Origin of the sequence: Verticiella alkaliphila (assembly GCF_018904615.1) — a bacterium.
GTDB lineage: Bacteria > Pseudomonadota > Gammaproteobacteria > Burkholderiales > Burkholderiaceae_B > Verticiella > Verticiella alkaliphila.
In genome coordinates this window covers 57,672-113,029 of the sequence record NZ_JADCNH010000012.1, presented here as the reverse complement: position 1 = coordinate 113,029, position 55,358 = coordinate 57,672, and the positions used below count along the sequence as shown (strand labels likewise).

Sequence of the window (55,358 nt, the reverse complement as noted above, 5' to 3'; positions counted from 1 at the left end):
CCAAGAAGCGCGCGGCCGCGCCGGCCACCCAGGCCCGCAAGAGCGCCCCGCGCAAAGCCACGGCCCGCAAGGCCGCGCCCCGCTCGCGTAGCGGTGGCTGAGCCGTCACCTGGATCCATCATGCTCAACATCGTCATCCTGGCCGCCGGCATGGGCAAGCGCATGCGCTCTGACCTGCCGAAAGTCCTGCACACCCTGGCCGGGCGCTCCATGCTCGCTCACGTCGTGGGCACCGCCCGCGCGCTCTCGCCGCAGCGCATCGTCATCGTCACCGGCCATGGCGCCGAGCAGGTCCAGGCAGCCTGCGCGGGCCAGCCGGACGTGCGCTGCGTCCTGCAGTCTCCGCAACTCGGCACAGGTCACGCCGTCCAGCAGGCCGAACCGGAACTCCTGCCGGGCGGCACCACGCTGGTCCTGTATGGCGACGTGCCGCTCGTGAGCGAAGCCACGCTGCGCGGCCTGGTCGACGCCGCGGCCCAGGGCCTGGGCGTGCTCACGGTACAGCTGCCGGACCCGACGGGCTACGGGCGCATCGTGCGCGACGACGCGGGCGAGATCCGGCGCATCGTCGAGCATAAGGATGCCTCGCCTGCCGAACAGGCCATCGACGAAGTCAACACCGGCATCCTGGCCGCGCCCACGGACGCCCTGCGCGGCTGGCTCGCCGGCCTCACCAACGACAACGCGCAGGGTGAGTACTACCTCACGGACGTGATCGCCGCGGCCGTGGCAGCCGGCGTGCCGGTGCGCAGCGCGGCGCCCGGGCACGCGTGGGAGACGCTCGGCGTCAACAGCCGCGCCCAGCAGGCCGAACTCGAACGCCTCTATCAGCGCCACCAGGCCGAGCGGCTGCTGGAGGCGGGCGTCACGCTGGCCGACCCGGCCCGCATCGACGTGCGCGGCGGTCTTCTGTGCGGTCGCGACGTTTTCATCGACGTGAATTGTGTCTTCGAAGGCGAAGTCGAGCTTGCGGACGGCGTGATCGTCGGTCCGAATTGCGTGCTGCGCAACGTCCGGGTGGGCCCGGGCGCGCGCATCGAAGCGTTCAGCCACCTGGAAGAGGCCGACGTCGGCGCCGGCGCCAACGTCGGGCCCTACGCGCGCCTGCGTCCCGGCACCGTGCTGGGCGAGCGCAGCCGCGTGGGCAACTTCGTCGAGGTCAAGAACGCCCGCTTCGGTGCCGACAGCAAGGCGAATCACCTGTCCTACGTGGGTGACGCCACCGTGGGCCAGCGCGTGAACATCGGCGCGGGCACCATCACCTGCAACTACGATGGCGTGAACAAGCACCGCACCGTCATCGAGGACGACGCGTTCATCGGCTCGGACACCCAACTCGTGGCCCCCGTCACCGTCAAGCGCGGCGCGACCGTGGGCGCGGGCACCACCCTCACGCGGGATGCGCCGGCCGATACCTTGACCGTGTCACGCTCGCCGCAGAAAGCCATCGAGGGCTGGCGCCGACCGGTGAAGGCCGACAAGGCCGGGCGCTGAGCGCCCGCCCAGGCCGCGGGCAGCGTGCCCCCGGCCTGGGTCGATGACCTGCTGCGGATCACCTGCTGCGCGTCAACCTATGCGGATCACCGAGTCGTCCTCCGAGTACAGCCGCGCCACGTCGTCTGCGCGCTGGGCGAGCGCTGCGGCCTGATTCACGTAGCCCTTGTCCGTGATCTCCCCGGCATCCAGGCTCGGCAGACTCGACAGGATGACCACGCGACGCGCGCGTTGCGATGACCCCGCCCCCGCATAGATCGGCTCCAGCGCCGCCTTCACGCGCGCCTGCACCGCAGGATGCCGGCCGAGTTCCGTACCGCTGGCCGTGCCCGCGGTATCGCCGGCCAGCGCGCGCAGCGCTGGCGTCGGAAACACCAACAGGCCGACTTCGTCACGATCGTGACCGGACACGACCACGTCCATCGCGAGCGGCGTCAGGGCCGACACGGCCTGCACGCGCAGGTTGCCTACGAAGACCCAGGTGCCCGTGACGAGCTTGAAGTCTTCGGCCACCCGGCCATCGAACAGCACGCCTGCCGACGGGTTCTCGGGATCGATCAGCTGGCCGGCGTCACCCAGGCAATAGAAGCCCTCCTCATCGAAGGCCGCAGCCGTCTTGTCCGGATCGCCGCGGTACTGCGAGAACACGGACACGCCCCGCACCCGCAATTCCATCTTGCCTTGCGCCGGCACGAACTTGAGCTCCATGCCTGGCGCGGGCACACCGATGTTGCCCGGCCGATCCAGCGGGAAGTGGGCGCTGGTGATCAGCGGCGCGGTCTCGGTAGCGCCCCAGGCGGTGGTGAAGAAGAGCGGCTGCGCGCGATGGGGCCTGGCGCAGTCCTCCAGGCGCTTCCAGGTGGCGGGCGGCAGCGCGGCCGCCGCATAGAAGACCGCATCCAGATTCTGGAAGAAGCGCGCGGCCAGCGCCGGGCGTGACTCCAAATGCGGCAACAAGGCATCGAAGCCCTTGGGCACATTGAAGTACACCGTGGGCTGCACGGATTCCAGGTTGGCCACGGTACGCTCGATGAGACCCGGCATCGGCCGTCCATCGTCCACGTACAGCGTGCCGCCATTGCGCAGCACCAGGTTGAAGTTGTGGTTGGCGCCGAACGTATGGCTCCAGGGCAGCCAATCCAGCACTACGGGTGGTCGCGATTCGATGAAAGGCCAGCACTGCGCGATCATCTGCTGGTTCGCGCACAACATGCGGTGCGTGTTGACGACGATCTTGGGCGTGCCCGTGGATCCAGAGGTGAGCAGAAGCTTGGCCGTGTCGTCCGGCAGGACTTCGGCGAAGGCCGAGTCCACGGCAAGCGTTGGCTCGGTGGCCAGCAAGGTGGCCAGGTCGATCCCGCCCTCGGGCACCGACTGCGCATACACCTGCGGACAGTCCAGCCCGGCCGAGGCCAGCGCCGGGCCGTAGAGCACGCCGTCTTCGGCATACACCAGCGCCGGCGCCAGGCGGCGCAGGATGGCATGCGCCTTGGACATGTCCTTGGCGACGCGCACGTAGGAGGACGACACGATCGCGATCGGGCGCCCCACGTGCATGGCCGCGAGGCTGAGCAGGCCGAGATTCACGCTGTTGTCCGAGACAGCGACGATCGGCTGCTCGCGGGGCGTGCGCAGATCCAGGATGGCCTGGGCCAGCCGCTGCACCTGATCCAGCGCCTCGCCGTAGGTCACGCGTCGCCACCCGGTGCCACGGGCATCGCGCTCGGCCAGGAACACCGCGTGGGGCGTGCGCTGCGCCCAGCGCACCAGCCAGTCACCGATACGCGCGTCGTACTCGCGCAGCGGCTCGGCCGATCGCAGGATGAAAGAGCCGTCGGGCCGCGACTCGCGCAATACGCGCGGTGTGGCGAGCGCCGGCCAAGCGGCCAGACAGGCTTGGCTCATGGCAGCAGCTTCCACTTGCCGTCTTCCACGGTGACGAGCACGCGGCCATCCACGCCATAGGCGGAGTGATCTTCCTTGGAGACGTTGATCACGCCATGCGCACCGGCCAGGCCTTTCGTGCCGAAGACGGCATCGCGCAGCGCCTGGCGGAACTCGGCCGTGCCCGGCTTGGCGTTCTTGGCCGCCACCGGCACGGCTTCGTCCAGCAACAGGTAGGCATCCCAGGCGTAGCCCGCGAAAAGGTCACGGGATTGCGCACCGTACTTGGCCTCGTAGCGACGCACGAAGCTGCGGGCGGCATCGCGGCTGGGGTGGTCGGCGGCGAGCTGCTCGGCCACCAGCAGCGCACCCGCGGGCACGACCACGCCATTGGCGCTTGTCCCGCTCACGCGCATGAAGTCGTTGTTGGCCACGCCATGCGTCTGGTAGATGCGGCCTTTGAAACCGCGATCGGCCAAAGCCACCATGGGCAGCGCGCCAGGCGTGCCGCTGGCCACCACCAGCACGGCATCGGGTTGCGCGCCCGACACCTTCAGCGCCTGCGCCGTCACCGACCGATCGGTGCGGGCGAAGCGCTCCACGGCCACCAGCTCGATGCCTTCTTTCTCGGCGCGCGGGCGCACGTCGTTCAGCCAGACCTCGCCATAGGAGTCCGCAAAGCCGATGAAGCCCAGCTTCTTCACGCCATGCTTTTTCATGTCCTCGAAGAGAGCCGAGGACATGACGGGCACGGACTGCGGCAGCGAGAGGACCCAGTCGAACACCTCGCCGGCGCGACGGAACGGGCTCAAGGCAATCTGCAGGGTCTTGGACTCAGCCGCCACCGAGGTCACGGCCAGCGTGGCCGGCGTGGTGGACGAGCCGATGATGGCGTCCACATTGTGTTCCTGCACCAGGCGACGCGCGTTGCGTGAGGCATTGCCAGGGTCGGTGGCGTCGTCCAGCACCACGTACTTCACCGGCAAGCCGCCCAGGGTATCGGGCAACAGCTCGATGGCGTTGCGCTCTGGAATGCCCAGCGAGGCGCCGGGCCCGGACGTGGACAGCGTGAGGCCGATCGTGAGGCCTTGCGCGTGAACCAGGCCGGTGGCTAGCGCCAGGGCCGTGGCAGCCAGCCACTGCGTGCAGGATTTTTTCATCATTGTCTCCTCGTTTCACAATACACATACGTATGTGTATGGACTGATGGAAACAGTAGCACTGCCGCGTCAGTGTGGCATTCAGGGTTTGTCCCTACCTTACATACGTAGATAAGGAGACGTATAGGGAAAACACCATGCACTGCGGTGCGCCGCAGGGCTGGCGCGCTGCGCTGCCTTCCATACAATGTCGTATGGAATGTCTTGCCCTGGAATCCCGCCATGCCCCGTCAGGCCACCGCCGACTCGTCCCCCACCGCCCGCAATTCGCTCACGCGTGAGGACTGGATCGAGGCCGCCATGCGCGTGCTCGAGGCCAAGAGCGTGGATGCCGTGCGCATCGAGACGCTGGCGCAGGAATTGAACGTCACGCGCGGCAGCTTCTACTGGCACTTTCGCAGTCGCAACGCGCTGCTCGAGGCCATGCTCACGGCCTGGCGCAACGCCGCCACCGAACAGGTGATCGATCGCTTCGAACGTCGCAAGACCTCACCGACCGAGCAGATCCATGATCTCCTGAGCCTGCCCTTTCGCGGTCAGGCGGCCAAGCGCGCCGCCGCCACGGAACTGGCCATGCGTGCCTGGGCACGCCGCGACGCGATGGCCCGCAAGGTCGTCGACGAGGTCGACGCCACGCGATTGTCCTACATTGCGCAATGCTTCAGCGCGCTGGGCCTGGACCTGGCCGAAGCCCGACTGCGCGCCTTTGCGCTGTACGCCTATGAAGTGTCCGAGTCCCTTTTGTCGGCCCAGGGCAGCGACCTGCAAAAGCGCGAGCGGCGGGCCTTCATGGCGCGGGTGTTGCTCGATCTGCCGCCGAGCGCCTGACAAGCCCCGTCTCGCCAGCTGGCAGAAACCGCGTGGGCGGCGAGCCATCCGCGTTGTGATGCAGCACGAGCGTGGGGCGACCCGCCTCGTCCAGGAACACCTGGCCCACACCGGCGCCGTTCCATACGCGCTCGCCGGCGCGGCGCCGATCCGGCACGCGCGGCACGATCTCCATGTCGCGTCGCTTGGTGAGGCGGTTCAAGGGCGATTCCGGCGCATAGAGCCAGCGGTTCAAGCGATCGAGCCAGTCGAGCAGCCGGCGGGGGAATTCGTTCTTCAGGCCACTGCTTGTGATCTGCCAGATGCGTGGGCCGCGCTCACGCGCGCGAATCTCGATGTCGTACACGAAGGAATAGTGCACGTCGCCCGAGAGCACGACGTAATTGCCCGGCGTGCGCGTGTGCCGGAAGATGTTGAGCATGGTGCCCGCCGACCCGCGGTGGGCCATCCAGTTCTCGGCATCCACCATGAGCGCGTGGCCGGTCCAGGTCATCACGCGCTGGATGATCTCGATGAGCTTCACGCCGAACATCGGCGCCGGTGACACGATCACGGCGGCGCTTTGATCGAGCAGGCGCTGTTGCAGCTCGCAGAGGGACTCCCAATCCATGAGACCGGATGGCTGGCTCGGATGATCGTCGTTGCGCCATCGCTGCGTGCGCGTGTCCAGCACGATGAGTGGCGGTGTGGTGGGCAGGGCATAGCCCCATCCCCGCGTCTGCAGCAAGGCATCGATGAGTGCGTCCTGCCGCGCGGCATCCAGGTGGCCGGTAGCGTCCGGATTCTCTGCCACCCGCTCGGCCGCAGGGATCACATTGGCAAACGCATCCGGGTCGTTGCCCCAGCCCTGGCAGAAGGCATAGGCCATGAGCGCGTTGCCCACGATGCGCCGCGAGAATGGATGGCCATAGGCCGTGCTCTCCCATTTGGCCGAGAGATTCCAGTCGTCGGTGACGTCGTGATCATCGAAGATCATGAGCGTGGGCTGGTTCGCCAGCACGCGCGCAGCCTGGGGTAGCTCCGCGCGAAAGCCGCTGATGGCCGCAGCTTCAGCGCGATAGCGGCGCGCCAGAGGCGCCTCCAGCGGCGGCATGGCGGGCGCCACGAACTGCCAGGGCACTGGCGACCACACGAGCAGATACATGGCGAGCACTTCGGCCAGCGTGACCAGATGATTGTGTGCACTGGCGCTGGTGAAGATCGGCTTTTCGACGCCCCCAAAGAAGCGCTCACGCAGGTCGTCGTTGGACTTGATGGCCGGCAACAGCTTCTCGCGACGGTAGTAGCCGTCGGGATGCGCATACAGGGCGTCGCTGTCCGGCACCACGGCGCCTTCCAGATACTCCCCGTACAGGCCCAGGCGCCCGATGAGTGCATGGATGGCCGAGAGCATCGGACCGGCAACGTCGTCGGCATACACCTGATCGCCGCACAGCAGCAGGAAGGCCGGCCGCGCCTGCGGGCGATCGAGCGCTTCCATGACGACGGCGTCGGCACGCGCGAGGCCATCGCGCACGGGATGGCTGGGCTTGCGACATGAGCCGAAGAGCACGTTGTCCAGCCGGGAACGCACGACGAACTCGAGTGCGGTGCGACCGGGATAGAGCAGGTGCGGCGCCCAGCCTGCGACGCCGCGCTCGACGCCGGCTTCGCTCAGCAGAATGTCGTAACGGATGGGGGTGTCCAGTGGCAGTGGCTGCGGCAGTTGCACGTCCACGAGCAGCAGACGGGCCTCACGGCCCACCACCACCTCGCGGCAGCAGGTGCCATCGAGCGCCACCCGATGCGACACGGTCAAGCCGTCCCGGCTGCAGTCGATCACGAGCGTGGCATCGAGGGCACGCGACGCGGCCAGCCAGAGGACGATGCGATGCGCCTCCACGCGGCGCAGCACGGGGCCCGCCAATACGGCGGGCAGATGCGCGGCGGAGGAATCAGGATCGGTGAGGGGCACGGACAGGATCATGAAGAAAAGACGCCGTGCGCGCAGACGGTGCGCGCGAGCCAGCGACATGAGAGCGTAGCGCCAGCCCCGCCGCGCCGCCACTCACAGCCCGTGCAAAGCGCGACCGGGCGTAACAGCCGCCAGTCGCCGGAACCGAGGGCGCGACACACGGGCAGGGGCATGGCGCTCCGCGCGCGCGGGCTGACAGCGGCGCGCGCCTTAGGCCCGTGTGCCGCCGCTCCCTGGGAGGCGCTCCGGCGGAACGACCCGGGTCTCGAACTTGGCCCGATGCACGGAGAAGAAGCTGCGCACATTGCGCACGTTGGCAGCGGCATTGAAAAGACGGGCGACGAGTGCGTGATACGCCGACATATCCGCCGCGATCACGATCACCACGAAATCCGGGCCGCCGCTCACCCGGTAGCACTGGACCACGGCAGGCTCGGCCACCGCGCGCCGCTCGAACGCATCGAGCTGCTCCATCGTCTGGACGTCCAGCGTCACCTCCACGATGGTGGTGAGTGGCTGGCCGACCTGGGCCGGGTCGAGCAATGCCACGACCGACTGGATGACGCCCAGTGCGGTCAGGCGGCGCACCCGCCGAAGGCACGTGGGGGGCGAACAGAAAACACGGGCAGCCAGGGCATGGTTGGTCAGCGCGGCATCGTCCTGCAACTCGGCCAGGATGCGCCAGTCAAGATCGTCCAGCACGATACCGTCTGTCTTGTCCATATTGACCATAGGTGCGTCTTCTATGAAATAAAATTTCCTAGCAATTATTGCACGGCAGATTCTTTCACTTGATAGACAATTCTGCAATTCAATTTCTCGCCGATATCCTCAGAATACGCCCAGTTCTGCACGCCATCCCCTGCGTGCCCCCACTTTCCGGGAGATTCACCATGTGCGGCATCGTCGGCGCCGTTGCCCTCGGCAGCGATATCACCCCCATTCTCGTCGAAGGCCTGCAACGGCTCGAGTACCGAGGCTATGACTCGTGCGGCATTGCCCTGCACATGGACGGCGCGCTGCGCCGCACGCGCAGCACCTCGCGCGTGGCGGACCTGAAGGCGCTCGTCTCGCGCGACGCCCTGGCCGGCTCCACGGGCATCGCGCACACGCGCTGGGCCACGCACGGCGCGCCGGCCACGCACAACGCCCACCCGCACTTCTCCGGGCGCCCCGGCGGCCAGCCACGCATCGCGCTCGTGCACAACGGCATCATCGAGAACCACGAAGCCCTGCGCGAAGAGCTGCGCGGCGCGGGTTACGTGTTCGAGAGCCAGACCGACACGGAAGTGATCGCCCACCTCCTGGATCACCTCTACAACGACGATCTCTTCGACGCGCTGCAACGTGCCGTGCGCCGCCTGCAGGGCGCCTACGCCATCGCGGCCTTCTGCCGCGACGAGCCGCACCGCGTCGTCGGCGCGCGCAATGGTTCGCCGCTCGTCGTGGGCACCAGCGAGTCGGCCAACTACCTGGCCTCCGATGCGCTGGCGCTCGCCGGCACCACCGACCAGATCCTCTACCTCGAGGATGGCGACGTCGTGGATCTCCAGGTGGGCCGCGTGTGGGTGGTCGACAGCGAAGGACGCGCCGCAGATCGCCCCGTGCACACAGTGCCGGCCTTCACCGCCGCCGCCGAACTCGGCCCCTACCGCCACTACATGCAGAAGGAGATCTTCGAGCAGCCGCGCGCCGTGGCCGACACGCTGCAGGATCTGGACACCATCTCGCCCGAGCTCTTTGGCGATGCCGCGTACAAGGTATTCCAGGAGACGCAGCGCGTGCTGATCCTCGCGTGCGGCACCAGCTACTACGCCGGCATGACGGCCAAGTACTGGATCGAGGCGCTCGCCGGCCTGCCCACGGCGGTTGAGATCGCGAGCGAATACCGCTATCGCACCAGCGTGCCGGACCCGAGCACGCTGGTCGTCACGATCTCGCAATCCGGCGAGACCGCCGACACGCTCGCGGCCCTGAAGCACGCCCGCCGCCAGGGCATGGAGAATACGCTCACCATCTGCAACGTGGCCTCCAGCGCCATGGTGCGCGAATGCAAGCTCGGCTTCATCACCCGCGCCGGGGTGGAGATCGGGGTCGCCTCGACGAAAGCCTTCACCACGCAGCTCACCGCCCTCTTCCTGCTCGCGCTCACCCTGGCGCAAAGCCGAGGCAAGCTCGACGATGCAGCCGAGGCCGAGCACCTGAAGGCCTTGCGCCACCTGCCCTCGGCCATTCAGGCCACGCTTGCGCTCGAACCGCACATCATCGGCTGGGCCGACACCTTTGCGCGCCGCGAGAACGCCCTCTTCCTGGGCCGCGGCATGCACTACCCGATCGCCCTGGAAGGCGCGTTGAAGCTCAAGGAAATCAGCTACATCCACGCCGAAGGCTACCCGGCCGGCGAGCTCAAGCACGGCCCGCTGGCTTTGGTCACCGAGCAGATGCCCGTGGTGACGGTGGCCCCCAACGACACGCTCTTGGAAAAGCTCAAGTCCAACCTGCAGGAAGTGCGCGCGCGTGGCGGCCAGCTGTATGTGTTCAGCGACACGGCCACGCGCATCGCCAACGAACCCGGCGTGCATGTGATCCAGATGCCGGGCGACTACGGCATGCTCTCGCCCATCGTGCACGTGGTGCCGCTGCAGTTGCTGGCCTATCACACCGCCTGCGCCCGCGGCACGGACGTGGACAAGCCGCGCAATCTGGCCAAGAGCGTGACGGTGGAGTAAGAGGGGGCGCCGGCGCAGCGGCCGGCGCTCATGGGACCAATCTGTCCATCATGTCTGGCAACACGATGTGGCGAAGCACCCTCAGGATGCGCCACTGCTGCGCACTGTCCTGAGGCGGCCGCGCCTCGGCTCCGGTACCGGGACCGCCCCATCGCGTCTCGCTCGCCATCGTTGCCGTTTCGGAGCCGTCGGCACCCGAGTCTCGAGCCTTGTATCGCGCCAGCAAGCCCTTGTCCTCGGGGTCGTGTTCCGCATACACCGCATCGAAGGCGCCAAGAACGCGGGTGACGACGTCTCGGACGGTTCGCATGGCCACGCGCTCTGGCACGCCGAGCGCGTGGCCGGCGGTCAGTACTGCCTGAGGCGTCACCTGATCGAACCGAACGACGTCCTGCGACAGATGAATGGCCAGCGACACGTGGGGCCACTTACCCTCGTCTTCGGCGAAAGCGCGGGTGTGATAGACGCCCGTGGCCAGCAGGTCATAGTGGGGTGCGAGATCGACGCGCCCCGGGGTGACCAGAAACGACAGGTTCTTCAAGTGACAGTCGTCGTTAGCCACCAGCAGGTTGAAAACCAGCCATCGAAAGAGCCGCACGGGCGTCATGAGCGTGTCCGAGCACGCCTGTGAGATCTCTCGCAGGGTGCGTACGTCCTTGCCATACTTGAATACGCGCGATTTGTTGAGCAGTTGGCACGCGTCGATGGCGTGGACGCGCCCGACGTCAGGGGGTTGTTCGCCGGTCGTTGGTGCCAGCGCCGCCGGCTCAACGCGGCGGTCGAACCGTTCAATGACATATGCCGGTTCGGGCACGTGCAATAGCGCCACTGTCGGCACCTCGAGCCCGGCCGCTTGCGCCAGCGTCATGGTGAGCCATTCCAGGTAGGCCGATGCGGGGTACGTGTCGCGGGATGGGTGATCTGGCTTGAGAATGTGCGTCGAGGGCGTGGAACCCACAGGCTCGTAGACATCCTGGCCTTTGATGACGGCCAACATCTTGTGTTGTGCGCCGGCCAGCGACATGCGCTTGGGCGCCTCCCGTGTCAGCGTGGCATGAGGCAATGCCTGGATTCGCTGGCTGAGTGCTTCGTAAGACAGGGGTTTCAGCGTCCGAGGGGCCTCGGGCTCTTGCCCCTCGGGAAGCAGCGTCAACGAACCCGCAGACTCTGCGCCCAGGTATTCCAGCAGTGCAAAGGCATCGTCGTGATTGCGCAGGTTCGCATCCGTGGCGATGAGCTCTCGGAGCCTCTCTTCGGGCAACAGGTTGTCGAAGTACCACTGGACGGGGCGCGACGTGGCGCCATCGCGATGCTGCGGCTGAGCGCGAGGCAGCGCAGGGCTGAGGTCGAATCCGTCCTCGCTAGCGGCCCATTGCGGCGAATACGCAAGCGTCCAGAGGTCGTTGTCCTCGTGGAGCGTGGCCACGTGCACGTGATTGCTATAGATGCAGAGCCGTCTGCCGTATGGCGGCGGCGCCTCTGTCGCGCGCTCAGGCATCGCGGTCTCCTGGCACCGATTCACGCGCGGCTGTCCCGTCGCCAGTGGCGGCGAGGGGCTGCGCCGGTTTCATGCGTCTGCGCTTGGGTGGGCGAAACGTCTGACGTGACAGGGCTTTGCTGAGTTCTTTGCGGTAGGACGCCACCTCCGCGTCCGGGAGCGCCAAGCCAACCCCGAGGCCTAGGCGATCCAGCAGTTGCAGGACCTTGCCCATTTGAATGGTTGCCTTTCCGTTCTCGAGGTCGGTCATGAACTGCTTGCTCACCCCAGCGGTCAGTGCGAAGTCGTCGATCCGAATGCCAGCGCGCTTGCGAAGCGTACGTATCGCGACCCCTGCTTCCAGTACGGACGTCAAACGGATGTTCATAAAAATTCCTTTGCTCGTAGGAAATCAAACCAAGCGCGTCACACCACGACAAAAATTCCTTTGAACGCAGGAATTATAGTTTACTCGCGGCCGTTTCTCGCTCAAATTCCTTCGAAAGCAGGAATTTTCACCCAACTAGGATAACGGACTGCCGCCATTCCTACGGGCATAGGAATCAGAAAAGATTGCATGCCTACCGATGGGCACGACCCAGCGATCGATGTGATCAATGCCCGACGGGCGACGCAAGATGGCGTCGCCCGGCGCTGGGAGCCAATGACCGCCTGGGCGCGCTCAGGGCCGTGCCTTCAGGCGCTCGCCGAACCAGGTGAGCGCCTGCTTCCAGCCATCCTCGGCGGCTTCTTTGCGGTAGCTCGGGCGGTAGTCGGCATGGAAGGCATGCGGCGCATCGTCGTAAATCACGAACTTGGACGCCTTCGCGGCATCCGAGCCCTTGGCGAGCGCGGCCTTCATGGCCTCGACGGATTCCAGCGGAATGCCGGTGTCCTTCCCGCCATAGAGGCCGAGCACCGGCGCGCTCAGGCGATCCACCACCGCGATGGGGTGGCGCGGTTGCAGCTCGGTTGCATCGCCCTGCAGACGGCCGTACCAGGCCACGCCGGCCTTCACGCGCGCGTTGTGGGCCGCGTAAAGCCAGGTGATGCGTCCGCCCCAGCAGAAGCCCGTGATGCCCAGGCGCTCGACGTCGCCGCCCTGCGTACCCGCCCAGGCCACCGTCGCGTCCAGATCCTGCATCACCTGGGCATCCGGCACCTTGCTCACCAGTTCGCGCATGAGCGTCGAGGTGTCCTGGTAGGAGGCCGGATCGCCCTGGCGCGCGAAGAGCTCCGGCGCGATGGCCAGATAGCCGGCCTTGGCCAGGCGACGGCACACGTCCTTGATGTACTCGTGCACCCCGAAGATCTCCTGGATCACGAGGATGACCGGCAGGTCCTTCTGCCCGGCGGGCGCGGCACGGTAGGCGGGGATCTCGCCGTCCTTGGCCGGGATCTTCACCTCGCCCGCGGTCAGGCCGTCGTCCGAGGTCTTGATGGCGGTCTGCGCCTGCACGGCGCCAGCGGCGACGGCAAAGCCGCTCGCCAGGGCGGTGACGATGAAACCGCGGCGCGTGAGCTCCAGGGGAGGCATCAGGCTGTCGAGCTGGGAATCGTTGAAGGACATGGGATCACGCTTCCAGGCAAAGGGGACGGGGACGGCCGGCTGGCCATGAGGTGCAACGGCATTCTGCCGCAACGGGGGGACAACGGGAAAGGCTGAAGGTTCGTATCTCAGGCAGACGGGCGAGGCTCGTCCTGCGGATCGAAGGTGCGGATGACGCGCGCCGGATTGCCGACGACGACGGTGTTGGCCGGCACGTCGCGCGTCACGACGGCGCCTGCGCCCACGACCGCATTGCGGCCCACCGTGACGCCCGCCAGCACGATGGCGCCGCCGCCCAGCCAGACATTGTCTTCGAGCACGATGGGAGCCGCGGCTTCCCACTTGGCGCGGCGCAGGCCCGGCTCCACCGGGTGCGTGGGCGTCAGCAACTGCACGTTGGGGCCGATCTGCACGTCGCGCCCGATGGTGATGCGCGCCACGTCCAGCGCCACGAGACCGCTGTTGATGAAGGTGCCCGCCCCGACCGTGATGTAGCGGCCGTAATCCACGGCCAGCGGCGGCTTGATCATGGCGTCGTCGGCGATCGATCCGAGCAGCTGCTGCAGAATGCGGCGGGCCTCGTCCAGGTCGTCGGCAAAGCGCGCCGCATAGCGCAGCGACAGGCCATAGGCAGCACGATTGGCCACGGCGAGTTCGGCGTCAGCGATGTACAGGTCGCCCGCCTCCATGCGTTCGCGCATGGGACGGGTGTCGGCGGGATCGGGAGTGTCGGTCATGGGATGGCGATCAGGCGCGAGGGACCCCGCTCGGCAGCAATCCGCGCGCCTGCCCTGCCTACCACTTGAGCGCCTGGGCGCTTGGCGCGAGCTCGGTGAACCGCGCAGCCCGGAAGTCATGCAGAAGCTGCAACGCCGCGTCGCCCTGCGCCGCGTAGGTGGCGATGCGATTCTTGCGCAGCCGGTACAAGCGACCCGCGCGGGCGAAGACGACGTCACCCCCCTCCCAATCGGCCCAATCGCTGCGGCCCAGATCCGCCAGCACGGCGCCCTCGGCATCGACCACGCGATGCGAGAAGGCATAGAAGGCGTCGTTCTCCGGGCCGACGGCGTGCAACCGCTGTTGCAGGCTGGGCCCGGATGGCCCGGGCCGGGCCATCACCTGCGGGCGGCTGAAGGTGAACAAGGTTTTCGCGCGCACCGATCCGCGCCCACCCTTGCCTGCGTCCACGAGTTGCCAGCCATCCCGTTCGCGCAACAGGCCCTGGAGGGGTTCATCCTCGCCCCGCCCGGCAGAAGGCCCGAGCGAGCGCACCTGCAGACGAGGCGGCGGGGTGAATCCTGGGGCCAGCGGCCATGTACCGTCCGGCGCTGGTGCGTGATTCAGCAGCAAGGTGTGCTCGTCCTGGAACAGGCCGCCACCGCCCCAGGCGTCACCCTTGGGCCAAAGGACCAGTGCACTGAAATACGGAGGCCGGGACACGGCCGTCCACGTGCCGTGGGGCGCCCGATGCGTCGCCGCGAAATACACCAAGTGCTTGCCGGAAGGCGAGAGGTCGCAGCGGCGCTCGTAGATCCGCCCTTTGAACCACTGCCCGTGCTCGAAGGTGTCGTCGCGCAGGTTCCAACGGATCAACTGCACCTGCCGGGAGGGGCCGCGCCGGAACACGACCGCCGTGCGTGCCTGTCGCGCCAGGATGGCGTACAGACGCGTGGCGTTGGCCGGCGTGTCGGCGGCGTCGGGCGCGGTATCAGCTGAGATCAGCGGCATCGGGGCGGCGTAGGCGGGCGCAAAGCGGCAAGATAGCCAGCCTGTGCCGGCCCCGTCAACGCTGGACGATGGGCCGCTGTTGGGCACAGCCCCTGCTAACGAGCCGCACTCAAGACGCGCCGCGCAGACGGCCAAGGACAGAACATGCTGGGAAAATGGGGCTGGCGCCTGCGCCGCATCGGTCGGCAGCTGTGGTTTCGCGCCACGATATTCTCGGTGCTGGGCGTGGCCACGGCGCTGCTTGCCTGGGCGGTCAAGCCCTACATACCTGCCGGGCTCGCCACACGGATCGGCGCGGATGCCGTGGACAACGTGCTGGGCATCATCGCCTCGAGCATGCTCGCGGTGACGACATTCTCCCTGAGCATCATGGTGTCGGCCTATGGCTCCGCGACGACCAACGTCACCCCGCGCGCCACCTCGCTGCTCGACGAGGACACCACCACCCAGAACGCGCTGGCCACCTTCATCGGGTCCTTCCTCTTCAGCCTGGTCGGCATCATCGCGCTCAGCACAGGCGCGTACGGCGACCAAGGACGCGTGGTGATGTTCGGCGTGACGCTCTTCGTCATCGCGCTCATTGTCTGGACCTTGCTGCGCTGGATCAGCCACCTGTCGACGCTGGGCCGGCTTGGCCAGACCACGGACCGCGTCGAGAACGCCGCCGTGCGGGCACTGCGGGATCGCCAGGCCCATCCGAATCTGGGGGCGAGCCCCCTGCCGCCCGCCGACCAGTGGCCGGCCCACGCCGTGGCCTGCCATGCGGCCGAGGTGGGCTACGTCCAGCACATCGACATGCCGGCGCTGGCCGCGCGCGTGCAAGCCGAGCAGGCCCGCATCTATGTCCTCGCGCCGCCGGGCACGTTCGTCGACCCGACCCGGCCGCTGGCGCTCGCCGTCGGTCTGAGCGAGGAAGATCTGGCTGCCATCCCGGGCGCCTTCACCCTTGGCCGGCGACGCAGCTTCGAGCAGGATCCGCGCTTCGGCATCTGCGTGCTGAGCGAGATCGCCCAGCGCGCGCTCTCGGCAGCCACCAACGATCCGGGCACGGCCATCGACCTCATCGGGCGCAGCGTGCGGGTGCTCGGCACGCTGGCCGAGCCGGCTGAGCCCAGCGCCGCCGATCCTGCGTGCGCTCGTCTCTACGTGGCGGACCCGACCATCGAGGAGCTGCTCGAGGATTTCTACGCCCCGATCGCACGTGACGGCGCGGCCTTGCTGGAAGTCGGCATCCGGCTGCAGAAGGCGCTCGCCAGCCTGGCCCGCCTGGACGACGCCCGCTTCGGCACCGCGGCCCGGCACTTGGCTGCGCGCGCCCTTCGGCACGCCGATGCGGCCATGCGCCTGCCCGAAGACCGGGCCCTCCTGCGGGCCGCAGCCGAGACCGCCTGGCAGGCGGATGCCTGGCGCCTGTCATAAAAAAGCCGGCGAGCGCCGGCTTGGGGGACTGCGCTGTCAACGCGGTTCAGTCGATGCTGACGTTGTTGTCCTTGGCCACCTTGCCCCAGCGATCGATCTCGGCCAGCCAGAAGGCCTGGAAATCGGCCTGCTCAGCGCTCGGCAGCGACGTGCCCGAGGCTTCCCAGACCTTCTTCATCTCCGGCGTGTCCAGGGCCTTGGCCACAGCGTCGCGCATGGCGCTGACGATCTCGGGCGAGGTGCCGCCCGGGGCCATGATGCCGTACCAGGTCTGCACGTCGAAGCCCTTGGCAATGGACTCATCCAGCGTCGGCACGTCAGGGAAGACAGCCGAGCGCTCCTTGGTCGTCACGGCGATGGCACGGGTGCTGCCGGCCTTGATCTGGTTGATCGCGGCAGGCATGGTCTCGAGCATGAAGTGCACCTGGCCGCTGATGAGATCCGTCATCGCCGGCGCGCTGCCACGGTAGTGCACGGCCTGGGCCTGGACGCCCACCTGCCGGCTCAGCTGCTCGGCGCTCAGGTGGTGCAGGCCGCCCGGGCCGCCCGTGGCGTAGTTCGGCGCGGATTCCTTCTTGATCCAGGCGACGAACTCATCCGGCGTCTTGGCCGGCGCCTGGGCCGTCACCATCAATACGTTGGGCGTGGAGCCGATGCTCGCCACCGCCACCAGATCCTTCTTCGGATCGAACGACACGTTCTTCATGACCGTGGCGGCGATCGCATGGTGGATCGCGCCCATGAGGAAGGTGTGACCATCCGGGGGGGACTTGGCGACGTGATCGGCGCCGATCATGCCCGCCGCACCGCCGCGATTCTCCACGATGACGTTGGCATCCAGGATCTTGGAGAGCTGCTGTGCCAGCGGACGCGTGAGCACGTCGAGCGAGCCACCGGCCGAGGCAGGCACGATGAGGCGGATGGGCGCGCTGCCGGGCCACTGTTGCGCACTGGCCAGACCGGGCGCCATGACCGCACAGGCGAGGCTGACTGCGCCGATGATTTTGTTGGCATATTTCATGGTTGTCTCCTGTTATCGGCCCCCGCCGGGGCCGTGAATGTTCGATGTCTTGTCAGGCCTTGCCGGTGCCCCGCGAGAGCGGCCGCTTCGCCAGATCCGCGATGGCATCCCAATCCGGATCGAGGCCCAGACCCGGGGCGTCCGGCAGCGTGAGCCAGCCGCGCTCCGGCGTCGGCAGGTTGCGGAACAGCGGTTCGCACACCTTGACCGCCACGCTGTGATACTCCACGAAGCCGCCGTGGGCCAGGCCCGCGTGCAACGACATGTTGTGAAAGGGCCAGGCCCCACCGTTGGCAATGGACACGTTCCAGGCCTGCGCCATGCCGGCGATGCGCAGGCACTGCGTGTAGCCGCCCGTGATCACCACGTTGGGCTGGGCGATGTCCAGCGAACCGTTCGCGAAGAATTCCGCAAAGCGCGAGGCCAGGCCTTCGTTCTGGCCGGCAGCAATGGGCATGGGTGCGCGACGGCGCAGGTCGGCGAGCGCCCGTGCGTCGTTCTGCGTCATGGGCTCCTCGAAGAAGGCCAGATCGCAGTCCGAGAGCCGCTCGGCCAGCACGCGGGCGTGGTACGGATCCAGGCTGCAGTTGGCATCGATGCACAGCTGCGCGCTGTTGCCGATGCGGTCACGCACGGCCCGCACGCGGCGCTCGTCCTCGCGGATCACGGCCGACAACGGACGCGGCTCGTCACGACGTTGCAGGGCGTGGTTGCCCACCGTCATCTTCAGGCGCGTGAAGCCGCGCTCCACCCACTCGGCCGCGGCCGCCGCCAGCTGCTCGTCATCGAGAAACCCGAAACCAAAGGTGGCGTAGACCGGCACCTGATCGCGCGCGCCGCCCAGGAGCTTGTGCAGCGGCAGGCCGAGCGCCTGGGCCTTCAGATCCCACAAAGCGACGTCCACGGCGGCGATCGCGTGCGAGCCGTAGCCGCTCTGTCCACGCGGCGTGAGCAGCCAATAGAGACGGTCCCAGAGCTTCTCGGTATCGAAGGCGGACTGGCCGATGAGCGCCGGCTGGGCGATCTCGTTGATCGCCGCGGCAACGACTTCTTCCTCGGTGATGGCGGTGAAGCCGCAGCCCGTCAGGCCATCCTCGGTGTCGATGCGCACGATGACGCAGGACAGCGACGTGGGCTTGGTGACGCCCCCGGCCTGCAGGTTCACGTTGACGTTCAGCGGGATGGCCTGGACGTGACGGATGCGCAGAGGCGTGGGGCGTTCCCCGGGGTGAGCGAGAGTCATGCAGGTCTCCTAGACGATCAGGGCGCGGCATTCGCCGCACGATGACCGTCGTTATAGAAAGACTGCGCCCCCTCCCACAATCGAGTTTTTGAGAAGGCTGGTTTCGAGAAAGTCGAAATCACGCGCCATCGGCCTGACCTGCAGCGGCCAGATGTGCGATCAGCGATTGCGCGCCGGACGAGGGCGGGCGCGGGCGCGGCCAGCCCAGGATGAGACGACGAGCGGCCCACGCGTCGGACAGCGGCACGCTGCGCACCCGACCCAGGGTGACGTGATCCTGCGCGATGCGCTCGGGCACGACGCCGATGCCGATGCCACTGCCGACCATGCGGCACACGGCGTCGAAATTCGTGACCTGGATGCGCAGGCGCAAAGGCCTGCCCGCCTCGTCCGCCGCCCGCTCCATGCGCGCGAGCACGGCCGTGCCGCGGTACAGGCCGACGTGGTCGTAGTGCAAGGTCTCGGCAAACGCCGTCGGCCCCCGCGTCTGGGCCAGCGGGTGGCTCGCATGCGTGACGCACACCAGGGTGTCGGATCGATAGGGCGCCCACTCGATGCCGGGCGGCACCTGGTTCGCCTCGAAGAGCCCCAGGTCAGCCCGGTCGGTCTGCAAGGTCTCGGCGATCGCCCGGCTGGGCTGCTCTTCGAGATCGATGCGAACGCCGGGGTGCACGGCCAGATAGTGGGCCAGGTCTTCCGGCAGAAACTGCACGATGGCCGACGAATTGGCCACCATGCGGACGCGATCCTCGATGCCGTTGGCGTAATCGCGCAGGTCCTCCTCCATCACCCCGGCTACCTGGGCCATGCGTCGTGCATGGGCCACGAACGCCTCACCCGCCGGCGTGGGCCGCACGCCGCGGCTGCGCCGCACGAGCAGCTGAATGCCCAGGCGCGCCTCGAGATCGCTGATCCGCTTGCTCGCGGCGGCGACCGAGACGTGGCAGCGGGCGGCGCCCGCGCTGATGCTGCCGGCCTCGACGACGGCCAGCACGAGCCGCACGGCGGCAATGTCCAGTTGGGAAAGCGTGCTCATGGCGGCATTGTCCGGCAAATCGCGGGCGGGCCCTACGGTCACGCCCTATCGATGCCATCTATGTTGCGAATATTTTCTATCGATTTGCCAGGAGAGCGCAGCCGTTCGTACGCTGGCCGGGCTGAACCTCGAATACGGCGCGCCGGCCACGTCGCACGGCACGCCAGGAGACAAGACATGCCGTACCCCCTGCCGCGCTGCCCGCAGTGCGCCGCCCTCTGCGCCTGCCGCACGCCCGCTGGCCGATCGCAGCCCGATGCGGCGCACCTGGCAATGACCTCACGTCGCCATGTTCACCCCTGTCTGACCGACCTGCCATGCTGAGTGACGTCACGCCCGCCGTTTCGCCGTCGCGCGGTGCCTATGCCCGTCTCATGACGGCCTGTGGCGGCCTCGCCGCCCTGCTCTTCGGGGCGCTCGGCACGCTCGTTTGCCTCGACGTGTTCCTGCGCAACCTGGGCGTCCTCAACCTCACCTGGGGCCTGGAGGTCTCGGAATATCTGCTGATGACGGCGGCGTTCGTCGCCGCACCCTGGCTGCTCTACCACGGTGACCACATCCGCGTGGACATCTTGGTGCGCGCCCTGCCATCAGGCGCCCAGCGTGGCCTGGATGCTTTGAGCAACCTCTTCGGCCTGGGGGTGTGTGCGCTGCTGGCCTGGGAAGCCGCCGGCTCGGCGCGCGATGCAGCCGCGCAGGGTGCGCTCACCTATAAGGTGCTGGTCTTCCCGGAATGGTGGCTCACCACGCCGATGATCGCGAGCTTCGCGCTCATGACGGTGGAGTTCGCGCGCCGCCTCGTCAGACCCGCGCCCGTGGGGGGCCGCTGACATGGAATGGTATCTGGCACTCGGCCTGATGCTCGGCCTGATGTTCGGCCTGCTCGCGCTCGGCATCCCCGTCGCCTTCACGTTCCTGGGCGTCAACCTGGTGGGCGCGTGGGTCTTCCTGGGTGGGGACATCGGCTTTGCGCAGCTCGTGCGCAATTCCGTGAGCGCGGTCACCTCGTTCTCGCTCACACCCATCCCGCTGTTCGTGCTGATGGGCGAGGTCCTGTTCCACACGGGGCTGGCATACCGGGCGATCCATGCCATCGAGGGCCTGATCGCCAGACTGCCCGGACGGCTGTCCATCGTGTCGGTGCTGGGCGGCACCACCTTCGCCACGCTGTCGGGTTCGACAATCGCCAACACCGCCATGATGGGCAGCATGATGCTGCCCGACATGCTCAAGCGGGGCTATCACCCGACGCTGGCCATGGGCCCGATCATGGCTGTGGGTGGCATCGCCATGCTGATCCCGCCCTCCACCCTCGCGGTGATGCTGGGCAGCCTGGGCAACATCTCGATCGCGCAGCTGCTGATCGGCGGCATCGTGCCCGGCCTCCTCATGGCTGCGGGCTTTCTGGTGTATGTGATCGTGCGCTGCCGCATGGACCCCAGCCTTGCGCCGGCCGACGACGATGCGCCCATCGTGCGTGGCTGGGCGCGCTGGAAGCCGCTCGTGCGCGACGTTCTGCCGCTGCTGCTGCTCTTCGTGGCCGTGGTGGGCAGCATGCTGGCCGGCTGGGCCACGCCCACGGAATCCGCGGCCATCGGCGCGGCCGCCGCGCTCGTCGCCACAGCCTGCTATCGCACGCTCAGCTGGGCCGCCCTTGTCAAGGCGATGATCGAGACGGCACGCATCTCGGGTGTCATCCTGTTCATCCTGGTGGCCTCCACCACCTTTGCCCAGCTGCTGAGCTTCTCCGGTGCCATCGGCGGGCTGCTCGCCGTCATCCAGGCCTATGAGCTCAGTCCGCTGATGCTGGTGCTTGGCATGCTGTTGATCCTGCTCGTGATCGGCTGCGTGATCGACCAGATCAGCATGATGATGATCACCCTGCCTTTCTTCATGCCGCTGGCCAACGCGGCCGGGATCGATCCGTGTGGCTGGGCGTGATGATGCTGATCGCGATGGAGCTCGGGCTGCTCACGCCGCCCTTCGGACTGCTGCTGCTCGTCATGCAGTCCGTGGCGCCGCCGGCGATCCGGCTCAATCAGATCTATGCCGCCGCCGTGCCTTTCATCATGATCGAGGTTGCCGTGCTCGGTCTTATCGTGGCCGCCCCCTGGCTGGCCACCGCCTTGCCGCGCCTCATGCAGTAGGCCGGTCATCCCAAGGCCGCTGCCAGGACGGCGGCCCGCCCTTTCAACGGAGACAGACCCATGAAATTTCGACATCGCCTTCTTGCCTGTGCCGCCCTGGCACTGGCCACCGCCTCGGCCCAGGCCGCCGAGGCCACCCTGCGTGCCGTGAGCGCGTTCGGCATGGACACGTTCTTCAGCCAGCGCTTCAAGGCCTTCGTCGACAAGGTCAACACCGAAGGCAAGGGGATCCTGCGCATCCAGGTAGTGGGCGGACCTGAATCCATCCCCACGCTGGAGATCGGCGGGGCGCTACGCGCCGGCGTGGTGGACCTGGCCAACACCAACGGCGTCTTCCATGCCAACCTGGTGCCCGAAGCCCTGGCCATGTCCTTCACGGACAAATCCATGCCCGAGTTGCGCGCCAACGGCGGCTACGAGATGCTCGACCAGATCCATCGGCAGAAGGCCAACATCGTGTGGCTGGGCCGGGTCTCGGATGGCCTGAAGTACCACATCTACACCAACAAGCCCGTGAGCGGCGCAGACTTCAAGAACCTGAAGCTGCGCAGCGTGCCGGTGTATCGCAGCTTCTTCCAGTCGCTGGGCGCGGTGCCCATGCAGATGCCGCCCGGCGAGGTCTATACCGCGCTGGAGCGCGGCATGGTCGACGGCTACGGCTGGCCCTCGATCGGGGTTTTTGACCTGGGCTGGCAGGAGAAGACACGCTATCGCGTGGAGCCGGGTTTCTACAACGTCGAGGTCGGCCTCTTCATGAACCAGAACAGCTGGAAGAAGCTCACCGACGAGCAGCGCACCTTCCTGGAAAAACAGGTGGCCTGGGCCGAGGCGCAGAACGCCGGTGACCAGGCCCTTGCCGAGGCCGAAAAGGAGCGCCTGGCGAAGGCCGGCATCCAGTTCATCGAGTTGCCCCAGGCCGACGTGCAAGGCTTCCTGGACAAGGCCCAGCAGGCGGGCTGGGCGGGCATCGAGCAGGTCAGCCCGCAGAATGCCGCCAAGCTGCGCCCGCTTTTCGGCGGTTGATCCGGCGCGCTAGAGCGTACCCAGGCTGCGCTGCACGGCGCCGCGCAGCCAGCCGCCCGCAGCACTGTGCTCGTGTCGCGGATGCCAATGCACCCGCACGTCGAAGGGCGCCACGAGCACCGGCAGCTCTACGGCCGTGAGCGGCTCGTAGCGTGCGAACCAGGCCGCCACGCGCGAGGGCAACGCGACCAGCAGATCGCTGTGCGCGATGACCGAGGGCAGGATGGTGAAGTGCGGGATGCGCAGCGTGACCTTGCGCTGGATGCCTTGAGCGCGCAGGGCGTCCTCCAGCACCGTATGCCCGGCAAAGGGCGAGGACACCACGACATGGCGAGCCGCCAGATAGCCGCCGAGCGTCAGGCCACCCTGCGCGGCCGGGTGGCCGGTGCGCACCAGGCCTACATAGCGCTCATGGAAGAGCGTGGCGTGCTGCGTGACGTCCACGATGGGCTGCAGGTTGCCCACGGCCAGATCCAGTTTGCCGGCGGCCAAGGCGGCCGGTATCTGGCTCACTTCTTCCTGCACGACTTCGAGCTCCACGCCGGGCGCCTCGCGTTCCAGCAACGCCAGCAGTGGTGGCAGGAAGATCAACTGCCCGATGTCCGACATGGAGATGCGAAAGCGCTGCGAAGCGCGTGCCGGCTCGAAACCCTGGCAATCCTCCACGGTGGCGGTGATGCGCCCCAGCGCCTCGCTGAATTCGCCGTACACGCGGGTGGCGCGATCCGTGGGCTGCATGCCGTCCGCACCGCGCACGAAGAGCGGATCGTCCAGCAATTCGCGCAGGCGCGCCAGCGAGTAACTCACGGTGGGCTGGGAAACGAACAGGCGATCCGCCGCGAGGCTCACGCTGCGCGCCTCGAAGACGGCGACGAACACCCGCACGAGATTCAGGTCGATGCGTCGAGGCTGCACGGCGGCTCCTTTATTGAGGATATCGATATTCCACCACAAAACTATCGATTGTTCATATTTTCCCGGGATCCGTAGAATTTTTGCATCCCCGAATCGATACACAAAAAGCGCGCGACCACGACGCCGCGCGAGGAGACAACATGGAACGCTCATTTGCGGCCGAGGTCGGCAAGCTCGGCCTGGGGGCGGGCGACGTCTTTCACGGCGAAGGCATCCTCGCCGTCACAAAAGCCCTCCTGCAATCCGGCGTGAGCTATATCGGCGGCTACCAGGGTGCCCCGGTCTCGCACCTGATCGACGTGCTGGGCGACGCGCGCGAGCTGCTGGACGAGCTCGGCATCTACTTCGAGAACAACGCCTCGGAGGCAGGCGCCGCGGCCATGCTGGGTGCTTCGATCCACTATCCCATGCGCGGTGCGGTCACGTGGAAATCCACGGTGGGCACCAACGTGGCCTCCGACGCCCTGTCCAATCTCGCCTCGGCGGGCGTCAAGGGCGGCGCGCTCATCATCCTGGGTGAGGACTACGGCGACGGCTCGTCCATCATCCAGGAGCGCACACACGCGTTCGCGATGAAGTCCCAGATGTGGCTGATGGATCCGCGCCCCAACCTCACCTCGATCATGAACGCGGTCGAGCGCTCGTTCGAACTCTCGGAGGCCAGCGAAACCCCGGTGATGCTGCAGCTGCGCATCCGCGCCTGTCACGTGCACGGCGCGGCCGTGTGCAAGGACAACGTGGCCCCCGCGATCTCCACGCGCGAGCTGATCGAGCACGGCAGCTTCGACTACGCCAAGGTCAACCTGCCGCCCTCGACCTACGAGCACGAGCGCCAGAAGCTGCAAGTGCGCTGGCCTGCGGCCGTCGAGCACATCCGCAAGCACCAATTGAACGAACATTTCGCAGGTACGCGGGACGACCTAGGCCTCATCGTGCCGGGCGGCCTCTACAACGGCACCATCCGCGCGCTGCAGCAACTCGGGCTGGCGGACGCTTTCGGCGAGAGCCAGATCCCGCTGTACGTGCTGAACGTGGTCTACCCGCTGGTGCCCGACGAAGTCATCGACTTCTGCCGCGACAAGCGTGCGGTGCTGGTGGTGGAGGAAGGCCAGCCCAACTACATTGAGGATGCGGTGCACGCCATGTTGCGCCGCGCCGGCGTGGACACCCCGGTGCATGGCAAGGATGTGTTCCCCGCCGTGGGCGAATACGGCGGCGAGATCATGCTCAAGGGCGTGTCGCGCTACCTCGCGCAGGCCGGTGCCCTGGCGGACACTGCAGAGGCCGATCGCCTGACCGGCTTTCGCCAGGCGGCCGTGGCATCGCTCGGCGAGCCCGTACCCGCACGCCCGCCCGGCTTTTGCGTGGGCTGCCCGGAGCGCCCCGTGTTCTCGGCCATCAAGCTCGCCCAGCGCCGGCTGGGGCCGATCCACGTGAGTGCGGACATCGGCTGCCACACCTTTGGCTCGCTGCCGCCCTTCAACCTGGGCAGCACGGTGCTGGGCTACGGCCTGGGGCTCGCGAGTTCGGCGGGCGTAGGGCCGCTCATGTCCAAGCGCGTCATCAGCATCATGGGCGACGGCGGCTTCTGGCACAACGGCTTCAGCAGCGGCGTGGTCAACGCGGTCTACAACAACCACGATTCGGTGCTGGTGATCCTGAAGAACGGCTACTCCTCGGCCACGGGTGCGCAGGCGATTCCGTCCTCGCCCTCGCAGCCCGCCGCCCGCCCGGAGTCGCTGGATATGGAAGCCGCGCTGCGCGGCGTGGGCGTGCGCTGGATCAAGACCGTGCCGAGCTATCAGGTGGCCGACATGGTGCGCACGCTGGACGACGCGATGACCACCGACAAGGGCGGCCTGAAGGTCATCATCGCGGATGGCGAATGCCAGCTCGAGCGCCAGCGCCGGGTCAAGCCCGAGAACGCGCGCCGCCTGAAGGCGGGCAAGCGGGTGGTGCGCACCCGCTTCGGCATCGACGAGGACGTCTGTACCGGGGACCACTCCTGTATCCGTCTCTCGGGCTGCCCATCGCTGTCCATCAAGCCCAACCCCAGCGCGCTGCGCACGGATCCCGTGGCCACCGTCAATCAGGGCTGCGTGGGTTGCGGCCTGTGCGGCGAGGTGTCCCACGCCGCCGTGCTGTGCCCGTCGTTCTTCAAGGCCGAGGTCGTGCAGAACGCCTCGTCGCGGGAACGTTTCGTCAATCGCATCCGGCGCCGTGTCATCGGCTGGATGGCCGGCGGCCCCCGCGCCTCGGCAGGAGCTCTCCAATGAACGCCCGTCCTGTTTCCATCCTCGTGGCTGCGCTGGGCGGCGAAGGCGGTGGCGTGCTGTCCGACTGGATCGTGACGGCAGCCACCTACCTGGACTACCCCGTGCAGAGCACCTCGGTGCCCGGCGTCGCCCAGCGCACCGGCGCCACCACGTATTACCTGGAGATCTTTCCGGTGGCCCGCCGCGAGTTGGGTGGGCGCGAGCCGGTACTGTCGCTTACGCCGAATCCGGGCGACGTGACGCTGGTGGCGGCCTCCGAGCTCGTCGAAGCCGGCCGCATGCTCCAGGCAGGCTACGTCGACCCTGGTCGCACCACGCTGGTCGCCTCGACGCATCGGGAGTATTCCGTGGCGGAGAAGTCGGCCATGGGCGACGGGCGATACGACGTGGAGCGCATCCTGCGCACCGCACGCGACCAGGCGCATACGCCGCTGCTGCTGGATCTGGCCACCGTGGCAGCCAGGCACCGCACGATCATCAACACGGTGCTCTTCGGCGTGATGGCCGGCAGCGGCGCGCTGCCCCTGTCGCGCGAGGCCTGTGAGCACGCCATTCGCGAGGCGGGCAAGGCGGTGGACACGAGCCTGGCCGGCTTTGCCGCGGGGTTTGCGCTGGCCCAGGAGGCGCTGGCAGCGCCGCCGGCACGCGTCGCCCCGGGCCATGTCGCCCAAACGCCGCCTGCGCAGGCTGACACCCTCGTGGCGACTGCCGTGCGACGTCCCGACGCGACGCCGGCGGCAGGCGCGGCCGGGGAGCCTGGTCCCACCGCGGATGCAGCTGGCCATGGCGCCGCCGTCGATGCTCGCCGCGACGAGACCGCAGCGACGCGGGGCAGGGCTCAGGGCACGCCCTCCTCATCGACGGCCGTTGCGCCAGCGCACGCCCGCGCGCGCATCGCCGCCCTTCCCGCCGAACTGAACGACATCGTCTCGGCCGGCGCAGCACAGACCCTGGATTACCAGGGCAAGCGCTACACCGACCGCTACCTGGACCGCGTGGAGCGCCTCCTGGCGGCCGAACAGGCCGCTGCCGCGCCCACGCTCGACGTCACCCGCGAGACGGCCCGCTACCTGGCGTTGTGGATGACGTATGAGGACGTGATCCGCGTGGCGGATCTCAAGACCCGACGCACCCGCCTCGCCCGGGTCCGCCGGGAGGTGGGCGCGCGCGAGGACGAACCGGTGCGCGTCACGGAATTCCTCAAGCCGGGTCTGGATGAGATCTGTTCCGTGCTGCCCACGCGGCCCGCGGCCTGGCTGCGTCGCCGCCTGGCGCACAAGGCGCACGCGCTGAACGTCGGCCTGCACGTGCGCACGTCCTCCGTGAGCGGCTTTGCCCTGCTGTGTGCCTTGCGCAGCCTGCGCCCCCTGCGCCCGCGCACCTCGCGCTTCGCCGCGGAGCAGGCGATGATCGATCGCTGGCTGGGCGCCGTGCAGGCCGCCCTGGCACGCTCACCCGCGCTGGCCCTGGAACTCGCCTTGTGCGGCAATCTTGTCAAAGGCTATGGCGACACCAGCGAACGCGGTCATCGCAACCTCACCGCCATCCTGGAAGACGCCGAGCAACGCACCGGCGACGCACCCGATATGCTCGCGCAGCGGGTGGCCACGGCCCGCAAGGCCGCCCTGGCCGACCCGGAAGGCCGCAGCCTGGCCGGCGCGCTGGATCGCCCACCCCCGCCGTTGGTGGCCAAGCCGATCCACTTCGTGCGCAAACGGCCTGTTCAGGGCGCAGCGCCTTCGCCGTGAGGGAAGGCCGGTGTCTGCGCAAGCTGGCACCGGCCTCGACATTCGTAACGGATGGCGGCCATCACGATCTTCTGCGTCAGGCCAGCAACTGCACTGACTCGCCTTGCTTCTTCAGCAAAGCAACAGCTTTCTTGTCGAACGACACGAAGGTCTGGCCACCAAGCCATGTCCCCTCATAAGCAATAACGCCGTCAGCAAAATCCCCGCCAGCATCCAGCAGTGCCAATCCGGCCTCCACCGCCTGGCGATTCATGACAACGTTCTCGGTGTCCAGCAAAGCACGGATCGCACTGGCGATCAGGGCGGGCTCGAAAGCGTAGAGCCGACGAAGTACCCAGAACATCTCGCACAGACAGAGAAGAGGCACCGCGATCAACGTGGCCTGCTTCAGGACTTTGTCGGCAGCAGCAGCCTGCTTTTCATCATCTCTGACAAGCGCTCGAACCAGGACGTTCGTGTCCACCGTCACCTTCATGGTTCACCCGCCCAGCCTCTTGCAGTCACCTCATTCATCTCGTCGATGGTGGCGACCTTGCGAGTTCTCCCTGCAAGCAAGCCGAGGAATCCTTCAATGGACCCTGCAGGCCGAGAGGCGCGAACGCGAAGTTCGCCACCGGGAAGTTTGTCGAATTCGATCTGCTCGCCGGGCTTGATACCCAAATGCTGCAACAACTCCCGCTTGAGCGTGACTTGCCCTTTGGCCGTGACTGTCAATGAAGACATTACCTTTTCCTCGTTTGCAGAATCCACAGACATTGTAATGTAAATCTACATTACCAACAGTCGGCAGATGCGCCTACGTCCCACCCCCACGCTCGAACGGCACATCACCCGTCATTAACACCCCCAGCATCTCGATCAGCAGGGCGGCCTTCTTCTCACCCAAGGGCGCCAGCACGGCGCGCTGATGCTGCTTGGCCTGATCGCACAACGTGCCGATCAGGTTCAACCCCTTCTTCGTGATGACGACCCGCGTTTGCCGCCGATCGCGGCGGACTTCCGTGCGCGCGACGAGGCCATCGGCCTCCATGCGCTGCACCACCTTGCTGAGCGTGGGCTGCTTGGTGATGGCGAGCCGCGCGAGCGTGCCCACGGTCTCGCCAGCCGAGCCCTTAAGGCTCGCGAGCACTCGCCACTCCGTGACCGACAACCCGGCAGCTTCCACCTCGCGATGGAACTCGTCGGAGATGCGTTGACTGGCCTGGGCCAGGCGATACGCCAGGTAGTCGTCGATGAAGCGCGATTCGGCATCGCCGGATGCGAGTAGTGGCCCTGCAGACATCGCCTGTCACCTCCTGGCAAGACGTGGCGTACGACGTTGCGACGAGCATGATGCACTGGCGTGTCAACGACGCCGCACTGTCACTGCACACCGCGCCATATTGTGGCGCATCAAAGGGTATACCCGGATGAACGTGGAGCATGCGCACCATTGTCGAGCACATCACGCGCTGTTTTGGCGCACATTTCATTCTACCTAAATTATTGTTTTGTATGGTAATTTTTGAACGTCCATGAAAATTCATCTTTTTTGTTGACACCTAAAACATCGACCCATAAAGTAGTTTTCACGACGATTTGTCGTGACATATAGCTGTTGCGCAGCAGCAATCTGCCGCGCAAGCCAACCGCCGATTCTGGAGACTCGCGTGCCATCCATGACGCTCACCGTAGAGGAGATCCGCCAGGAATCTACCCTGGTGCGCGCACTGCGATTGACCGCGCCAGGCGGTGCTGCACTGCCCGCTTTCGGGCCGGGCGCACACCTTCGGGTCACCATTCCGGCGTTGACCGAACCCCGCTGTTATTCCCTGGTGCAGCTCGACGCCGATGCCGGCGCTTTCGCCCAGCCGGACGCCTATTGGCTCGGCGTGCGTCGCGAGGACGCCGGTGGTGGCGGCTCGCGCTTCATGCACACACTGCAAGTCGGCCAGACGCTGACCGTGGACGGCCCGCGCAACGACTTTCCCCTGCATGAGGCACCGGCCGGCGATCCGCCCGTGCTGCTCATCGCCGGGGGAATCGGCATCACACCCATCGCCTCCATGGCGGCAGCCCTCACGGCGGCCGGTCGCCGCTACGCACTGCACTTGTGCGGCCGCAGCCGCGACCAGCTGGCTTTCCTGCCCGCTCTGCAGACGCTGGCAGGCGACGCCCTGCACGTGCATGCCGATGACGACGCCGACACGGCCTTCGATCTGGCCGCCGTGCTGGATGCAGCCAAACCCGAGCAACACCTCTACGTCTGTGGGCCCAAGGGCATGATCGACGCCGTCGTGGCCGGTGCGCGCGAGCGCGGCTGGCCCGAGGCGCACGTCCATTTCGAGCTTTTCGTGACGGCCGCCGCCCAGGCGGGCGACACCGCCTTCGAGCTCGAACTGCGCCAGTCCGGGCGCACCCTGCACATTCCGGCCGACAAGACCATCCTGGAAGTCATGGAGGCCGAAGGCTGCGACCCGCTCTACGATTGCAAGCGGGGCGAGTGCGGCGTGTGCCAGGCCAATGTCCTCGAAGGCGAACCGGATCACCGCGACTACTACCTCTCCGAGGTTGAGAAGGCCAGCGGCAAGGTCATCCAGCTCTGTATCTCGCGCGCCCGCTCGGCGCGCCTGGTGCTGGATCTCTAGCCGCCGGCGCAAGGAGCACGCATGGGCCACTACCGCGACCACCCCGACGCCATCCGCGCCCTCGTGCGCGAACGAGAAGTGCACCGGGATCTCTTCATCGACCCGGAAATCCATCAGTTGGAGATGGAGCGCCTCTTCGCGCGCACCTGGGTATACGTGGGCCATGACAGCCAGGTGCCCAACCCGGGCGACTTCATCACCACCACCGTGGGCGACCAGCCCGTCGTGATGGTCCGGCACAGCGACAAGACCGTGCGCGTGCTGCACAACCGCTGCCCCCACAAGGGCGTGCAGGTGGCGGGCGAGGCCTGTGGCAACACGGGCAAGTTCTTTCGCTGCCCGTATCACGCCTGGACCTTCAAGACCGACGGCAGCCCACTCGGCGTGCCGCTGCGCAAAGGCTACGAGCATGCCGGCCTGGACCAGTGTGAAGCCAGCAAAGGCATGGCCGCCGTGCAGGATGTGCACAATCACCGCGGCTTCGTGTTCTGTCGCCTGATGCCCGGCGGGGAATCCTTCGCGGACTTCTTCGGCGATTCGCTCTCCACCCTGGACAACATGGTGGACCGCTCGCCCGAAGGCCGGCTGGAAGTCGCCGGTGGCGTGCTGCGCTATACGCATGCCTGCAACTGGAAGATGCTGGTCGACAACCAGACGGACACCTGTCACCCCATGGTGGCGCACGAGTCCTCGGCCGGCACCGCGGTGAAAGTGTGGGAAGCCGCGCCCGAGGGCACGCCCAAGCCCATGGCCGTGGAGCTCTTCGCGCCCTTCGTCGCGCCGTACGAGTTCTTCGAGAACATGCGCATCCGCGTCTGGAAGAACGGCCATGGCCACACGGGCGTGTCGGATTCGCTGCATGCCGCCTACACCCCCGTGCCCGGCTATCACGAGAGCATGGTGGCGGCCTATGGCGAGGAGCGCGCCCGCGCCATCCTCGCCGACGTGCGGCACAACACCATCTACTTCCCCAACATCATGGTGAAGGGCCCGATCCAGACGTTGCGTGTGTTCAAGCCGATTGCCGCGGACTGCACCCTGGTCGAGTCCTGGACGTTCCGCCTCGTGGGCGCCCCGGACAAGCTGCTCGAACGCACGCTCATGTACAACCGCCTCATCAACGCGCCTACCTCGGTGGTGGGCCATGACGACCAGGAAATGTACGAACGTTCCCAGCAGGGCCTGCATTCGCGCGGCCGCGAGTGGGTCAACGTGGCGCGCCTGTACGAGCCTGGCGAGGAAGGCCGCGAGAACGAGGTCACCAACGGCACCAACGAGTGGCAGATGCGCAACCAGTACCGCGCCTGGGCGCGCTACATGACCGAGACGGGAGACGCGGCATGACGACCCCAGTGCCCACCGACGGCGAACTCGCCGCCTTCGTCTACGCCGAGGCGCGCCTGCTCGACGAAGGCCGTTTCGAGGAATGGCTGGCGCTCTACACCGCGGACGCCTACTACTGGATGCCGCTCACGCCCGGCCAGACGGATCCGCTGCTGCACAACTCGCTCATGTACGAGGACACCCTGCTGCTGCGCATCCGCGTGGAACGCCTGGCGGGCCAGCGCACGTTCTCGCAACAGCCGCGCAGCCGCAGTCACCACCTGCTGCAGGCGCCGCTGGTGCTGCACGACGACCCGGCCGCCGTCGAAGACTGCCATGTCGTGCGTACCGCCTTTCACTACGTCGAATCCCGGCAGGACACCCAGACCCTCTATGCCGGCTGGACCACCCACCACCTGGTGCGCGAGGGCGATGCCCTGCGCATCCGCCTGAAGCGGGTGGACTTGCTCAACAGCGACGCCGCCCTGGGCGGCCTGCAACTCTTCATCTAGGAGCGGCGCGTGAGCAACACCGTCCATGACGCCTTCCAGACCACGGCCGCCCGGTGCGCGAACGCGTCGTTCGTGAGCATCCTCCGGGAGACGGCAGCGGTCTACGAGATTCCCCACGGCGAAGTCACGTACGCCGTTGCCGCACGCCGCATCGCGGCGCTACGCGAGGCCTATGCGGCCGCCGGGTATGGCCACGGCCACCGCGCCGGCCTGCTGCTGGAGAACCGCCCCAGCTTCCTGCTGCACTGGTTCGCGCTCAATGCATTGGGTGTCTCGGTGGTGCCCATCAATGCGGATCTGCGGGCCGCCGAATTGAGCTACCTCGTGGGTCATGCCGAGCTCGCGCTGGCCGTCGCCTTGCCGCACCGCCATGCCGATCTTCAATCGGCCGCCGATTCCGTAGGCCAGGTGATGCGTCTGATGGGCCCGGACGACGCGCCGCCGCCCGCGCCGATGCCGCCACCGGCAGGTGATCGCGCGCCTGACGTCCACACCGAATGCGCCCTGCTGTACACCTCCGGCACCACGGGGCGGCCTAAAGGCTGCATCCTGCCCAATCGCTACTTCCTGCATGCCGGCGCGTGGTATGCCGGCATCGGCGGGCTGGCCGCGCTGCAGGAAGGCGAGCGCATGCTCACGCCGCTGCCGCTGGTTCACATGAATGCCATGGCCTATTCGGTCATGGCCATGGTGCTCACCGGGGGCTGCCTGATCCCCCTGGATCGCTTCCACCCCCGCACGTGGTGGGAGAGTGTGCGCGAATCCCGGGCCACCGTGGTGCACTACCTGGGCGTGATGCCGGCAATGCTCATGAAGGCCCCGGCATCCGCGCAGGATCGCCAGTCGCACGTGCGCTTTGGCTTTGGTGCCGGCGTGGATCGCCAGCTGCATGCGCCCTTCGAGGAGCGCTTCGGCTTTCCGCTCCTGGAAGCCTGGGCAATGACGGAGACAGGCGCGGGTGCCGTGGTGATCGCCAACACCGAACCCCGTCACGTCGGCAGCCATTGCTTTGGCCGCGAAGGCCCGGATGTGGAGGTGCGCCTGGTCACCGATGCCGGCACGGATGCCGGCGTGGACGAGCCCGCCGAGCTCTGGGTGCGGCACGCCGGCCCCGACCCACGTGACGGCTTCTTTGCTGGCTACCTGAAGGACGAGGCTGCCACCCAGGAAGCCTGGCAGGGCGGCTGGTTCCATACCGGCGATGTGGTGCGCCGTGGCGCCGATGGCGCACTGCGCTTCGTGGACCGCAAGAAGAACGTGATCCGCCGCAGCGGCGAGAACATCGCCGCGGTGGAGGTCGAAGGCGTCCTGATCCAGCATCCGGACGTGAAGGCCGTTGCCGTGGCAGCCGTGCCGGATGCAGTGCGGGGTGATGAAGTGCTCGCGTGCGTCGTGCCCGAGCGGCCCCTGGCCGACGCCGATGCGATGGAAGCAGCCGGCCACGATATCGTGCAGTGGGCGCTGTCGCAGCTCGCCTATTACAAGGTGCCGGGCTACGTGGCCTTCGTCGACGCACTGCCGCTCACCCCCACCAACAAGATCCAGCGCGGCGAGCTCAAGGCGCTCGCGCCCACCCTGCCGGGGTCTGACAACTGCGTGGACACGCGATCAATGAAGAAACGCCAGGAGCCCGGCGCATGACGGACACACGCTCATCGCAGGCCTCGACAGGCCGGCTCGGCTACGACGGCGTCGTCGCCGCGCTGCCGGTGTCGCTGCCCTATCAGCGCTACTCCACCATCCAGGCCCAGGGCTGGCTGGGCCTTGCCTTGCGCGAGCTCGTGCGCGGCTCGGGCCTGGCCAAGCACGAGATCGACGGCATGTGCGTCTCGAGCTTCACGCTCGCGCCGGATTCCGCCGTCGGGCTGGTGCAGCATCTGGGTATGAGCCCACGCTGGCTCGACCACATCCCCATGGGCGGCGCGAGCGGCGTCGTCGCCCTGCGCCGCGCGGCGCGCGCCGTGCAGGCGGGCGATGCCGACGTGGTGGCGTGTCTCGCGGGTGACGCCAACCACGTGGCCTCGTTTCGCAGCACGCTCGGCCAGTTCTCGCGATTTGCCCAGGATGCCGTCTACCCCTACGGCGCGGGTGGCCCGAATGCGAGCTTTGCACTGCTCACCGCGCACTACATGCGTGCCACGGGTGCCACGCGCGAGGATTTCGGCAAGCTCTGCGTGGCTCAGCGCGACAACGCCCTGCGCTATCCGCACGCGCTCATGAAGAAGCCGCTCACGATGGCGCAATACCTGGATGCGCGCGTCATCGCCGATCCCATCCACCTCTTCGATTGCGTGATGCCCTGCGCGGGCGCAGATGCCTTTCTCGTCATGCGCGAGTCGCGTGCCCGCGCGCTGGGCCTGCCCTATGTGCACGTGCGTGCCACGATCGAACGCCACAACGCGTGGATCGAGGACCCGATCCAGACGCGCGGCGGCTGGGCGAAGGACGTGGACGACCTCTACGGCCAGGCTGGCATCGGCCCTGAGGACGTCAGCTTCCTGCAGGCCTATGACGACTATCCCGTCATCAACGTCATGCAGATCGAGGACCTGGGCTTTTGTGCCAAGGGCGAGGGCCCCGATTTCATCCGCCGCAACACCTTCACGGTGGATGGCAGCTTTCCGTTCAATACCAATGGCGGGCAGCTCTCCGTCGGCCAGGCGGGGGCCGCCGGCGGCTTCCTCGGCATGGTCGAGGCCATGCGCCAGCTCACCGGCACCGCGGGCGGCACGCAGGTGGCCGATGCGCAATTTGGCCTGGTGAGCGGCTTCGGCATGATCAACTACGACCGCGGCCTGTGCACGGGCGCGGTCATCCTGGCGCGGAGCCCCGCATGACTGAGCCCCTGGCCAAACCTCCCAAGAAGGACCCTGTTGCGCGCACGCGCCAGCCGACATTGCCGCCCGGCCTGCGCAGCCGTGCGGGACTGGGCCTCACGGCCATGGCCGCCGAGGGCCGCTTCGCGCTGCAGGTGTGCGCCGAGTGCGGTGCGGTGCAGTACCCGCCGCGCGACGTGTGCGGCACGTGCCTCTCGGGCGAGCTGCCCTGGCGCGACGTATCGCCCGCCGGCCACCTGATGGTGAGCACCACGCTGCATCACAGCAACGACGTGTACTTTCGCGAGCGCCTGCCCTGGCGCGTGGGCACCGTGCAGATGCAGGCCGGGCCTTCCGTGATCGCGCACATCCACGCCGATTGTGCTGACAATTCTCCCGTGAGCCTCGCGCTGCGCCTGGATCGCAGCGGCCAAGCCGTGATGATCGCCCTGCCTGCCCGGAGCACTCCGAACATGACCGACGAGAAGACGCTGCGCGAGACGAGCTGCGATCCAAAGTTCCGCCGCGTGCTGGTGACCGACGGCAAGAGCGCGATCGGCCAGGCCGTGGCGCGCGCCATGCTCGACGCGGGCTCGCCCACGGTGTTCCTGGGCGATCCGCAGGTCTGGCGCCATGACGCGGCCTTCGCCAAGCTCGCGGAGGACCCGCGCGTGCAGACGGTGCCGCTGGACGTCACCGATACCGACGCCGTCGAGCGCGCCGCCGCGGCCATCGGGGGCAAGGTGGAGATCCTCGTGAACACCGCGGATTTCGAACGCGAAGGCGGCCTCCTGGGCCGCAAGGACGTGAACATCGCCCGGGACGCCCTGGACGTCAACGCCCTGGGCCTGGTGCGCCTGGCCCAGGCCTTCGGCGGCGCCCTGTGCGGGCGCGCGGCCGACGGCGTGAACAACGCGGCGGCCTGGGTGAACGTGCTGTCCGTCTATGCCCACATGAACCTGCCTTCGCATGGCCTGTGGTCCGCCGCCAAGGCCGCCGCCCTGTCGCTGGCGCAGTGCCTGCGCGCCGAGATGGCCGGCGCGGGGGTGCGCGTGATCAACGTATTTCCCGGGCCCGTGGATCACGAATGGCAGCAGCGCACGCCGCCGCCGCGCGTGGCGCCCGCGGCCATCGCCACGGCCATCGTCAAGGCCTTGCAGCAGGGCGTGGAAGACGTCTACGTGGGCGACATCGCCCAGGAAGTGCGCGCACGCCTCGCCGAGAACCCCAAGGGTCTGGAGCGCGAGCTCGCAGCCCCCGCCCGCTAGCCGAATCAGGAGCCTCGCATGTCTGCACCCATCCTCGCCCAATTCATGACCGAACTGGTGTCCGGGCGCATCCGCCTGGTGGATCTCACCGAGACCCTGACGCCGGAATTCCCCACGATCCAGCTGCCGCCCGAGTTCGGCCAGGCCTGGCCCTTCCGCATCGAAGAGATCTCGCGCTACGACGAGCGCGGCCCGGCTTGGTACTGGAACAACTTCTCCTGCTCCGAACACACCGGCACACACTTCGATGCGCCCGCGCACTGGGTGACGGGCAAGGACCAGCCCGACAACACCGTGGACACGATCCCGGTGGAAGCCTTCATCGCCAGCGCCTGTGTGATCGACTGCTCGGCCGAGGCCGCCCAGAACCCGGACTTCCTCCTCACGGTGGACTTCGTCAAGGCCTGGGAAGAGAAGCACGGCCGTATCCCGGCCCGGTCATGGGTGCTGCTGCGCACGGACTGGTCCAAGCGCGCCAAGCCCACGGAGTATCTCAACATGCAGGCCGATGGCGCGCACTCGCCCGGGCCGGACGCCGAGGTGGTGCCCTGGCTCATCCGCGAGCGCGACGTGCACGGCTTCGGCACGGAATCCGTGGGTACGGACGCAGGCCAGGCGCAGCACCTGGATCCGCCCTACCCCTGCCACTACTTCATGCACGGCAACAACCGCTACGGCCTGCAGTGCCTGACCAATCTGGACCAGTTGCCGCCCACGGGCGCCGTGATCTTCTCGGCGCCGCTGAAGATCCGCAACGGCTCGGGCAGCCCCCTGCGCGTGCTCGCCCTGGCGCCGCGCGCCTGATCCGGAGCCCGTCATGACCGAGAACGTCGCCATCGTCACCGGCGCGAGCGCTGGAATCGGCGCGGCCATCTGTCAGTCGATGCTGGATGCCGGCTACACGGTGGTGTCGCTTGCGCGCCGGGCGCCCGAGACGACACACGCCCGCCTGCATCATCGCGAGGTGGACCTGCTCGATGCCGCGGCCACCACCCAGGCGGCACAGGAGGTGGGCGCCGCGTTCCCCGTGAGCCACGTCATCCACAACGCCGGCGTCATCTGGCCGGCGCTGCTGCCCGAGGTGAAGCTCGAGGATCTGCAAGGCCTCACGCAGCTGCACCTGGGCGCGGCGATCAGTCTCGTGCAGGCCTGCCTGCCGGGGATGCAGGCCCGCGGCTTCGGGCGCATCGTGCTGATGTCCTCGCGCGGCGCGCTGGGCCTGCCCACCCGCACGGCCTACGCCGCCACCAAGGCCGGCATGCTGGGCATGGCGCGCACCTGGGCGCTGGAGCTCGCGCCCCACGGGATCACCGTCAACGTGGTGGCCCCCGGGCCCATCCAGACCGACATGTTCTACGAGGTCGTCGAGGCCGGCAGCGAGCGCGAGCAGCGCCTGGCCGACAGCATTCCCGTGAAACGCCTCGGCCGCGCCGACGACGTCTCGCGTGCCGTGATGTTCTTTGCCGATCCGGCCAACGGCTTCGTCACCGGGCAGACGCTCTTCGTCTGCGGTGGCGCGAGCGTGGGCTCGATCACGATCTGACCGCTTTTCACCCGCCGAACCCGTCTCCATCCGGAGGTATTGCCATGCTGTCCATGAAGCCCCTGGCCACGGTTGCCATGCTGGCCGCTCTCGTTGCCACTCCCGCCCTGGCCCAGGTCAAGGTCGGCGTCGTTTCTTCTTCCACCGGGCCCACGGCGCTGGTGGGGATTCCCCAGCGCAATACCGTGCCGCTCTTGCCCACCAAGATCGGCGATCTCACGGTGGAGTACATCTCGCTGGACGACGCGAGCGACTCCACGGCGTCGGTCACGGCCTTCAAGAAGCTGATCTCCGAGCAGAACGTGGACGCCATCATCGGCCCCTCGGGTTCGCCCAACGCCATGGCGGTGCTGCAGTTCGCGGCCGAAGCCGGCGTGCCCATGCTCGCCCCGGTGGGCACCGCCGCCGTCGTGCTGCCCATGAACGACCAGAAGCGCTGGGTCTTCAAGACCACGCAGAACGACGACATCATCGCGCGCGCCCTGGTGGATCACATGGCCAGCACCGGCATCAAGACGGTGGGCTTCATCGGCCTGAACGATCCCTACGGCGAGAACTGGTTCAAGGTGTTCTCGGGCATGGCCGAAGCCAAGGGCATCAAGGTCACGGCCAGCGAACGCTACCAGCGCACGGACAGCTCGGTGACGGGCCAGGCGCTCAAGATCCTGTCGGCGCGCCCCGACGCGGTGCTCGTGGCCGCCCCGGGCGGCGCGAGCGTGCTGCCGCAGACCACGCTCGTCGATCAAGGCTACAAGGGCAAGTTCTACCAGACGCACGGCGCGGCGCTGCCGGACTTCCTGAAGCTGGGTGGCAAGAAAGTCGAGGGCACGATCCTCGCGGCCAGCCTGATGCTGGTGCTGCCCGAGATCCCGGACAGCAACCCGTCCAAGGCTGTGGCGCAGCAGTACATCGCCGCCTACGAAAAGCTGCATGGCAGCGCGCCCGCCACCTTCGGCGCCAACGTCTACGACGCCGGCCTGCTGCTGCAGCAAGCCGTGCCCGAAGCCGCCAAGGCGGCCAAGCCCGGCTCGCGTGAGTTCCGCTCGGCCCTGCGCGACGCGCTGGAGCAGACGAAAGAGCTCGTCGGCACACAAGGCGTCTACACCATGACGCCCCAGGACCACAGCGGCTTCGACGAGCGCGGCCGTGAGCTCATCACCGTGAAGAACGGCAACTGGACGCTCCTGAAGTAAGCCCCACCGCACGCGCGCACGGCGCCACGCCGTGTGCGCGGCCCTTGCCCGCCCTGCAGGTAGCTCCCGCATGAATGCCCAGATCGTCCTGATCCTGTCTCAGGATGGCATCACCAACGGCGCCATCTACGCGCTCCTGGCCTTGTCCATCCTGCTGGTCTTCACCGTCACCCGCGTCCTGTTCATTCCGCAGGGCGAGTTCGTGGCATTCGGCGCGCTCAGCATGGCCGCCATCCAGGCCGGCCAGCCCGTGTTGCTGGTGTGGCTGCTCTTCGCCTTCGCGGTGGCCGAAGTGCTGGCGGACCTGATGGCCCGCCGCCACGGCACGGCGCGCAAGCGCCCGGCATGGCGGATGGGCGTGGCCCTGATCTACCCGCTGATCCTGGCGGCCCTCTTCTATCGCCTGCCCCTGGCGGATCTGCCCATGGTGGTGCAGGCGCTGCTCACGCTCGCCCTGCTCGTGCCCATGGGACCGCAGTTGTACCGACTTTTCTATCAGCCCGTGGCCGGCGCCTCGGTGCTGGTGCTGCTCATCATCTCGATCGCGGTGCACCTGGCCCTGGTCGGGCTGGGCCTGCTCGCCTTCGGCCCGCAGGGTGCGCGCACCGCCCCCTTCAGCGACGCGAGCTTTCCGCTCGGGCCGATCCAGATCAACAGCCAGGCAATCTGGGTGGTGCTGGTGTCCGTGCTGCTGATCGTGGCGCTGTACGTGTTCTTCGAGCGTTCGCTCTACGGCAAGGCCTTGCGCGCCGCGGCCTTCAATCGCCTGGGCGCGCGCCTGATGGGAATCTCGCCCGTGTTCGCCGGCAAGGCCACGTTCTTTCTCGCAGCCTTCATCGGCACGCTGTCCGGCATCCTCATCGCGCCCATCACCACGCTCTACTTCGACTCGGGGTTCATGGTGAGCCTGAAGGGCTTCGTGGGGGCCATCATCGGCGGGCTCGTGAGCTATCCGCTCGCGGCCGCCGGCGCCATCCTCGTCGGCCTGATCGAAGCCTTCTCCTCCTTCTGGGCGAGCGCCTACAAGGAGATCATCGTGTTCACCCTGATCATCCCGGTATTGCTGTGGCGCTCCCTGAAGAGCCACCACGTCGAGGAAGAAGACGAATGACCCCGAACCGCCTCGTCGTCCTCTTCCTGGCCCTGCTCGCCGTGGGCCCGCTGGTGCTGCCGCCCTTCTACGTCACGCTGCTCAACTACATCGGCCTGTACGCGCTGGTCGCCATCGGGCTGGTGCTACTCACCGGCGTGGGCGGCCTCACCAGCTTCGGGCAGGCCGCCTTCGTGGGCCTGGGTGCCTACACCACGGCCATCCTCACCACCCAGGGCGAGCTGCTGCCCGCGTGGCTGGCCTGGCTCGGCGCTTCGCCCTGGCTCACGCTGATCGCGGGCATGCTCATCACGCTGGCCGTGGCGTGGCTGCTGGGCGCGATCACCCTGAAGCTTTCCGGGCACTTCCTGCCCCTGGGCACCATCGCCTGGGGCCTGTCGCTGTACTTCGCCTTCGGTTCCGTGCCGGGCCTGGGCGGGCACAGCGGCATCCCGGACATCCCGGCCATCAACCTCGTGGGCGTGACGCTCGCGCGTGGCGACCAGATCTACTACCTCATCTGGGCCTTCCTGCTGGTGGGCATCTGGACGACGCGCAACCTGCTGGATTCGCGCGAAGGCCGGGCCATCCGCGCGTTGAAGGGCGGCCGGGTGATGGCCGAATCCATGGGCGTGGACACGGCGCGCGCGCGCATGGTGATCTTTCTCATCGCGGCGCTGCAGGCCTGCGCCTCGGGCTGGCTCTATGCCCACATGCAGCGCTTCGTGAATCCGAACCCCTTCGGTCTGCACATGGGGATCGAATACCTCTTCATGACGGTGATCGGCGGCGCAGGCCACGTCTGGGGCGCCGTGGTGGGCGCGGGCGTGTTCACCGTGCTCAAGCAGTGGCTGCAGGACTGGATGCCTCGCCTGCTGGGCCAGACGGGCAATTTCGAGATCATCGTCTTCGGCTTCGGCATGGTCTACCTGCTGCATCGCGCCCGCGGCGGCATCTGGCCCTTGCTGGCCAAGTATGTACCCGTGCGCAAGCCCGCGCGCACCGTGGACACCACGGCCGAGCCGCTGCCGCGTCGCGAACAGCCGACGCGCGGCGAGGTGGTGCTGCAGGCGGTGGACGTGACGCGGGCCTTCGGCGGGCTCATCGCCAATCGCGCCGTGAACCTGGAGGTTCGCGCGGGTGAGATCCTGGCCCTGATCGGCCCCAACGGCGCGGGCAAGAGCACGCTCTTCAACCAGATCTCGGGCGTGGACGTGCCCACCTCCGGGCAGGTGCGATTCCGCGGGCACGACGTCACGGGCCAGGATGCCCGCCAGGTGGCGCGCCTGGGACTGTCGCGCACCTTCCAGCACGTGCGCCTGCTCAACCGCATGTCCGTGCTGGAGAACGTCGCCATCGGCGCCCATCTGCGGGGCCAGCGGGGCGTGCTGCCGGCCGCCTGGCGGCTGGACCGAGCCGAGGAGGCACGCCTTCTGGCCGAAGCCGCGCGCCAGGTCGAGCGCGTCGGCCTGGGCCGCCACCTGATGGAGGAGGCCGGCTCACTGGCGTTGGGCCAGCAACGCATTCTCGAGATCGCCCGCGCGCTGGCGTCGGACCCGTGCGTGCTGCTCCTGGACGAGCCCGCCGCCGGCCTGCGCTACCAGGAGAAGAAGGAGCTCGCCGCCCTGCTGTCGCAGCTGCGCGCCGAGGGCCTGGCCATCCTGCTGGTCGAGCACGACATGGACTTCGTCATGGGCCTGGTCGATCGCGTGGTGGTGATGGACTTCGGCGAGAAGATCGCGGAAGGGTTGCCGGCAGAGATCCAGCGCAACCCAGCGGTGCTGGAAGCCTATCTGGGAGGGACGGACGAATGAGCGCACATTCTGAGAACACGTCGGGTGCGCGCATGGCCGCCCCTGTGCAGCCCACGGCGGATGCGGCTGCCGCCCCCGCGCTGCTGGACGTGCGCGACCTGCACGTGGCCTACGACAAAGTCGAGGCCGTGAGCGGCGTCAGCGTGCGGGTGGGCCAGGGGCAGATCGTGACTGTGATCGGCCCGAACGGCGCAGGCAAGACGACGCTGCTCTCGGCCATCATGGCCGTGCTGCCCGCCCGCGGCGACATCGTGCTGGCTGGCCAATCGCTCATCGGCCGCGAGATCGAGGATTGCGTGGCGGCGGGCATGAATCTGGTGCCCGAAAAGCGCGAGCTGTTCTCGGAAATGACGGTACAAGACAACCTGATGCTGGGCGCCTTTCACCGCTACCGCACGGGCTTGCGCGACCAGGATCAGACGCTGGCCGAGGTGTATGAGCTCTTTCCTCGCCTGCGCGAGCGCAGCGGTCAGCTTGCGGGCACGCTGTCGGGCGGCGAGCGCCAGATGCTGGCCGTGGGCCGCGCCCTGATGGCCAAGCCGCGCCTCCTGATGCTGGACGAGCCCAGCCTGGGGCTGGCACCACGCATCGTGCGGGAGGTGTTCCGCATCGTGGCGCGCCTGCGCGAGATGGGCGTGTCCATCCTGCTCGTGGAGCAGAATGCGCGCGCGGCCCTGCAGGTAGCCGACTACGCCTACGTACTGGAGACCGGTCGCGTCACGCTCGAAGGGCCTGCGAAGGACGTGGCCCAGGATCCGCGCGTGATCGACATCTATCTGGGGCTGGGTCACGGCGCGGCGGCCACGAACTGAAGGTGCGGCCAGGGCCGCCAGCCGGCGACACCGGCCGCACGCGTGCCGCGCCGTGGCTCGATTCGCCTCAGAACACCTTGAAGATGCTGCGGTCCTCGCGGATGGCGCGGTCCACCCGGCGCTGCCAGTTCTTGTCGAACACAATCGACTCGTCGGCTTCGAAACCCATGACCTTGTGCTGCACGGCGCGGTTCCACTCGGCCGAGCCGTAGTCCGGACCATGGCCTTCGGGGTCCGTGATGCCGGCGGCAGCATCGACCCACGCATACCATTCGTCCGTACCGACCAGATTGGGGTGCGGCGCCTTGTCGAGGATGGCCTCGTGGCGAGCCTTGGCGGCCTGCTCCTTGGCCTCGAACGAGGGCTTCTGACCAATACTTGAGCACGCGGTGAGCAGAGCGACGCTGGCGGTGACGAGCATGCGGGTGAAATGCATGGGAAGACGGGCTCCAGGAAAGGGATCAACGAAGGAAGACAGGCCGCACGCGACGTTGCGGAGGAGGCTCGGCCAGCGCCTCGCGGATGGCCGTGAGCACGGGGGAATCCGGTGCGACCTCGTGCAGGGGAGCCGCCGGCAACAACGGCGGCTGCGCCAGGAAGCGCGGCCGCGTGCCGCGATGCGGCTGTGCCGCATGGACCAGGAAGGGATGGCACAGATAGACCGTCCCGGCCATGCCGGTGGCCTGGACGTCCCGCACGGGCCCTTCGGGCAGCAGGCCCGTGCCGACGAGATCGCGCAAGGCCAGCCCCGCCTCGCCCGCCGGATGCAGGCGGCGAGCCATGGTACGGTGCGAACCCACCCGTAGCCGGGTGGGAGCGTCGTGACGGCCCACGTCGGAAAAGAGGAACAGCATCAGCAACGCGCGGCCCTGGGTATGGATATTGGTGCGCCACGCCAGGAAATCCTCGGGCGCCGCCTCCATGCCGAAACCGGGATCGATGTGCCAGCCGGCGTCGCCCGGGTCCTCACGCGACGGAAAGCGCACCGGAAAGGTGCCCAGGCTGTCGCGGGGCAGCCACGCCGACTCACCCACCAGTTGATCGAAGGCCCGGTGCAACAGCGGCGTGTTGGCCGCCTCGGCGAACGGGCCGTCCGCGTACCACCCGAGTCGGACCACCGGACGGGTCCACGTCGCGGGATCCTCAGGATCGGCGCCAGCGTCCGCCCACAGCCGCGCGCGCGCCGCCGCCGCGAGTGACGCGTCGAATGCATGGTCGAGCTTGACGTAACCGTCGCGGACGAACTGCCGGATCTGCGCAGGGGCCAATCCGGGCGACGAAGAAGATGCAGTGGGCATGACGATCTATTGTGCCTCAGTCCAGACCCGGCGGTGCCGGGGCAACCCTACCTCTCCTTGACCGTGCCAGCTAGCCGGTACACGGCTTGCTGGGAACACGAGTCCCGTCCACGCTTTTCGAGGCGCGCGCTCCCGCATGCCGCAGACACCGTGTCACGTCCCCCTGCTCCAGCGCACGCCCATGGCCTGCCTGTGGCTAGGTTTGCTGGTCCTGCTGCTGGTCAGCGGGCTTGCACGCGCGCAATCCACGCCGGACCCCGCCGCCCCCATCGCCATCCAGCTCGAATTGACGGGTGCCATCGGGCCCGCTGCCACCGAGTACGTCGAGCGCGGGTTGGCGCAGGCGGCCGAGGCCGATGCGCCCTTCGTGATCCTGCGCATCGACACCCCGGGCGGGCTGGTGAGTTCGATGCGCGACATCAACCGCGCCATTCTCGGCGCGCCCATGCCGGTCATCGGCTACGTGGCGCCCGGCGGCGCTCAGGCGGCGAGCGCGGGCGCCTTCATCCTGTATGCCACGCACCTGGCTGCGATGGCGCCCGGCACCAACGTGGGGGCAGCCACGCCGGTTTCCATGGGGGGCGCCCCCGAAGAACCTGCGCCAAAGCCCGGCGAGGGTGAGGAGCCCGCCCGTACGCCACCGGTGAGCGATGCTTCGCACGACAAGGCAGTAAACGACGCCGTGGCCTACCTGCGCAGCCTGGCCGACCTGCACGGCCGCAACGCCGACTGGGCAGAATCTGCCGTGCGCGACGCCGCGAGCCTGCCGTCTGCCGAGGCGTTGTCCCAAGGTGTCGTCGAGATCGTCGCTACCGACACCGCCAGCCTGCTCAAGCAGGCCGACGGGCGCACCGTGCGTCTGGGCGAGCGTGAGGTCACGCTGCAGACCGCCGGCGTCACCGTCGAGGTGCACGCGCCGGATTGGCGTACTCGCCTGCTGGCCGCGGTCACCAACCCAAACCTGGCCTACATCCTGCTGCTGATCGGCATCTACGGCATCATCTTCGAGGTGATGAGCCCCGGCGCCATCTTTCCCGGCGTGCTGGGCGGCGTCGCCCTGCTCACCGCCCTCTTCGCGCTCAACATGCTGCCCATCACCTTTGCCGGCGCCGGCCTTCTGCTCCTGGGCGTGGCGCTCATGGTGGCCGAAGCGTTCACGGCCACCTTCGGGTTGCTGGGCGTCGCGGGTCTGGCCGTCTTTGCCGTCGGTTCCGTCCTGCTCTTCGACGGCGACATCGCCGGCTTCACGCTCGCCACGCCCGTCATCGTGCTGGCGTCGCTCGCGAGCCTGGTGCTCCTGGCGGTGGTGCTGGCCGCGGTGATGCGCGCGCACCGCCGGCGCGTGGTGACCGGTGACGAAGCCCTCCTACAGGATACGGGGGAGGTGCTGCGCTGGTCGGGTCTGCACGGCCAGGTGCACGCCCAAGGCGAAACCTGGCAAGCCCGTGCTGCCGGCCCGCTCGCGGTCGGCCAGCGCGTGCGCATCACGGCGCGGGACGGACTGACGATCGTCGTCGAACCCCTGAACCCGCCTACCTGAGGAGTTCTCCATGGCATTCATCCCCTACGTCGCCATTCTCGTCATTCTCGGCGGCATTCTGGCGAGCGCGATTCGCGTGCTGCGCGAGTACGAGCGCGGCGTGGTGTTCACGCTGGGCCGCTTCTCCGGGGTCAAGGGCCCAGGCCTGATCCTGCTGGTGCCGTTCGTCCAGCAGATGGTGCGCGTGGACCTGCGCACGCTGGTGCTCGACGTGCCCAGCCAGGACGTGATATCGCGCGACAACGTGTCCGTCAAGGTCAATGCGGTGCTGTACTTTCGCGTCGTGGACGCCGACAAGGCCGTGATCGCCGTCGAGAACTTCATGGAGGCCACGAGCCAGCTCGCCCAGACGACGCTGCGCTCGGTGCTGGGCAAGCACGACCTGGACGAGATGCTCTCCGAGCGCGACAAGCTCAACGACGATCTGCGCGGCATCCTGGATGCCCAGACGGACGCCTGGGGCATCAAGGTGGCCAACGTCGAGATCAAGCACGTGGACATCGACGAGAGCATGGTGCGCGCCATCGCACGCCAGGCCGAAGCCGAGCGTAACCGCCGCGCGCGCATCATCAATGCCGAGGGCGAACAGCAGGCCGCTGAACGTCTGGTCGAGGCTGCCACGATGCTCTCGAAGGAGCCGGCCGCCATGCAGCTGCGCTACCTGTCGACCCTCAACGACATCGCCAACGACCGGTCCTCGACCATCGTGTTCCCGATGCCGATCGATTTCTTGAAGGGCTTGCTGGACGGCAGTGCCCGTCCAGCAGCCTCTCCCGTTCCGGGCCCTGCGCCCGTCCAAGCGGCGCGCAACGACGCCGCGTAGTGCTCGCCCCGGCGACGCCGGGTTTCCAGGAGAAGCAACCATGAAGCGTTTCGAGGGGAAGGTCGCAGTGGTCACGGGCGCCGGCTCCGGCATTGGCGAGGCCGTCGTGCGTCGCCTGGCTGACGAAGGCGCATCCATCATCCTGGCAGGACGCCATGCCGACAAGCTGCAGCGGGTGGCCGACAGCCTGCCGATCCGCCATCAAGGTCTGGTGAAAGTCACCGACGTGTCGGTGCGCGCCGATGTCGACGCGCTCATCGACTTCGCCGTCGCCCAGGGTGGCGGACTAGACGTCCTGGTGAATGCGGCTGGCGTGGCCACGGAAGGCTCAGTCACGGAAACCGCGCCGGACGAGTGGCACCGCATCTTCGCGACCAACGTCGATGGGATCTTCCACACCTGTCGCGCAGCCCTGCCCTACCTCAAGACGCGGCGCGGCTGCATCGTCAACGTGGCATCCGTGTCCGGTCTGGGCGGCGACTGGGGCATGCTGGCCTACAACGCCTCCAAGGGCGCCGTCGTGAACCTGACGCGCGCCATGGCGATGGACCATGCGCTGGACGGGGTGCGCGTCAACGCGGTGTGCCCAAGCTTCACCCTGACGCCGATGACCGAGGACATGCAGGACGACCAGGATGTGCTCGCGCGCTTTGCCGAACGCATCCCGATGGGGCGGCCCGCCGAGGCGTCCGAGATCGCATCCGTCGTGGCCTTCCTCGCCAGCGCCGATGCCGGCTTCGTCACCGGCATCAACATGCCCGTGGACGGCGGTCTGTCCGCCTCCAACGGGCAACCGCGGATGTGAGGCAACGCTAGGCGGCTGCCACGCCGCCTGACGCCTGCCGGCCTGCGTGCCAGCAGCGTATAGTGGCCTGTCCGAGACATGCCCGATAACGACAATGACTGGCTTTCGATTCTGTCCGCACTGCGCGGGCGAGCTACAGCAAGAGGACCACGGCGGCTTTGCCCGTGGCGTCTGCCGCGAGGATGGCTGCGGCTACATCCACTGGGACAATCCGACGCCGGTGGTGGCCGCCGTCGTGGAGTATGACGGCGGGCTGATCCTCGCGCGCAATGCGGCCTGGGCCCCGGGCCGCTTCGCGCTGGTGACGGGCTTTCTGGAGCGCCACGAAGACCCGGCCGAGGCCGTGTTGCGCGAGGTGGAGGAAGAGCTTGGGCTGCGCGCCGTGCAGCCGCCCACCTTCATCGGTCACTACCCGTTCGAACGGATGAACCAGCTCATCATCGCCTACCACGTGAAGGCCGAAGGCGAGGTGGTGCTCAACGAAGAGCTGGCCGAGTGGCGCTATGTGCGCATGGACCGCGCCAAGTACTGGCCCGCGGCAACCGGCCTGGCCCTGCGCGACTGGCTGCGGGGCCAGGGCTTCGACCCGCAGGAATCCGCGCTGCCGCCGGCGCGACCGGAATAATTCTGCTGCCGGGCGGCGCCAAGGCAGGCGCGCCCGGCGTGTTCTGACTAGCGATCCCAGGGCGGTACGTCGCCCAGCTCCTTCTGGATCCAGCTGATCACCGCCTGGATGCGCGGCACGCCCACCCGGTGCGAAGGCACCAGTGCCTTGAGCCAACGCTCGCGCAACGGATGCGTACGCATGAGCGGCACGAGCATGCCGTAATCGATCGCCTGCCGCGCCAGATAGGTCGGCAGGATGGCGATGCCGTTGCCTGCGCGGGCGCTGGACAGCAGCATGTAGTTGTCGTTGGCGAGCAGGCGCGGCTGCACCTCGACGCTCACCGGGCCTTGCGCGCCGTCGAAGTGCCAGGTCGTGCCCGATGGCGCGAAGATGAGGCAGTCATGATCGGCCAGCTCGCGTGGATGCGTGGGCGCGCCGCGTTGCCGCACGTAGGCGGGCGACGCACAGATGACCTGGCGCAGCGGGCAGAGGGCAATGTCAGTGACCCCTTCGTAGGTGGCGTCTCGCCCGGCAATGGCGATGTCGACGCGCTCTTCGACGGGGTTCACGGGCCGGTCCACGAGCAGCACGTCCAGCGTCACGCGTTCGTGTCGCGACTGGAACTCGGCCAGCATGCCACCAAGGAAAGCCACGGCCACGGAGGTGGGGATCTTGAGCCGGATACCCCCTTGCAGGCTACCGGCCTCGCCGCTCAGCGAGCCCGCGAGCTCATCGAACTGCGAGAGCAACGTGCCGGCACGCGACTGCAGCCGCCGGCCCTGATCCGTGAGGATCATCTTGCGCGTGCTGCGCTCGAACAAAGGCGCGCCGAGTTCCCATTCCAGCTGCGCAATTCGCTTGGAAACGACCGAGGGCACCGTGTTGAGCTGCCGTGCGGCGCGGGAGAAATTGCCCTCGCGCGCGGTCGTCATGAAGGCCCGTAGATTGAGCAGAGTATCCATGAGAAATGAGAGGATGTGTCGCCTGCAACATTGGTAACACGCGAAAACTGCTCTGCCAATATAGCGGAAATCTCGCGGATTCTCGCAGCTAATATGCTCTGATTTGCGAACAATGCAAGATCGTTCTTGATCGTTGCTACGAAAACTACGGAGTTCAGAATGTCCACGACTGCCATCGTTCAGGAACCGCCCCGCGACACGCCGGTATTGGGCGAGTTCGACGTCGTCGTGCTGGGCGGGGGCCCGCCGGGATGAGTGCTGCGGTGGCGGCGGCGCGCGCAGGTTGCCGCACGCTCATGATCGAGCGCTACGGCTTCATGGGCGGCATGGGCACGGCGGCCGGCGTCACCAACTTCTGCGGTCTTCACGCCAATGTGTTCGGCAGCCATCAGCGCGTGGTGGCGGGCGTCGGCGGTGAGCTGGTGGACCGCATCGGCGCCCTGGGCGGCCTGGCCACGCCCCACATTCTCTTCGGCGGCAAGATCGCCGCGCAGGCCTACGACACGGCGGCCTACAAGCTCGCTGCCGATACGCTCGTCGTCGACAGCGGCGCGCAGATCCTCTTCCATGCCTATGCGGTGGGCGTGCAGATGGACGACGAGGCCCGCATCCGCGCCCTCTTCGTCGAAACCAAGTCAGGTCGGCACGCCGTGCTCGGCCGGATCTTCATCGATGCCTCGGGCGATGGCGACCTCGCGGCAGCCGCGGGAGCCCCGTTCGAGAAGGGCGATGGCGACGGCGGCATGCTCTATCCCTCGACGATGTTTCGCGTGAACGGCGTGGACGCCGCGCGCGCAGGCGATGCGTGGAACCACTTCGGCGCATGGATGGAGAAGGCCGAGGCCGAAGGCCACCGCTTCGCGCGCAAGACACCCATCATCCGTCCGCAGAAGAACCCGGCCGAATGGCGGGCCAATGTCACGCAGCTCAGCAACGCCGATGGCTCGGCGATCGACGGCACCGATGCCTGGCAACTGTCAGCCGGTGAGCTGCAGGGGCGTCGGCAGATCGCGGACTTCTATCAGTTCCTGCGTGCCTACGCGCCGGGCTTCGAGCAATCCTATCTGCTCGAGATCGCGCCGCAGGTGGGGATCCGCGAGACGCGCCGCGTGGTAGGCGAGTACCAGCTCACGGAAGACGACGTGCTCGGCTGCGTGGACTTTGCCGACACCATCGGCGTGAACGGCTGGCCGATCGAAGCGCACGTTGCCGGCAACGTGGTGTTCAAGTTTGCCGACGTGCCGAACGTGCGCGGCTACAACCAGCTGCCGCTGCGCATGATCCTGCCGCAACGCGTGGACAACCTGCTCGTGGCCGGGCGTTGCGCCTCGATGACGCACATGGGCCAATCGGCGGCGCGTGTGACGGGCGCCTGCTTCGTCATGGGCGAAGCGGCAGGTACCGCGGCCGCGCAGGCCTTGCGTCATGGTCAGCGTGTGCGCGACGTCGACGTGGCCCTGCTGCAAGCCACGTTGCAGGCAAACGGTGCCTTCCTCGGCCTGCCAGGCGACGAGGGCCAGCCGATCGGCTGAGCGCCGTGCCGCCCTACCGCACCACCGCGGCCATGGCGGCCAGGACGCAGACCAGCACCAGGGCGGACACGGCCGCGAAGCGGCCGTTCTGCCGGATGCCGTACTCCACAAGGCCGATGCCCGCATAGCGGCTCGCCGTCATGTTCGTCATTGAGAACGGCGCCACGATCGTGGCGAGGCACCAGCCGGTGAGCAAGGTGCAGACATGGATGAGCGGTGGCAGATTCAGCGCCGCCGGGCTGAATGTCGACGCGAGCAGGACAGCCGAGAGCACGGGATGCACGCCCACGAGCGATAGCGTCATGATGCTGGCGATCAGCGCCAGGATGGCCGGCAACGCATAGCCTGCCATCATGCCGGCCACCGCGCCGATCCACTCGCGCGGAATGGTGTCGGCGATCACGGTGCCACCGCAGCCCGCCGCCATGAAGAGGAGCACTTCCGGGGCGAAGATCCGCAGATCGCGCGCATCGGCCAGCACGCGGCGCGCGGCCAGCTTCGGGGTGCGGCCAGCCCCGGCGAAGCGGTAGTGCAGGCCGAGCGCCACCAGGGGAGCCAGCATCGAGATGCCTGCCGAGACGGGCAGATGGAGCCATCCTGCGAGGCACATCACCGCGATGAAGAACACCACCATGGCGAGGAGAAACACCGCCGACGCCCGTAACACGCCGGGTGGTGCCGGCGGGGGCGGCGCGTCCGGGCCGGCCGCGCGCAACAGGCGACGATCCACCACCATGCTCAGGACAATGATGGACGCAGCCAGCGCCAGACCGACGGGCAGCACCTGGCCCCAGCGCAGCTGCGGATACAGAGCCAACAGAATCACCATGTTGCCGAAGGTGGGGCTCCACAGCGTGGCCGACGAGAAGCTGCGGCTCACCACCGTGAACATCGCCAGGCGCTGCGCCTCGTTGGCATGGGCCCCGCGCTGGGCCACCCCCAGCAGCAGGTGGACGCCCGCAAAGCCCAGCATGCAGGGCAGCACCTGCCCCGCCACCGCGAGCAGCACGTAGCGCCGGCGATAGCCCTGCTGCAGCAGGTGATCCGAGAGCGTGCCCAGCGCCGGGCTGTGGCGGGCCGCGCGGGCGAGCAGCGACACGCAGGCCATCACCGAGGAAATCATGGCGCCGATGTAGAGCCCGCGCTCCAGACTGTGCAGCCCCGCGCCGCCCAGCGGCCAGACGACGATGGCAATGGCCGTGAGCACCAGGGCCACTCGCCGGATGCCGCGTGGCACGGCATCGCGCTCGGCCCAGACGAACGCCCCGGCCGCGAACGCAATGCCCCAGAAGAGCCAGCGTGGCCCACCGAGCAGGTGCCAGAGGTTGAGGACGACGAGCGCTGCCATGAGGGCGGGGCTCAACGCCGCCCACCGTCTACTGCCTGCTTGCCCGTCCACCATGACCGCCTGTCGTATCACCAACCCGACATGTTACTCCCGGGGCGCCCGGCCACTCGAGCCGGGGCGCATCACCCCGCCTGCGGCACGCCCAGGCAGTTCTCCACCTTCCAGCCGTACAGCCACTGCAGGGCATCGTAGAACTTGTCCTGCGTGCGGCCCGCCCACAGCTGGTTGCGCACGAGGCGCTCCACGCCGGCGGCGTGGTAGATGCGGCCCATTTCGCGCGTGGACCACACGACGCGGGCGGTGCGGGGGATGCGCGCGGCTTCGTAGCGCCGGAAGGCCTCGACGAAGTCGCCCTGCGCCACGCGCACGGCTTCGCCCAGGGTGACGGCATCCTCGAGCGCCATGCAGGCGCCCTGGGCCATGTACTGCGTCATGGGGTGGGCGGCATCGCCCAGCACGGTGACGTTGCCTTCGCTCCAGTGGTCGACCGGCTCGCGATCGGCCGTGGCCCAGCGCTTCCAGGAAGTGGGCCGATGCAGCATCTGGTGCGGGCGGGGATGCACACCCTGGAAGTAGGACAGGACCTCTTCCTTGCTGCCTTCGCGCACGCCCCATTCTTCCTTCTCGCGGCTGTGGAAGGTGACGACGAGGTTGTACTGCTGGCCGCCGCGCAAGGGATAGTGCACCAGGTGACAGTGGGGGCCTGCCCACACCACGGGCGCATTGATCTGCAGCTCCTCGGGCATGTTCTCGACGTCCACCACGGCACGATAGACGACGTGGCCGGTGACGCGCACGGGATCGCCAATCAGCTGCTGGCGAATGGCCGACTTCACGCCATCCGCACCGATGAGCGCATCGGCGCGATAGCGGTTGCCCTGGGTGTCGATGACTTCCACGTGGCGGCCATCCCGCACGTAGCCCTTGACCACGGTGGAGGTGCGGAACTGGATTCGAGGATGCTTCTCGACCGCTTCGAGAATGGAGAGGTGAATGTCGGCCCGGTGGATCACGCCGTACGGGTTGCCGAAGCGGGCGCGGAACGCATCGCCCACTTCCACCCGCGCCACTTCGGTGGCGTCCACGGCATCCATGAGCAGGAGGCGATCGGTGAACACCGACCGGTTGCGCGCGGCCTCGCCGACACCTAACGCATCGAGCGCCGCGTAGGCGTTGGCGCCCAGCTGGATGCCCGCGCCGATCTCGCCGATGGTCGCCGCCTGTTCCAGCAGCTCGACCGCCACGCCCTGGCGTGCCAAGGCGAGCGCCGCGGCCAAGCCACCGATCCCTCCGCCGACGACGATGACCGAAGGTTGATCCGAGGGAGTAGGCATGACGTATTCCTTGACGTTCGAGGCGGGGCACGCGGCCCGGCCGAGGAGGCAGTCCGTGGGCGAGGACGCCACGGCCTGCCGGATGCTGCAGGCCACGGCTGCGCACGCCACGGCAATTGATACAGGCCGCGGAACAAGACTCGCCGCGGCCGGACGGCTTATTGCACCTGGATGTTCAGCGACTTGATGAGCGGCTGCCAGCGGCCCAGCTCTTCGTCCATGTAGGCGGCGAACTCGGCGGGCGTGCTGCCGACCGGATCCATGAATTGGCCCTGAAGGCGGCGGGCGACCTCCGGGTCCTTCACGGCGGCGATGAGCGCGTCTGAGAGCTTCTTCTGCACGTCGGCGTCCAGGCCGGCGGGCGCCACGAACCCGATCCAGGCCGAGCCCTCGATGCCGGGCACGCCGACTTCGGCGAGGGTCGGGATGTCCGGCAACTGGGCCGAGCGCTGCGAGGACGTGACGGCCAGCGCCTTCAGGCGGCCATCCTTGACCATGGGCATCACGGCAATGGGCGGCAGGGCCGCGAACTGCGTGTCGCCGGAGAGCACCGAGGTGAGCGCCGCAGGCGAAGACGGATAGGGCACGTGGACGGCCTTGGCGCCGATGCGCTGCAGGAGCAGCTCCACGGCCAGATGCGAGACGGTGCCGGCACCCGGGGACGGGAAGTTGTAGCTGTCGTTGCTCTTCTTCAGGGCCTCGAGCAGCTGATTGATGTCATTGATGCCCGACTTGGCCGGCACGACCAGCACGTTGGGCTGGTGCACCGCCAGCGTGAGCGGCACGAGATCCTTCTTCGGATCGTAGGGCAGGTTGCTGAAGAGCAGTGTGTTGTTCACCAGCGGGCCGGTGATCGACACGCCGAAGGTGTAGCCATCCGGCTTGGCCGAGGCGATGGCATAGGTGCCGATGTTGCCGCTGGCCCCGGGGCGGTTCTCCACCACCACGGTCTGGCCGAGCAGGCTCGCGGCCTTCTCACCGACGATGCGAGCGACCTGGTCGGGGCTGGAACCCGGACCGAAGGGCACCACCAGCTTGAACGGCTGGCTGGGCCACGCCTGCGCGATGGCACCGCTCAGAGGAAGCGCCACCATCACGATGGCGCCCAGGCTGCGACGCCACAGCGACTTGCTCGACGACTGACTCATTCGGTGTCTCCTAACCTTTTCATGTTCTTGAAATACAGCTGCTCATTGGCAATGAACGCCGCCACCATGCAGCGGTAGGTGGCATCGACGACGCCTTCGAAATTCTCGAAGCCGCGGTCGTGGCGGGCGGCCAGGGCCTGCACCTTGGCGAACACCTCGGCCTGACGGGCCGGCGCGCTCACCTGGAAGGCGTCGGCCTTGAAGCGCGCCGCATCCTTCACGTACATCGCGCGCTCTGCCATCAGGCGCACGATCTCGTCATCCAGACGATCGATGTTGGCCCGCACCTGGGCCAACGTGTCGCACAACGGCTGATACGCCGGGTCGATGTAGGCTCGCAGCGGCTGGCCACGGGTATCGGGCTCGCGACCCGTCGTATCAGACATGGCGATCCTCGGCGTCAGGCGTAGTCGGGCTGGGCCGACGGCGCCGCCTTCTGGAAGGCAGGCTGGCCTTCGCAATGGCGATACACCGCCATCACGCGCGGGAAGGCCGAGACGTCGCACTTCATGCGCATCGCATTGGCCACCTGCGGCACCAGGCAGCAATCGGCCAGTGACGGTGCTTCGCCAAAGCAATACGGCCCGCTGCCATGGCGCTCGAGCAGACGCTCGACCGCGGCCAGCCCCTCGGCGATCCAGTGGGCATACCAGCCGTTCTTGGCCTCGTCGCTCACGCCGAGGTCATTGACCAGATAGCGCAGGATGCGCAGGTTGTTGACGGGGTGGATGTCGCACGAGATCGCGTAGGACACTTCCAGGACGCGGGCCCGCAGCGCGGGATCGGCCGGGATGAGCTTGACGCCCGGGTACGCGGCATCGAGGTAGTCGATGATCGCGAGCGACTGGCCCAGGCGCACCTCGCCATCCTCCAGCAGCGGCACGTTGGCCGAGGGATTCAGGTCGATGAACTCGGGCGTGCGGTGCGCGAGCTTGCGGATATCCACCGGCACGTACTCGTACGGCAGACCCTTGATCGCAAGCGCGATACGGACCCGGTACGAGGTCGAGCTGTTGAAGAAACTGTGCAGTTTCATGGTAGCCACCGGCTTACTTCATCTTGACGGACAGACCGCCGAGGCCGGCCACGCCGCCTTCCATCAGATCGCCCGGCTTGACGGCGCCGACGCCTTCCGGGGTGCCGGTATAGATGAGGTCGCCGGCTTCCAGGCGGAAGTACTTCGACAGGTAGGCGATGGTCTCGGCCACCGACCAAATCAGGGCCTTGGTGGTGCTGCGCTGTTTGTCGGCACCATTGACCTTCAGGAAGATCTCGGCGTCATCGAGCTGGCCCGTCTGCGCGGCCGGGTAGATCGGGCCAATGGGCGCGCTC

At 67.7% G+C, this 55,358-nt stretch carries 49 protein-coding genes and 2 pseudogenes (1 of these 51 only partly in view); 26 read left to right on the top strand and 25 right to left on the bottom strand.

Features of this window, described 5'->3' with window-relative positions; all coding sequences use genetic code 11:
* The first annotated feature begins 120 nt into the window (after positions 1–120).
* On the top strand, positions 121–1,494 hold the full coding sequence (gene glmU, locus IMZ29_RS10460; RefSeq protein ID WP_216183466.1) for a bifunctional UDP-N-acetylglucosamine diphosphorylase/glucosamine-1-phosphate N-acetyltransferase GlmU: 1,374 nt from the start codon (positions 121–123) through the stop codon (positions 1,492–1,494).
* Positions 1,495–1,566: 72 nt separating this feature from the next.
* Here the strand turns inward: glmU and IMZ29_RS10455 are convergent, their stop codons facing one another.
* Positions 1,567–3,399 carry a feruloyl-CoA synthase gene (locus tag IMZ29_RS10455; RefSeq protein WP_216183465.1) on the bottom strand — a complete coding sequence of 611 codons (1,833 nt, stop codon included), beginning with the start codon at positions 3,397–3,399 and terminating at the stop codon, positions 1,567–1,569.
* A complete protein-coding gene (locus tag IMZ29_RS10450) occupies positions 3,396–4,538 on the bottom strand; it encodes an ABC transporter substrate-binding protein (RefSeq protein ID WP_216183464.1) in 1,143 nt (380 codons plus the stop codon). The genes IMZ29_RS10455 and IMZ29_RS10450 overlap by 4 nt, the downstream gene beginning before the upstream one ends.
* A 222-nt stretch (positions 4,539–4,760) precedes the next feature.
* On the opposite strand from IMZ29_RS10450, the gene IMZ29_RS10445 reads away from it, so the two are divergent.
* Entirely contained in the window at positions 4,761–5,366 is a 606-nt protein-coding gene (locus tag IMZ29_RS10445) for a TetR/AcrR family transcriptional regulator (RefSeq protein ID WP_216183462.1), read from the top strand.
* On the opposite strand, the gene IMZ29_RS10440 is transcribed toward IMZ29_RS10445, so the two are convergent.
* Positions 5,326–7,380, bottom strand: coding sequence for a metallophosphoesterase family protein (locus IMZ29_RS10440; RefSeq protein WP_253207024.1), 2,055 nt, complete (start codon positions 7,378–7,380; stop codon positions 5,326–5,328). The two genes, IMZ29_RS10445 and IMZ29_RS10440, sit on opposite strands and share 41 nt — an antisense overlap.
* A gap of 150 nt (positions 7,381–7,530) precedes the next feature.
* Positions 7,531–8,043, bottom strand: a complete 513-nt coding sequence (locus tag IMZ29_RS10435; RefSeq protein WP_216183475.1) for an Lrp/AsnC family transcriptional regulator — start codon at positions 8,041–8,043, stop codon at positions 7,531–7,533.
* 170 nt (positions 8,044–8,213) lie between these two features.
* Here IMZ29_RS10435 and glmS point away from each other — a divergent pair, with 170 nt between their 5' ends.
* Complete coding sequence (gene glmS / locus IMZ29_RS10430; RefSeq protein WP_216183460.1) at positions 8,214–10,049, top strand: glutamine--fructose-6-phosphate transaminase (isomerizing); 1,836 nt, start codon at positions 8,214–8,216, stop codon at positions 10,047–10,049.
* A 28-nt stretch (positions 10,050–10,077) separates the two neighbouring features.
* On the opposite strand, the gene IMZ29_RS10425 is transcribed toward glmS, so the two are convergent.
* The 5 genes from IMZ29_RS10425 to IMZ29_RS10405 all read right to left on the bottom strand — a co-directional run bounded on the left by IMZ29_RS10425 (position 10,078) and on the right by IMZ29_RS10405 (position 14,803).
* Positions 10,078–11,547, bottom strand: a complete 1,470-nt coding sequence (locus tag IMZ29_RS10425; protein ID WP_216183458.1) for a HipA domain-containing protein — start codon at positions 11,545–11,547, stop codon at positions 10,078–10,080.
* A complete protein-coding gene (locus IMZ29_RS10420; protein WP_216183456.1) occupies positions 11,540–11,914 on the bottom strand; it encodes a helix-turn-helix domain-containing protein in 375 nt (124 codons plus the stop codon). Before IMZ29_RS10420 ends, IMZ29_RS10425 begins: the two co-directional genes overlap by 8 nt.
* A 294-nt stretch (positions 11,915–12,208) precedes the next feature.
* Positions 12,209–13,096 carry a dienelactone hydrolase family protein gene (locus tag IMZ29_RS10415; RefSeq protein ID WP_216183454.1) on the bottom strand — a complete coding sequence of 296 codons (888 nt, stop codon included), beginning with the start codon at positions 13,094–13,096 and terminating at the stop codon, positions 12,209–12,211.
* Between the two features lie 107 nt (positions 13,097–13,203).
* Positions 13,204–13,812: a sugar O-acetyltransferase gene (locus IMZ29_RS10410; protein ID WP_216183452.1), complete on the bottom strand. Its 609-nt coding sequence runs from the start codon at positions 13,810–13,812 to the stop codon at positions 13,204–13,206.
* 58 nt (positions 13,813–13,870) lie between these two features.
* Positions 13,871–14,803, bottom strand: coding sequence for a hypothetical protein (locus tag IMZ29_RS10405; protein ID WP_216183450.1), 933 nt, complete (start codon positions 14,801–14,803; stop codon positions 13,871–13,873).
* A gap of 144 nt (positions 14,804–14,947) precedes the next feature.
* On the opposite strand from IMZ29_RS10405, the gene IMZ29_RS10400 reads away from it, so the two are divergent.
* The gene (locus tag IMZ29_RS10400) at positions 14,948–16,222 is read left to right on the top strand and encodes a DUF2254 domain-containing protein (RefSeq protein WP_216183448.1); all 1,275 of its coding nucleotides are present in this window, start codon (positions 14,948–14,950) and stop codon (positions 16,220–16,222) included.
* A 46-nt stretch (positions 16,223–16,268) separates the two neighbouring features.
* Here IMZ29_RS10400 and IMZ29_RS10395 read toward each other — a convergent pair whose 3' ends face one another.
* From IMZ29_RS10395 to IMZ29_RS10385, 3 genes are all read right to left on the bottom strand, one after another.
* A complete protein-coding gene (locus IMZ29_RS10395) occupies positions 16,269–17,243 on the bottom strand; it encodes a Bug family tripartite tricarboxylate transporter substrate binding protein (protein WP_216183446.1) in 975 nt (324 codons plus the stop codon).
* A gap of 52 nt (positions 17,244–17,295) precedes the next feature.
* Complete coding sequence (locus tag IMZ29_RS10390; RefSeq protein WP_216183444.1) at positions 17,296–18,486, bottom strand: mandelate racemase/muconate lactonizing enzyme family protein; 1,191 nt, start codon at positions 18,484–18,486, stop codon at positions 17,296–17,298.
* A 118-nt stretch (positions 18,487–18,604) separates the two neighbouring features.
* The gene (locus IMZ29_RS10385; RefSeq protein WP_216183442.1) at positions 18,605–19,522 is read right to left on the bottom strand and encodes a LysR family transcriptional regulator; all 918 of its coding nucleotides are present in this window, start codon (positions 19,520–19,522) and stop codon (positions 18,605–18,607) included.
* Between the two features lie 317 nt (positions 19,523–19,839).
* On the opposite strand from IMZ29_RS10385, the gene IMZ29_RS10380 reads away from it, so the two are divergent.
* The 3 genes and pseudogenes from IMZ29_RS10380 to dctP all read left to right on the top strand — a co-directional run bounded on the left by IMZ29_RS10380 (position 19,840) and on the right by dctP (position 22,692).
* Positions 19,840–20,352, top strand: coding sequence for a TRAP transporter small permease (locus tag IMZ29_RS10380; RefSeq protein WP_216183440.1), 513 nt, complete (start codon positions 19,840–19,842; stop codon positions 20,350–20,352).
* Between the two features lies 1 nt (position 20,353).
* Positions 20,354–21,669, top strand: a pseudogene (locus IMZ29_RS10375) (TRAP transporter large permease).
* Between the two features lie 60 nt (positions 21,670–21,729).
* The gene (dctP, locus tag IMZ29_RS10370) at positions 21,730–22,692 is read left to right on the top strand and encodes a TRAP transporter substrate-binding protein DctP (protein ID WP_216183438.1); all 963 of its coding nucleotides are present in this window, start codon (positions 21,730–21,732) and stop codon (positions 22,690–22,692) included.
* Positions 22,693–22,701: 9 nt separating this feature from the next.
* Here the strand turns inward: dctP and IMZ29_RS10365 are convergent, their stop codons facing one another.
* Entirely contained in the window at positions 22,702–23,607 is a 906-nt protein-coding gene (locus IMZ29_RS10365; protein WP_216183436.1) for a LysR family transcriptional regulator, read from the bottom strand.
* A 140-nt stretch (positions 23,608–23,747) separates the two neighbouring features.
* On the opposite strand from IMZ29_RS10365, the gene IMZ29_RS10360 reads away from it, so the two are divergent.
* Together IMZ29_RS10360 and IMZ29_RS10355 are read left to right on the top strand one after the other, a co-directional pair.
* Positions 23,748–25,883 carry a thiamine pyrophosphate-dependent enzyme gene (locus IMZ29_RS10360; RefSeq protein WP_216183434.1) on the top strand — a complete coding sequence of 712 codons (2,136 nt, stop codon included), beginning with the start codon at positions 23,748–23,750 and terminating at the stop codon, positions 25,881–25,883.
* Positions 25,880–27,631 carry an indolepyruvate oxidoreductase subunit beta family protein gene (locus tag IMZ29_RS10355; RefSeq protein ID WP_216183432.1) on the top strand — a complete coding sequence of 584 codons (1,752 nt, stop codon included), beginning with the start codon at positions 25,880–25,882 and terminating at the stop codon, positions 27,629–27,631. Before IMZ29_RS10360 ends, IMZ29_RS10355 begins: the two co-directional genes overlap by 4 nt.
* A gap of 76 nt (positions 27,632–27,707) precedes the next feature.
* Here IMZ29_RS10355 and IMZ29_RS10350 read toward each other — a convergent pair whose 3' ends face one another.
* The 3 genes from IMZ29_RS10350 to IMZ29_RS10340 all read right to left on the bottom strand — a co-directional run bounded on the left by IMZ29_RS10350 (position 27,708) and on the right by IMZ29_RS10340 (position 28,913).
* Positions 27,708–28,106 (bottom strand): type II toxin-antitoxin system VapC family toxin, encoded by a 399-nt coding sequence (locus IMZ29_RS10350; protein WP_216183430.1) that lies wholly within the window; start codon positions 28,104–28,106, stop codon positions 27,708–27,710.
* Entirely contained in the window at positions 28,103–28,354 is a 252-nt protein-coding gene (locus tag IMZ29_RS10345; protein WP_216183428.1) for an AbrB/MazE/SpoVT family DNA-binding domain-containing protein, read from the bottom strand. Before IMZ29_RS10345 ends, IMZ29_RS10350 begins: the two co-directional genes overlap by 4 nt.
* A 73-nt stretch (positions 28,355–28,427) precedes the next feature.
* Positions 28,428–28,913 (bottom strand): MarR family winged helix-turn-helix transcriptional regulator, encoded by a 486-nt coding sequence (locus IMZ29_RS10340; protein WP_216183426.1) that lies wholly within the window; start codon positions 28,911–28,913, stop codon positions 28,428–28,430.
* Positions 28,914–29,289: 376 nt separating this feature from the next.
* Between IMZ29_RS10340 and IMZ29_RS10335 the strand changes: the two genes are divergently transcribed.
* The 12 genes from IMZ29_RS10335 (at position 29,290) to IMZ29_RS10280 (ending at position 42,629) form a co-directional block, all read left to right on the top strand.
* Entirely contained in the window at positions 29,290–30,258 is a 969-nt protein-coding gene (locus IMZ29_RS10335; RefSeq protein ID WP_253207020.1) for a PDR/VanB family oxidoreductase, read from the top strand.
* Between the two features lie 21 nt (positions 30,259–30,279).
* Positions 30,280–31,602: an aromatic ring-hydroxylating dioxygenase subunit alpha gene (locus IMZ29_RS10330; RefSeq protein ID WP_216183422.1), complete on the top strand. Its 1,323-nt coding sequence runs from the start codon at positions 30,280–30,282 to the stop codon at positions 31,600–31,602.
* Positions 31,599–32,093, top strand: coding sequence for an aromatic-ring-hydroxylating dioxygenase subunit beta (locus IMZ29_RS10325; RefSeq protein ID WP_216183420.1), 495 nt, complete (start codon positions 31,599–31,601; stop codon positions 32,091–32,093). The genes IMZ29_RS10330 and IMZ29_RS10325 overlap by 4 nt, the downstream gene beginning before the upstream one ends.
* A gap of 9 nt (positions 32,094–32,102) precedes the next feature.
* Positions 32,103–33,734, top strand: a complete 1,632-nt coding sequence (locus IMZ29_RS10320; protein WP_216183418.1) for an AMP-binding protein — start codon at positions 32,103–32,105, stop codon at positions 33,732–33,734.
* A complete protein-coding gene (locus IMZ29_RS10315) occupies positions 33,731–34,930 on the top strand; it encodes a thiolase family protein (protein WP_216183417.1) in 1,200 nt (399 codons plus the stop codon). The genes IMZ29_RS10320 and IMZ29_RS10315 overlap by 4 nt, the downstream gene beginning before the upstream one ends.
* The gene (locus tag IMZ29_RS10310) at positions 34,927–36,177 is read left to right on the top strand and encodes an SDR family NAD(P)-dependent oxidoreductase (protein ID WP_216183415.1); all 1,251 of its coding nucleotides are present in this window, start codon (positions 34,927–34,929) and stop codon (positions 36,175–36,177) included. The genes IMZ29_RS10315 and IMZ29_RS10310 overlap by 4 nt, the downstream gene beginning before the upstream one ends.
* Before the next feature lie 18 nt (positions 36,178–36,195).
* Complete coding sequence (locus tag IMZ29_RS10305; RefSeq protein ID WP_216183413.1) at positions 36,196–36,981, top strand: cyclase family protein; 786 nt, start codon at positions 36,196–36,198, stop codon at positions 36,979–36,981.
* A 13-nt stretch (positions 36,982–36,994) separates the two neighbouring features.
* Entirely contained in the window at positions 36,995–37,720 is a 726-nt protein-coding gene (locus tag IMZ29_RS10300) for an SDR family oxidoreductase (protein ID WP_216183411.1), read from the top strand.
* A gap of 44 nt (positions 37,721–37,764) precedes the next feature.
* The gene (locus tag IMZ29_RS10295; RefSeq protein ID WP_216183409.1) at positions 37,765–38,913 is read left to right on the top strand and encodes an ABC transporter substrate-binding protein; all 1,149 of its coding nucleotides are present in this window, start codon (positions 37,765–37,767) and stop codon (positions 38,911–38,913) included.
* A gap of 70 nt (positions 38,914–38,983) precedes the next feature.
* A complete protein-coding gene (locus tag IMZ29_RS10290; protein WP_216183407.1) occupies positions 38,984–40,024 on the top strand; it encodes a branched-chain amino acid ABC transporter permease in 1,041 nt (346 codons plus the stop codon).
* On the top strand, positions 40,021–41,817 hold the full coding sequence (locus IMZ29_RS10285; protein WP_216183405.1) for a branched-chain amino acid ABC transporter ATP-binding protein/permease: 1,797 nt from the start codon (positions 40,021–40,023) through the stop codon (positions 41,815–41,817). Before IMZ29_RS10290 ends, IMZ29_RS10285 begins: the two co-directional genes overlap by 4 nt.
* 32 nt (positions 41,818–41,849) lie before the next feature.
* Positions 41,850–42,629 carry an ABC transporter ATP-binding protein gene (locus IMZ29_RS10280; RefSeq protein ID WP_216183473.1) on the top strand — a complete coding sequence of 260 codons (780 nt, stop codon included), beginning with the start codon at positions 41,850–41,852 and terminating at the stop codon, positions 42,627–42,629.
* Positions 42,630–42,696: 67 nt separating this feature from the next.
* On the opposite strand, the gene IMZ29_RS10275 is transcribed toward IMZ29_RS10280, so the two are convergent.
* Positions 42,697–43,065 (bottom strand): hypothetical protein, encoded by a 369-nt coding sequence (locus tag IMZ29_RS10275; protein ID WP_216183403.1) that lies wholly within the window; start codon positions 43,063–43,065, stop codon positions 42,697–42,699.
* 25 nt (positions 43,066–43,090) lie between these two features.
* Positions 43,091–43,927, bottom strand: coding sequence for a phytanoyl-CoA dioxygenase family protein (locus tag IMZ29_RS10270; RefSeq protein ID WP_216183401.1), 837 nt, complete (start codon positions 43,925–43,927; stop codon positions 43,091–43,093).
* A 136-nt stretch (positions 43,928–44,063) separates the two neighbouring features.
* Here IMZ29_RS10270 and IMZ29_RS10265 point away from each other — a divergent pair, with 136 nt between their 5' ends.
* From IMZ29_RS10265 to IMZ29_RS10250, 4 genes are all read left to right on the top strand, one after another.
* A complete protein-coding gene (locus tag IMZ29_RS10265) occupies positions 44,064–45,467 on the top strand; it encodes an NfeD family protein (RefSeq protein WP_216183400.1) in 1,404 nt (467 codons plus the stop codon).
* Positions 45,468–45,477: 10 nt separating this feature from the next.
* Positions 45,478–46,290, top strand: coding sequence for a slipin family protein (locus IMZ29_RS10260; protein ID WP_216183398.1), 813 nt, complete (start codon positions 45,478–45,480; stop codon positions 46,288–46,290).
* Between the two features lie 40 nt (positions 46,291–46,330).
* Positions 46,331–47,095 (top strand): meso-2,3-butanediol dehydrogenase, encoded by a 765-nt coding sequence (gene budC / locus IMZ29_RS10255; protein WP_216183396.1) that lies wholly within the window; start codon positions 46,331–46,333, stop codon positions 47,093–47,095.
* Positions 47,096–47,189: 94 nt separating this feature from the next.
* Positions 47,190–47,720 carry an NUDIX domain-containing protein gene (locus IMZ29_RS10250; RefSeq protein WP_216183394.1) on the top strand — a complete coding sequence of 177 codons (531 nt, stop codon included), beginning with the start codon at positions 47,190–47,192 and terminating at the stop codon, positions 47,718–47,720.
* 47 nt (positions 47,721–47,767) lie between these two features.
* On the opposite strand, the gene IMZ29_RS10245 is transcribed toward IMZ29_RS10250, so the two are convergent.
* A complete protein-coding gene (locus IMZ29_RS10245) occupies positions 47,768–48,664 on the bottom strand; it encodes a LysR family transcriptional regulator (RefSeq protein WP_216183392.1) in 897 nt (298 codons plus the stop codon).
* Positions 48,665–48,823: 159 nt separating this feature from the next.
* Here IMZ29_RS10245 and IMZ29_RS10240 point away from each other — a divergent pair.
* Positions 48,824–50,196, top strand: a pseudogene (locus IMZ29_RS10240) (FAD-dependent oxidoreductase).
* A gap of 13 nt (positions 50,197–50,209) precedes the next feature.
* Here the strand turns inward: IMZ29_RS10240 and IMZ29_RS10235 are convergent.
* The 6 genes from IMZ29_RS10235 to IMZ29_RS10210 form a co-directional block, all read right to left on the bottom strand.
* Positions 50,210–51,544 carry a hypothetical protein gene (locus IMZ29_RS10235; protein WP_216183391.1) on the bottom strand — a complete coding sequence of 445 codons (1,335 nt, stop codon included), beginning with the start codon at positions 51,542–51,544 and terminating at the stop codon, positions 50,210–50,212.
* Between the two features lie 122 nt (positions 51,545–51,666).
* Positions 51,667–52,878 (bottom strand): 3-hydroxybenzoate 6-monooxygenase, encoded by a 1,212-nt coding sequence (locus IMZ29_RS10230; protein ID WP_216183389.1) that lies wholly within the window; start codon positions 52,876–52,878, stop codon positions 51,667–51,669.
* 158 nt (positions 52,879–53,036) lie between these two features.
* Positions 53,037–54,026 (bottom strand): Bug family tripartite tricarboxylate transporter substrate binding protein, encoded by a 990-nt coding sequence (locus IMZ29_RS10225; protein WP_216183387.1) that lies wholly within the window; start codon positions 54,024–54,026, stop codon positions 53,037–53,039.
* Complete coding sequence (locus tag IMZ29_RS10220; RefSeq protein ID WP_216183385.1) at positions 54,023–54,412, bottom strand: chorismate mutase; 390 nt, start codon at positions 54,410–54,412, stop codon at positions 54,023–54,025. The genes IMZ29_RS10225 and IMZ29_RS10220 overlap by 4 nt, the downstream gene beginning before the upstream one ends.
* 14 nt (positions 54,413–54,426) lie before the next feature.
* Positions 54,427–55,062 (bottom strand): maleylacetoacetate isomerase, encoded by a 636-nt coding sequence (maiA, locus tag IMZ29_RS10215; protein WP_216183383.1) that lies wholly within the window; start codon positions 55,060–55,062, stop codon positions 54,427–54,429.
* Positions 55,063–55,075: 13 nt separating this feature from the next.
* Positions 55,076–55,358, bottom strand: partial view of a fumarylacetoacetate hydrolase family protein gene (locus IMZ29_RS10210; protein ID WP_216183381.1) — the 3' end only. 416 nt of this gene lie beyond the right edge of the window; the window shows 283 of its 699 coding nt (coding positions 417–699); its start codon lies beyond the right edge, outside the window; it ends in the stop codon at positions 55,076–55,078.

Bases quoted from the DNA above. Each gene is read 5' to 3' on its own strand.
- glmS (WP_216183460.1), top strand. From the start codon at position 8,214: ATGTGCGGCATCGTCGGCGCCGTTGCCCTCGGCAGCGATATCACCCCC.
- IMZ29_RS10345 (WP_216183428.1), bottom strand. From the start codon at position 28,354: ATGTCTTCATTGACAGTCACGGCCAAAGGGCAAGTCACGCTCAAGCGG.
- IMZ29_RS10225 (WP_216183387.1), bottom strand. From the start codon at position 54,026: ATGAGTCAGTCGTCGAGCAAGTCGCTGTGGCGTCGCAGCCTGGGCGCC.
- IMZ29_RS10405 (WP_216183450.1), bottom strand. From the start codon at position 14,803: ATGCCGCTGATCTCAGCTGATACCGCGCCCGACGCCGCCGACACGCCG.
- IMZ29_RS10230 (WP_216183389.1), bottom strand. From the start codon at position 52,878: ATGCCTACTCCCTCGGATCAACCTTCGGTCATCGTCGTCGGCGGAGGG.
- IMZ29_RS10355 (WP_216183432.1), top strand. From the start codon at position 25,880: ATGAACGCCCGTCCTGTTTCCATCCTCGTGGCTGCGCTGGGCGGCGAA.
- IMZ29_RS10260 (WP_216183398.1), top strand. From the start codon at position 45,478: ATGGCATTCATCCCCTACGTCGCCATTCTCGTCATTCTCGGCGGCATT.
- IMZ29_RS10325 (WP_216183420.1), top strand. From the start codon at position 31,599: ATGACGACCCCAGTGCCCACCGACGGCGAACTCGCCGCCTTCGTCTAC.
- IMZ29_RS10450 (WP_216183464.1), bottom strand. From the start codon at position 4,538: ATGAAAAAATCCTGCACGCAGTGGCTGGCTGCCACGGCCCTGGCGCTA.
- IMZ29_RS10335 (WP_253207020.1), top strand. From the start codon at position 29,290: ATGACGCTCACCGTAGAGGAGATCCGCCAGGAATCTACCCTGGTGCGC.
- IMZ29_RS10440 (WP_253207024.1), bottom strand. From the start codon at position 7,380: ATGTCGCTGGCTCGCGCGCACCGTCTGCGCGCACGGCGTCTTTTCTTC.
- IMZ29_RS10380 (WP_216183440.1), top strand. From the start codon at position 19,840: ATGCTGAGTGACGTCACGCCCGCCGTTTCGCCGTCGCGCGGTGCCTAT.
- IMZ29_RS10235 (WP_216183391.1), bottom strand. From the start codon at position 51,544: ATGGCAGCGCTCGTCGTCCTCAACCTCTGGCACCTGCTCGGTGGGCCA.
- IMZ29_RS10315 (WP_216183417.1), top strand. From the start codon at position 33,731: ATGACGGACACACGCTCATCGCAGGCCTCGACAGGCCGGCTCGGCTAC.
- IMZ29_RS10265 (WP_216183400.1), top strand. From the start codon at position 44,064: ATGCCGCAGACACCGTGTCACGTCCCCCTGCTCCAGCGCACGCCCATG.
- glmU (WP_216183466.1), top strand. From the start codon at position 121: ATGCTCAACATCGTCATCCTGGCCGCCGGCATGGGCAAGCGCATGCGC.
- IMZ29_RS10415 (WP_216183454.1), bottom strand. From the start codon at position 13,096: ATGTCCTTCAACGATTCCCAGCTCGACAGCCTGATGCCTCCCCTGGAG.
- IMZ29_RS10410 (WP_216183452.1), bottom strand. From the start codon at position 13,812: ATGACCGACACTCCCGATCCCGCCGACACCCGTCCCATGCGCGAACGC.
- IMZ29_RS10295 (WP_216183409.1), top strand. From the start codon at position 37,765: ATGCTGTCCATGAAGCCCCTGGCCACGGTTGCCATGCTGGCCGCTCTC.
- budC (WP_216183396.1), top strand. From the start codon at position 46,331: ATGAAGCGTTTCGAGGGGAAGGTCGCAGTGGTCACGGGCGCCGGCTCC.
- IMZ29_RS10275 (WP_216183403.1), bottom strand. From the start codon at position 43,065: ATGCATTTCACCCGCATGCTCGTCACCGCCAGCGTCGCTCTGCTCACC.
- IMZ29_RS10270 (WP_216183401.1), bottom strand. From the start codon at position 43,927: ATGCCCACTGCATCTTCTTCGTCGCCCGGATTGGCCCCTGCGCAGATC.
- IMZ29_RS10300 (WP_216183411.1), top strand. From the start codon at position 36,995: ATGACCGAGAACGTCGCCATCGTCACCGGCGCGAGCGCTGGAATCGGC.
- IMZ29_RS10435 (WP_216183475.1), bottom strand. From the start codon at position 8,043: ATGGACAAGACAGACGGTATCGTGCTGGACGATCTTGACTGGCGCATC.
- IMZ29_RS10350 (WP_216183430.1), bottom strand. From the start codon at position 28,106: ATGAAGGTGACGGTGGACACGAACGTCCTGGTTCGAGCGCTTGTCAGA.
- IMZ29_RS10400 (WP_216183448.1), top strand. From the start codon at position 14,948: ATGCTGGGAAAATGGGGCTGGCGCCTGCGCCGCATCGGTCGGCAGCTG.
- IMZ29_RS10340 (WP_216183426.1), bottom strand. From the start codon at position 28,913: ATGTCTGCAGGGCCACTACTCGCATCCGGCGATGCCGAATCGCGCTTC.
- IMZ29_RS10285 (WP_216183405.1), top strand. From the start codon at position 40,021: ATGACCCCGAACCGCCTCGTCGTCCTCTTCCTGGCCCTGCTCGCCGTG.
- IMZ29_RS10310 (WP_216183415.1), top strand. From the start codon at position 34,927: ATGACTGAGCCCCTGGCCAAACCTCCCAAGAAGGACCCTGTTGCGCGC.
- IMZ29_RS10390 (WP_216183444.1), bottom strand. From the start codon at position 18,486: ATGACTCTCGCTCACCCCGGGGAACGCCCCACGCCTCTGCGCATCCGT.
- IMZ29_RS10395 (WP_216183446.1), bottom strand. From the start codon at position 17,243: ATGAAATATGCCAACAAAATCATCGGCGCAGTCAGCCTCGCCTGTGCG.
- IMZ29_RS10445 (WP_216183462.1), top strand. From the start codon at position 4,761: ATGCCCCGTCAGGCCACCGCCGACTCGTCCCCCACCGCCCGCAATTCG.
- dctP (WP_216183438.1), top strand. From the start codon at position 21,730: ATGAAATTTCGACATCGCCTTCTTGCCTGTGCCGCCCTGGCACTGGCC.
- IMZ29_RS10220 (WP_216183385.1), bottom strand. From the start codon at position 54,412: ATGTCTGATACGACGGGTCGCGAGCCCGATACCCGTGGCCAGCCGCTG.
- IMZ29_RS10455 (WP_216183465.1), bottom strand. From the start codon at position 3,399: ATGAGCCAAGCCTGTCTGGCCGCTTGGCCGGCGCTCGCCACACCGCGC.
- IMZ29_RS10420 (WP_216183456.1), bottom strand. From the start codon at position 11,914: ATGAACATCCGTTTGACGTCCGTACTGGAAGCAGGGGTCGCGATACGT.
- IMZ29_RS10305 (WP_216183413.1), top strand. From the start codon at position 36,196: ATGTCTGCACCCATCCTCGCCCAATTCATGACCGAACTGGTGTCCGGG.
- IMZ29_RS10290 (WP_216183407.1), top strand. From the start codon at position 38,984: ATGAATGCCCAGATCGTCCTGATCCTGTCTCAGGATGGCATCACCAAC.
- IMZ29_RS10280 (WP_216183473.1), top strand. From the start codon at position 41,850: ATGGCCGCCCCTGTGCAGCCCACGGCGGATGCGGCTGCCGCCCCCGCG.
- IMZ29_RS10360 (WP_216183434.1), top strand. From the start codon at position 23,748: ATGGAACGCTCATTTGCGGCCGAGGTCGGCAAGCTCGGCCTGGGGGCG.
- IMZ29_RS10250 (WP_216183394.1), top strand. From the start codon at position 47,190: ATGACTGGCTTTCGATTCTGTCCGCACTGCGCGGGCGAGCTACAGCAA.
- maiA (WP_216183383.1), bottom strand. From the start codon at position 55,062: ATGAAACTGCACAGTTTCTTCAACAGCTCGACCTCGTACCGGGTCCGT.
- IMZ29_RS10245 (WP_216183392.1), bottom strand. From the start codon at position 48,664: ATGGATACTCTGCTCAATCTACGGGCCTTCATGACGACCGCGCGCGAG.
- IMZ29_RS10385 (WP_216183442.1), bottom strand. From the start codon at position 19,522: ATGAGCACGCTTTCCCAACTGGACATTGCCGCCGTGCGGCTCGTGCTG.
- IMZ29_RS10425 (WP_216183458.1), bottom strand. From the start codon at position 11,547: ATGCCTGAGCGCGCGACAGAGGCGCCGCCGCCATACGGCAGACGGCTC.
- IMZ29_RS10330 (WP_216183422.1), top strand. From the start codon at position 30,280: ATGGGCCACTACCGCGACCACCCCGACGCCATCCGCGCCCTCGTGCGC.